The 56,921-nt window shown below is 59.6% G+C and carries 55 protein-coding genes and 1 pseudogene (2 of these 56 only partly in view); 22 read left to right on the forward strand and 34 right to left on the reverse strand.

Annotation, left to right across the window (positions count from 1 at the left end):
• The 11 genes from F1002_RS05850 to F1002_RS05900 all read right to left on the reverse strand — a co-directional run.
• Window positions 1–179 carry the 5' end (the start) of a nitrate reductase cytochrome c-type subunit gene (locus F1002_RS05850; RefSeq protein WP_150428087.1) on the reverse strand. The gene continues 313 nt to the left of window position 1, outside the view, so the window shows 179 of its 492 coding nt (coding positions 1–179); the start codon lies at window positions 177–179; the stop codon falls past the left edge of the window.
• Between the two features lie 30 nt (window positions 180–209).
• A complete protein-coding gene (napH, locus tag F1002_RS05855) occupies window positions 210–1,115 on the reverse strand; it encodes a quinol dehydrogenase ferredoxin subunit NapH (protein ID WP_150428088.1) in 906 nt (301 codons plus the stop codon).
• Entirely contained in the window at window positions 1,112–1,984 is an 873-nt protein-coding gene (napG, locus tag F1002_RS05860) for a ferredoxin-type protein NapG (RefSeq protein WP_150428089.1), read from the reverse strand. The genes napH and napG overlap by 4 nt, the downstream gene beginning before the upstream one ends.
• Window positions 1,985–2,071: 87 nt before the next feature.
• A complete protein-coding gene (gene napA, locus F1002_RS05865) occupies window positions 2,072–4,621 on the reverse strand; it encodes a nitrate reductase catalytic subunit NapA (RefSeq protein WP_370452118.1) in 2,550 nt (849 codons plus the stop codon).
• A 1-nt stretch (window position 4,622) separates the two neighbouring features.
• On the reverse strand, window positions 4,623–4,889 hold the full coding sequence (locus F1002_RS05870) for a chaperone NapD (RefSeq protein WP_150428090.1): 267 nt from the start codon (window positions 4,887–4,889) through the stop codon (window positions 4,623–4,625).
• Between the two features lie 126 nt (window positions 4,890–5,015).
• The gene (locus tag F1002_RS05875) at window positions 5,016–5,774 is read right to left on the reverse strand and encodes a TatD family hydrolase (protein ID WP_150428091.1); all 759 of its coding nucleotides are present in this window, start codon (window positions 5,772–5,774) and stop codon (window positions 5,016–5,018) included.
• Window positions 5,771–7,024, reverse strand: a complete 1,254-nt coding sequence (locus F1002_RS05880) for a D-amino acid dehydrogenase (RefSeq protein WP_150428092.1) — start codon at window positions 7,022–7,024, stop codon at window positions 5,771–5,773. Before F1002_RS05880 ends, F1002_RS05875 begins: the two co-directional genes overlap by 4 nt.
• Window positions 7,021–9,162 carry a bifunctional (p)ppGpp synthetase/guanosine-3',5'-bis(diphosphate) 3'-pyrophosphohydrolase gene (locus tag F1002_RS05885; protein ID WP_150428093.1) on the reverse strand — a complete coding sequence of 714 codons (2,142 nt, stop codon included), beginning with the start codon at window positions 9,160–9,162 and terminating at the stop codon, window positions 7,021–7,023. The genes F1002_RS05880 and F1002_RS05885 overlap by 4 nt, the downstream gene beginning before the upstream one ends.
• Window positions 9,163–9,183: 21 nt before the next feature.
• Entirely contained in the window at window positions 9,184–9,390 is a 207-nt protein-coding gene (rpoZ, locus tag F1002_RS05890; protein ID WP_150428094.1) for a DNA-directed RNA polymerase subunit omega, read from the reverse strand.
• A 16-nt stretch (window positions 9,391–9,406) separates the two neighbouring features.
• Window positions 9,407–10,015, reverse strand: coding sequence for a guanylate kinase (gene gmk, locus F1002_RS05895; RefSeq protein ID WP_150428095.1), 609 nt, complete (start codon window positions 10,013–10,015; stop codon window positions 9,407–9,409).
• A gap of 42 nt (window positions 10,016–10,057) precedes the next feature.
• On the reverse strand, window positions 10,058–12,634 hold the full coding sequence (locus F1002_RS05900) for a response regulator (RefSeq protein WP_150428096.1): 2,577 nt from the start codon (window positions 12,632–12,634) through the stop codon (window positions 10,058–10,060).
• 719 nt (window positions 12,635–13,353) lie between these two features.
• Between F1002_RS05900 and F1002_RS05905 the strand changes: the two genes are divergently transcribed.
• The 3 genes from F1002_RS05905 to F1002_RS05920 all read left to right on the forward strand — a co-directional run bounded on the left by F1002_RS05905 (window position 13,354) and on the right by F1002_RS05920 (window position 17,173).
• Window positions 13,354–13,710, forward strand: coding sequence for a hypothetical protein (locus F1002_RS05905; protein ID WP_150428097.1), 357 nt, complete (start codon window positions 13,354–13,356; stop codon window positions 13,708–13,710).
• Window positions 13,711–14,088: 378 nt separating this feature from the next.
• On the forward strand, window positions 14,089–15,663 hold the full coding sequence (locus F1002_RS05915; RefSeq protein WP_150428098.1) for an AAA family ATPase: 1,575 nt from the start codon (window positions 14,089–14,091) through the stop codon (window positions 15,661–15,663).
• A 223-nt stretch (window positions 15,664–15,886) separates the two neighbouring features.
• Window positions 15,887–17,173: an inovirus-type Gp2 protein gene (locus tag F1002_RS05920; protein ID WP_150428099.1), complete on the forward strand. Its 1,287-nt coding sequence runs from the start codon at window positions 15,887–15,889 to the stop codon at window positions 17,171–17,173.
• A 190-nt stretch (window positions 17,174–17,363) separates the two neighbouring features.
• Here the strand turns inward: F1002_RS05920 and F1002_RS05925 are convergent, their stop codons facing one another.
• From F1002_RS05925 to F1002_RS21485, 4 genes are all read right to left on the reverse strand, one after another.
• Complete coding sequence (locus tag F1002_RS05925) at window positions 17,364–18,665, reverse strand: TIR domain-containing protein (RefSeq protein WP_150428100.1); 1,302 nt, start codon at window positions 18,663–18,665, stop codon at window positions 17,364–17,366.
• 10 nt (window positions 18,666–18,675) lie between these two features.
• A complete protein-coding gene (locus tag F1002_RS05930; RefSeq protein ID WP_150428101.1) occupies window positions 18,676–19,281 on the reverse strand; it encodes a hypothetical protein in 606 nt (201 codons plus the stop codon).
• Between the two features lie 911 nt (window positions 19,282–20,192).
• A complete protein-coding gene (cadR, locus tag F1002_RS05935; protein WP_150428102.1) occupies window positions 20,193–20,681 on the reverse strand; it encodes a Cd(II)/Pb(II)-responsive transcriptional regulator in 489 nt (162 codons plus the stop codon).
• A gap of 16 nt (window positions 20,682–20,697) precedes the next feature.
• Window positions 20,698–20,949 (reverse strand): hypothetical protein, encoded by a 252-nt coding sequence (locus tag F1002_RS21485; RefSeq protein ID WP_223879486.1) that lies wholly within the window; start codon window positions 20,947–20,949, stop codon window positions 20,698–20,700.
• A gap of 149 nt (window positions 20,950–21,098) precedes the next feature.
• Between F1002_RS21485 and F1002_RS05945 the strand changes: the two are divergent.
• From F1002_RS05945 to F1002_RS05995, 11 genes and pseudogenes are all read left to right on the forward strand, one after another.
• Window positions 21,099–21,782, forward strand: a pseudogene (locus F1002_RS05945) (ferredoxin--NADP reductase); the annotation flags it as partial.
• A gap of 54 nt (window positions 21,783–21,836) precedes the next feature.
• A complete protein-coding gene (locus tag F1002_RS05950; protein ID WP_150428103.1) occupies window positions 21,837–22,586 on the forward strand; it encodes an electron transfer flavoprotein subunit beta/FixA family protein in 750 nt (249 codons plus the stop codon).
• 2 nt (window positions 22,587–22,588) lie between these two features.
• Window positions 22,589–23,521: an electron transfer flavoprotein subunit alpha/FixB family protein gene (locus F1002_RS05955; protein ID WP_150428104.1), complete on the forward strand. Its 933-nt coding sequence runs from the start codon at window positions 22,589–22,591 to the stop codon at window positions 23,519–23,521.
• Window positions 23,522–23,696: 175 nt separating this feature from the next.
• Window positions 23,697–25,916, forward strand: a complete 2,220-nt coding sequence (locus tag F1002_RS05960) for a cation-translocating P-type ATPase (RefSeq protein WP_150428105.1) — start codon at window positions 23,697–23,699, stop codon at window positions 25,914–25,916.
• Complete coding sequence (gene lspA / locus F1002_RS05965; protein WP_150428106.1) at window positions 25,913–26,413, forward strand: signal peptidase II; 501 nt, start codon at window positions 25,913–25,915, stop codon at window positions 26,411–26,413. Before F1002_RS05960 ends, lspA begins: the two co-directional genes overlap by 4 nt.
• 20 nt (window positions 26,414–26,433) lie before the next feature.
• Window positions 26,434–26,928, forward strand: coding sequence for a protein-disulfide reductase DsbD N-terminal domain-containing protein (locus F1002_RS05970; RefSeq protein ID WP_150428107.1), 495 nt, complete (start codon window positions 26,434–26,436; stop codon window positions 26,926–26,928).
• 479 nt (window positions 26,929–27,407) lie between these two features.
• On the forward strand, window positions 27,408–28,715 hold the full coding sequence (locus F1002_RS05975) for a TolC family protein (RefSeq protein ID WP_150428108.1): 1,308 nt from the start codon (window positions 27,408–27,410) through the stop codon (window positions 28,713–28,715).
• 50 nt (window positions 28,716–28,765) lie between these two features.
• On the forward strand, window positions 28,766–29,998 hold the full coding sequence (locus F1002_RS05980; RefSeq protein WP_150428109.1) for an efflux RND transporter periplasmic adaptor subunit: 1,233 nt from the start codon (window positions 28,766–28,768) through the stop codon (window positions 29,996–29,998).
• Between the two features lie 9 nt (window positions 29,999–30,007).
• Complete coding sequence (locus F1002_RS05985) at window positions 30,008–33,100, forward strand: efflux RND transporter permease subunit (protein ID WP_150428110.1); 3,093 nt, start codon at window positions 30,008–30,010, stop codon at window positions 33,098–33,100.
• A 48-nt stretch (window positions 33,101–33,148) separates the two neighbouring features.
• Window positions 33,149–33,487, forward strand: coding sequence for a P-II family nitrogen regulator (locus tag F1002_RS05990; protein WP_150428111.1), 339 nt, complete (start codon window positions 33,149–33,151; stop codon window positions 33,485–33,487).
• A gap of 152 nt (window positions 33,488–33,639) precedes the next feature.
• On the forward strand, window positions 33,640–34,074 hold the full coding sequence (locus tag F1002_RS05995) for a DUF411 domain-containing protein (protein WP_370452120.1): 435 nt from the start codon (window positions 33,640–33,642) through the stop codon (window positions 34,072–34,074).
• Window positions 34,075–34,323: 249 nt separating this feature from the next.
• Here the strand turns inward: F1002_RS05995 and F1002_RS06000 are convergent, their stop codons facing one another.
• Window positions 34,324–34,875, reverse strand: a complete 552-nt coding sequence (locus F1002_RS06000) for a hypothetical protein (protein ID WP_150428112.1) — start codon at window positions 34,873–34,875, stop codon at window positions 34,324–34,326.
• Window positions 34,876–34,914: 39 nt separating this feature from the next.
• Window positions 34,915–35,253, reverse strand: coding sequence for a hypothetical protein (locus tag F1002_RS06005; protein ID WP_191090319.1), 339 nt, complete (start codon window positions 35,251–35,253; stop codon window positions 34,915–34,917).
• Between the two features lie 231 nt (window positions 35,254–35,484).
• Between F1002_RS06005 and F1002_RS06010 the strand changes: the two genes are divergently transcribed.
• Complete coding sequence (locus tag F1002_RS06010; RefSeq protein WP_223879487.1) at window positions 35,485–35,757, forward strand: helix-turn-helix domain-containing protein; 273 nt, start codon at window positions 35,485–35,487, stop codon at window positions 35,755–35,757.
• A gap of 4 nt (window positions 35,758–35,761) precedes the next feature.
• On the opposite strand, the gene F1002_RS06015 is transcribed toward F1002_RS06010, so the two are convergent.
• The 4 genes from F1002_RS06015 to F1002_RS06030 form a co-directional block, all read right to left on the reverse strand.
• Window positions 35,762–36,667, reverse strand: a complete 906-nt coding sequence (locus F1002_RS06015; RefSeq protein WP_150428113.1) for a hydrolase or metal-binding protein — start codon at window positions 36,665–36,667, stop codon at window positions 35,762–35,764.
• Between the two features lie 88 nt (window positions 36,668–36,755).
• Window positions 36,756–37,763, reverse strand: coding sequence for a YqaJ viral recombinase family protein (locus tag F1002_RS06020; protein WP_150428114.1), 1,008 nt, complete (start codon window positions 37,761–37,763; stop codon window positions 36,756–36,758).
• Window positions 37,764–37,863: 100 nt separating this feature from the next.
• Entirely contained in the window at window positions 37,864–38,832 is a 969-nt protein-coding gene (locus F1002_RS06025) for a DUF932 domain-containing protein (RefSeq protein ID WP_150428115.1), read from the reverse strand.
• A 138-nt stretch (window positions 38,833–38,970) separates the two neighbouring features.
• Window positions 38,971–39,318, reverse strand: a complete 348-nt coding sequence (locus tag F1002_RS06030; RefSeq protein ID WP_150428116.1) for a hypothetical protein — start codon at window positions 39,316–39,318, stop codon at window positions 38,971–38,973.
• A 151-nt stretch (window positions 39,319–39,469) separates the two neighbouring features.
• On the opposite strand from F1002_RS06030, the gene F1002_RS06035 reads away from it, so the two are divergent.
• Both F1002_RS06035 and F1002_RS06040 read left to right on the forward strand, forming a co-directional pair.
• Window positions 39,470–39,715, forward strand: a complete 246-nt coding sequence (locus F1002_RS06035; RefSeq protein ID WP_150428117.1) for a hypothetical protein — start codon at window positions 39,470–39,472, stop codon at window positions 39,713–39,715.
• A 185-nt stretch (window positions 39,716–39,900) separates the two neighbouring features.
• Window positions 39,901–40,815 carry a glycosyltransferase family A protein gene (locus F1002_RS06040; RefSeq protein WP_191090320.1) on the forward strand — a complete coding sequence of 305 codons (915 nt, stop codon included), beginning with the start codon at window positions 39,901–39,903 and terminating at the stop codon, window positions 40,813–40,815.
• A 52-nt stretch (window positions 40,816–40,867) separates the two neighbouring features.
• Here the strand turns inward: F1002_RS06040 and F1002_RS06045 are convergent, their stop codons facing one another.
• The 3 genes from F1002_RS06045 to F1002_RS06055 form a co-directional block, all read right to left on the reverse strand.
• Window positions 40,868–42,145, reverse strand: coding sequence for a site-specific integrase (locus F1002_RS06045; protein ID WP_150428119.1), 1,278 nt, complete (start codon window positions 42,143–42,145; stop codon window positions 40,868–40,870).
• Window positions 42,133–42,534 carry an Arm DNA-binding domain-containing protein gene (locus tag F1002_RS06050; protein ID WP_150428120.1) on the reverse strand — a complete coding sequence of 134 codons (402 nt, stop codon included), beginning with the start codon at window positions 42,532–42,534 and terminating at the stop codon, window positions 42,133–42,135. Before F1002_RS06050 ends, F1002_RS06045 begins: the two co-directional genes overlap by 13 nt.
• Before the next feature lie 167 nt (window positions 42,535–42,701).
• Window positions 42,702–43,568 carry a YicC/YloC family endoribonuclease gene (locus tag F1002_RS06055; protein ID WP_150428121.1) on the reverse strand — a complete coding sequence of 289 codons (867 nt, stop codon included), beginning with the start codon at window positions 43,566–43,568 and terminating at the stop codon, window positions 42,702–42,704.
• 77 nt (window positions 43,569–43,645) lie between these two features.
• On the opposite strand from F1002_RS06055, the gene F1002_RS06060 reads away from it, so the two are divergent.
• The 5 genes from F1002_RS06060 (at window position 43,646) to hemW (ending at window position 48,084) form a co-directional block, all read left to right on the forward strand.
• Window positions 43,646–44,593 carry a serine/threonine-protein kinase gene (locus F1002_RS06060; RefSeq protein WP_150428122.1) on the forward strand — a complete coding sequence of 316 codons (948 nt, stop codon included), beginning with the start codon at window positions 43,646–43,648 and terminating at the stop codon, window positions 44,591–44,593.
• Entirely contained in the window at window positions 44,590–45,507 is a 918-nt protein-coding gene (locus F1002_RS06065; protein WP_150428123.1) for a PP2C family serine/threonine-protein phosphatase, read from the forward strand. The genes F1002_RS06060 and F1002_RS06065 overlap by 4 nt, the downstream gene beginning before the upstream one ends.
• Window positions 45,508–45,515: 8 nt before the next feature.
• Window positions 45,516–46,232, forward strand: coding sequence for a ribonuclease PH (gene rph, locus F1002_RS06070; RefSeq protein WP_150428124.1), 717 nt, complete (start codon window positions 45,516–45,518; stop codon window positions 46,230–46,232).
• Entirely contained in the window at window positions 46,229–46,816 is a 588-nt protein-coding gene (rdgB, locus tag F1002_RS06075) for an RdgB/HAM1 family non-canonical purine NTP pyrophosphatase (protein WP_150428125.1), read from the forward strand. Before rph ends, rdgB begins: the two co-directional genes overlap by 4 nt.
• A 71-nt stretch (window positions 46,817–46,887) precedes the next feature.
• Complete coding sequence (gene hemW, locus F1002_RS06080) at window positions 46,888–48,084, forward strand: radical SAM family heme chaperone HemW (RefSeq protein WP_150428126.1); 1,197 nt, start codon at window positions 46,888–46,890, stop codon at window positions 48,082–48,084.
• Window positions 48,085–48,088: 4 nt separating this feature from the next.
• On the opposite strand, the gene F1002_RS06085 is transcribed toward hemW, so the two are convergent.
• The 10 genes from F1002_RS06085 to F1002_RS06130 form a co-directional block, all read right to left on the reverse strand.
• The gene (locus tag F1002_RS06085) at window positions 48,089–48,754 is read right to left on the reverse strand and encodes an OmpA family protein (protein WP_150428127.1); all 666 of its coding nucleotides are present in this window, start codon (window positions 48,752–48,754) and stop codon (window positions 48,089–48,091) included.
• A gap of 41 nt (window positions 48,755–48,795) precedes the next feature.
• On the reverse strand, window positions 48,796–49,203 hold the full coding sequence (locus F1002_RS06090) for a YidB family protein (protein WP_150428128.1): 408 nt from the start codon (window positions 49,201–49,203) through the stop codon (window positions 48,796–48,798).
• Between the two features lie 90 nt (window positions 49,204–49,293).
• Window positions 49,294–49,680, reverse strand: a complete 387-nt coding sequence (locus F1002_RS06095) for a YchJ family protein (RefSeq protein ID WP_150428129.1) — start codon at window positions 49,678–49,680, stop codon at window positions 49,294–49,296.
• Window positions 49,677–50,648: a recombination-associated protein RdgC gene (locus tag F1002_RS06100; protein ID WP_150428130.1), complete on the reverse strand. Its 972-nt coding sequence runs from the start codon at window positions 50,646–50,648 to the stop codon at window positions 49,677–49,679. The genes F1002_RS06095 and F1002_RS06100 overlap by 4 nt, the downstream gene beginning before the upstream one ends.
• 28 nt (window positions 50,649–50,676) lie before the next feature.
• Complete coding sequence (gene trmB, locus F1002_RS06105) at window positions 50,677–51,480, reverse strand: tRNA (guanosine(46)-N7)-methyltransferase TrmB (RefSeq protein ID WP_150428131.1); 804 nt, start codon at window positions 51,478–51,480, stop codon at window positions 50,677–50,679.
• A complete protein-coding gene (locus F1002_RS06110; RefSeq protein WP_150428132.1) occupies window positions 51,477–52,259 on the reverse strand; it encodes a thiazole synthase in 783 nt (260 codons plus the stop codon). The genes trmB and F1002_RS06110 overlap by 4 nt, the downstream gene beginning before the upstream one ends.
• A gap of 94 nt (window positions 52,260–52,353) precedes the next feature.
• Window positions 52,354–52,557, reverse strand: coding sequence for a sulfur carrier protein ThiS (thiS, locus tag F1002_RS06115; RefSeq protein ID WP_150428133.1), 204 nt, complete (start codon window positions 52,555–52,557; stop codon window positions 52,354–52,356).
• A gap of 36 nt (window positions 52,558–52,593) precedes the next feature.
• A complete protein-coding gene (locus F1002_RS06120) occupies window positions 52,594–55,476 on the reverse strand; it encodes an EAL domain-containing protein (protein WP_150428134.1) in 2,883 nt (960 codons plus the stop codon).
• 100 nt (window positions 55,477–55,576) lie between these two features.
• Window positions 55,577–56,341: an SDR family oxidoreductase gene (locus F1002_RS06125; RefSeq protein ID WP_370452121.1), complete on the reverse strand. Its 765-nt coding sequence runs from the start codon at window positions 56,339–56,341 to the stop codon at window positions 55,577–55,579.
• A gap of 6 nt (window positions 56,342–56,347) precedes the next feature.
• Window positions 56,348–56,921: the 3' portion of a thiol:disulfide interchange protein DsbA/DsbL gene (locus F1002_RS06130; protein WP_150428136.1), read on the reverse strand. It continues 71 nt past the right edge of the window; 574 of the gene's 645 nt are visible here — the last part of the coding sequence; the start codon falls outside the window, past its right edge; the stop codon is at window positions 56,348–56,350.

A 56,921-nucleotide genomic window follows, 5' to 3' on the forward strand; every position in this document is an offset into this window, starting at 1 on the left:
TTCTCCTGTCCTCCGGGCTTGCCGCCCAGATATTTTTTGGCCTCGGGCGCCTGATCGACGGTGGCGACATCGCTGCCGCGCATCGGTTTTGGCGCCTCCTGGGCGAAGGCCGGTGATGCAAACGCCCAACAGGCGACGGACGCCAGAACGGCACAGGACAGCTTCAGGGTGTGTTTCATGATGGGCGCTCCTCCTCTAAGACTCGATCATCACTTGGCTCCGGGCTGCACCCCGATGGAAGCAGTTGGAACCGGGTTATTGCTGCGTAGTCCGAAGTTGAATACATCCTTCGAACAGACATCGATACAACGTCCACAATTGGTACAGTTGGCGGCCAGGATCACCGGCCCGACACCCTTGCCCTCGCCTTTGAGGGCGGGGCGGATGACCTGCGGTTCGGGACAGACTTCGAAGCAGTCCATGCAATCGTTGCAGGCGCTGCGTTTGCTGGCCGAAATCCGTACCGGACTCCACTTGCCGAGCAGGCCGTAAAAGGCACCCACCGGGCAAAGCCGGCCGCACCAGCCGCGCGTCATCACGAACAGGTCGAACAGGAAAATGGCCAGGACGACCATCCAGGCACTGCCAAGTCCGAAGATCAGGCCGCGATGCAACATCGATACCGGATTGATCAACTCCCACAGTACGACACCGGTTATGGCCGAGGCGACCAGGGTCATGCCGAGAATCCAGTAACGCGTTTTGGCCGACAGGCTGCTGGCGCCCTTGATGCCCAGCCGGTCGCGCAACCAGCCGGCGGCATCGGTCACCATGTTGATCGGGCACACCCAGCTGCAATAAACGCGGCCACCAACCAGGAAATAGAAGGCGACGGCGATGGCAACGCCGATCAAGCCCAGCTTTTCAGGCACATGGCCGGCCATCAGCGATTGCAGCGCGACATAGGGGTCGGTCAACGGCAGCACGTCCAGGGTATAGCTGTAATTCAGGTTGCCCTTGACGATCCAGATGCCGGCCAACGGCCCGATCATGAACAGCGCGAGGATGGAAAGCTGCGACAGGCGGCGCAGGATCAGCCACTTGTGTGCGCCCAGCCAGCCCTTTGCCTCGATCGCTTCCGCGCCGATACGCTTTTTGTGGGAAACCTGGCTCATGGCTTGCCTCCCAAACCAGGCGGCAGGCTGGGAATCGTCACCACCTCCTGGCCGGACATACCGCGCATGGCTTCGGTCTGGCCCGATGCCGGATCGTAATGTCCAGGCAGGCGCGCGCCTTCCGGCAAGCGGTCGGGCAGGTCGATCATTTTCGATTCGTCAATCAGCGAATGGCCAGCCTTTTTCTGCTCTTCCCAGCCCAGACGGTAGTGTTTGCCAAGCTCACCCTTGGCCAGCTTGGACGGCAACACGCGGATGGCTGCCTCCTCCAGGACGCAGGATTTCTCGCATTTGCCGCAGCCTGTGCAGTGCTCGGAATGCACCGTGGGCAGGAACATGGCATGCCGGCCGGTACGCTGGTTGGGCACCATGTCCAGCGTGATCGCCTTGTCGATGACCGGGCACACGCGATAGCAGACATCGCAACGCAATCCCAGGAAATTGAGGCAGGTTTCGTGATCGATCAGAACGGCCACGCCCATCCTGGCCTTGTTGATATCGGTCAGGCCGTGGTCGAGCGCCTTGGTCGGACAGGCCTTGACGCAAGGGATGTCGTCGCACATCTCGCACGGGATGTTGCGGGCGGTGAAATACGGGGTACCGGTCGCCACCGGGGCTTCCGGTTTCGCCAGTTCCAGCGTGTTGTAGGGGCAGTCGCGAACGCACAGGCCGCAGCGAATACAGGCGCCGAGAAAATCGCTCTCGGGCAAGGCACCGGGCGGGCGCAGGGCGAGCGCCGGCAGGGCTTTCGATTGCTTGGCGTAAAGGCCCAGCCCCAGCCCGAGCATGCCGACACTGCAGACCATCTTGGCGGAATCGAACAGGAACTGGCGGCGCGCCGCGTCACTTTTTGGGGGTGTTGCTGTCATCTCTTATCTACTCTGCAGTTCAGCCAGCGCCGGATGGGCCCCTTTTCCCATCCGGTACCGGCACTCCCTGATTGCCTTGTTGTCGCTTTACGCCTTCACCACTTTGCAGGCGCACTTCTTGTAGTCCGTCTCTTTCGAGATGGGACAGGTCGCATCCAGCGTCAGCTTGTTGATCAGCCGATGCTCGTCGAAAAATGGCGCGAAGACCAGCCCGACCGGCGGCTTGTTGCGGCCCTTCGTTTCAACACGCAACTGGACTTCGCCGCGCCGGGTGGCCAGCTTGACCACATCGTTGCGGGCCAGGCCGCGCTTCTTGGCGTCTTCCGGATGCATGTAGAGCACCGCGTCCGGCATCGCCTTGTACAGTTCCGGCACGCGGCGGGTCATCGAGCCGGTGTGCCAGTGTTCCAGCACACGCCCCGTGCACAGCCACAGATCGTATTCCGCATCCGGCATTTCGGCAGCCGGCTGGTAGGGCAGCGCAAAGGCTATCGCCTTGCCGTCCGGATAACCGTAGAAACGCACGCCCTCACCCTTCGGCACATAGGTGTCGTAGCCCTCGCGGAAGCGCCACAGCGTTTCCTTGCCGCCAACCACCGGCCAGCGCAGGCCGCGTGCCTTGTGATAAACGTCGAAATCAGCCAGGTCGTGGGCCTTGCCGCGACCGAAGGCGGCGTATTCCTCGAACAGCCCCTTCTGAACATAGAAGCCGAAGGCCTGGGACTCGTCGTTCATGTAGTCTTTGAACGCGTGGGCATTGACCTTCCCAACTTCGTCCAGCCCGAACTTGTTGACCTGGCCGTTGGCGTAGAGCACGTCGTACATTGTCTTGCCCTTGTACTCCGGATTCTTGTCGAGCAGTTCGGCCGGCCAGACTTCCTCGATCTTGAAGCGCCTCGAGAACTCCATGTACTGCCACAGATCGGACTTGCCCTCGCCCGGCGCCTTGACCTGCTGGCGCCACATTTGGCCACGGCGCTCGGCGTTGCCGTACATGCCTTCCTTTTCCATCCACATGGCGCAAGGCAGGATCAGGTCGGAAGACATCGCGGAAACCGTCGGGTAGACGTCGGAGACCACCACGAAAGCCTTGGGATTGCGCCAGCCCGGATAGATTTCGTCATTGACGTTCGGGCCGGCCTGCATGTTGTTGGTCGTCGAGGTCCAGTAGAAACCGAGCTTGCCGTCCTTGAGCGCGCGGCTCTGGGCCACGGCGTGCAGGCCGATCCAGTCGGGAATCGTCCCGGCCGGCAGTTTCCACAGCTTTTCCGACAACTCGCGATGCTTGGGATTCATCACCACCATGTCGGCCGGCAGGCGATGGGCGAAGGTGCCCACTTCGCGCGCCGTGCCGCAGGCGGACGGCTGGCCGGTCAGCGAGAACGGCCCGTTGCCCGGCTCGGAAATCTTGCCGACCAGCAGATGCACGTTGTACATCATGTTGTTCACCCAGGTACCGCGGGTGTGCTGGTTGAAGCCCATGGTCCAGTAGGAAACGACCTTGACCTTCGGATCGGCGTAGGCCTTAGCCAATGCTTCGAGGTTTTCCTTGGGCACGCCGGAAATCTCGTGCGCCTTGTCCAGCGTGTATTCCGACACAAAAGCGGCAAATTCGTCGAAAGTCATCGGCGCCGAATTGTTCGGATTGCCCTTCGGCTTGCCGTCCTCGCCCGGGTAGCCGTTGTTCATCGCGACCTTTTCCAGCGGGTGGTTCGGACGCAGGCCGTAGCCGATGTCGGTAACGCCCTTGGCGAACTTGACGTGCTTGGCGACGAAATCCTTGTTCACTGCACCGGTGGTGATGATGTGGTTGCAGATGTAGTTGAGAATGGCCAGATCGGACTGCGGTTTGAAGATCAGCGTGTTATCGGCCAGTTCGCAGGAGCGGTGGCTGAAGGTCGACAGCACGTGAATCTTGACGTGCTTGGCGCTCAGACGGCGATCGGTGATGCGTGCCCACAGGATGGGGTGCATCTCGGCCATGTTCGAACCCCAGAGGGCGAACACATCGGCATGCTCGGCGTCGTCGTAGCAGCCCATCGGCTCATCGATGCCGAAGGTGCGCATGAAGCCGGCCACGGCCGAGGCCATGCAGTGACGGGCATTGGGGTCGATGTTGTTGGAGCGGAAACCGGCCTTGAACAGCTTGGCGGCGGCATAGCCTTCCCAGACGGTCCACTGGCCCGAGCCGAACATGGCGATATTGCGCGGCCCGCCTTCCTTGAGCGCAACCTTGCACTTCTCTTCCATGATGTCAAAGGCCTGCTTCCAGGAAACCGGCTTGAAGTCGCCGTTCTTGTCGTACTTGCCGTCCTTCATGCGCAGCAGCGGCGTCTGCAGACGATCCTTGCCATACATGATCTTCGAGAGGAAATAGCCTTTGATGCAGTTCAGGCCGCGATTGACCGGAGCCTCCGGATCGCCCTGGGTCGCCACGACCCGACCCTCCTTGACCCCGACCAACACGCCGCAACCGGTACCGCAGTAACGGCAGACACCCTTGTCCCAGCGGACTCCGTCGCTGCCCTTCTGTTGGGCTGCCGCCAAACCGGGAACGGTAATACCGGCTGTTACGGCGGCCGCCGCCACCGCATTGCTCTTGATGAAATCACGCCGGGTCAGTTTCACTTGCATCATCTCAGGCCTCCTCGTCTGGATCGGATTCGTACTGGTGGTACACCAGCGAAGCCGAGAGCACGCCCGGCAACTGGTGTATCGCTTCAAATGTGGTGACTGTGGCGCCTTCCGATGCGCTTTCGATGGACACGATGATGCGCCCGTCGTCATTGACGACATGAACTTCCACCCCTTCGAGCTGCCGCAGGCGTTCAGCAACCTGCGCGGCGTCATCCGGTAAGGCACCGATGATGACGCTGGAAATATTGACCCCTTGGGAAACCTTCATGTCCATGCCACGCCCAGTCAGTTTGATGTCAGCTACGGCAGGCTACGCTCATCGGGACATGCTTCTTTAGCGCAGATCAAATCCGGCGAAATACCCCTGCAACTTCTAATGAAATGTTGACGGTAATCAAATAGAGGGCAAGACGCGACGCGTGTTCGCGACAGTCGCTGCAACGACAGCATCGCGTGTCATGCCGCGCAATTCGGCCAGCACATCGGCAATGGCCGGCAATTCCGCCGGGGTGTTGCGGCCGCCATTCAGCCAGGCGGGCGGGATATCCGGCGCATCGGTTTCGAGGACGATGGACTCCAGCGGCAACTCGGCGGCCAGCGCCCTGATGCGGGTCGAGCCGGTGAACGTCATCGCACCGCCAAAACCGAGTGCGAAGCCGAGCTGGATAAAGGCTTCGGCTTGCTGGCGGCTGCCGTTGAAGGCATGGGCGATGCCGCCCCGCACCCGGAAGCGGCGCAACTGCTTGAGGACCGGATCGACGGCCCGCCGCACATGCAGAAGGACAGGCAGATCGAACTCGCGGGCGAGTTTCAGCTGTTCGACAAAATAGTATTCCTGGCGCAAGGGATCGACGCCGCTCACGTAATGATCAAGCCCGATTTCGCCGACCGCGACGGGATTTTCGTCGGCCAGCCACTGGCGCAACGCGACCAGATCACCCTCAGCAGCCTGCATCACATAGAGGGGATGAATGCCGTAGGCCGCGACGCAGCCGGCGTACTGCGTCACCGTCTGTCGCGTTTTTGCGAACCCGGCGACAGCCACCGCTGGCACAACCAGCTTCGCGACGCCAAGTGCCTGCGCCGCCGCATGCACCTCGCGCCGATCGCCGTCGAATTCGGCCGCATCGAGGTGGCAGTGCGTGTCGATCATCCGCGCAAGAACGGAAAGTCGGGATCGGGCAGCGTGCCGCTCATCATCTCGGCCAGCGATGCCGCCGAACCGCAAGCCATCGTCCACCCCAGCGTGCCATGGCCGGTATTGAGCCACAGATTGTCGAAATGCGTCCGGCCGATCAGCGGCACATTCGACGGTGTCGCCGGGCGCAGGCCACACCAGAATGCCGGTTCGCCGACGGTCTGCAGACGCGGAAACAACTGCCGGGTGCGCTCGATCAAGGCCTGGCAGCGCACCGGATTGAGATCGAGGTTGTAGCCGTTGAATTCGGCCGTCCCGGCCACCCGCAAGCGATTGCCCAAGCGCGAGAAAACCAGCTTGCGCTCATCGTCGGTCAGGCTGGCCGAGGGCGCGTGGCTGTCTTCGGCCAGCGTCAGGGTCGCCGAATAGCCCTTGGCGGGATAGACCGGCACGGACACGCCGATTGGCCGCAACAGGAGCGGCGAGTAACTGCCCAGCGCCACCACGTAGGCATCGGCCGTCAGGAGTTCGGGGGCCTTGCCATTGTGCACGACCGCGCCGGCCACCTTGCCGCCGCTGGTCGCGATGCGCTCGATCGTCGTTTCCATGCGGAACTCGACACCCGCCGCTTGCGCATGCCCGGCCAGCGCTTTCGTGAAACGATGCGCATCGCCCGACTCATCCGAGCGCGTGTAATCGCCCCCGACGAGCAAATGGCCTGCATCGGCGAGTGCCGGCTCCAACTGGAGGCAACGCGCGACATCGACCGTGTCGCGGTCGAGTCCCAGCTGACGCATCAGCCGGGCAGCTTCGGCCGCCAGGGCGAAATCCTGGCGGTTGGTGTAAATGTGCAGGATGCCGCGTTCGAGGTGGTCGTACTGCAAGTCGAGTTCGGCGCGCAGGGCCTGCAGGCAGCGCCGGCTGTACAGCGCGAGGCTGACGATGGCGGCAATGTTCTGTTGCGTCCGGCCGGGCAGGCATTCGACGAGGAAACGCAGGCCCCAGGCCAGTTGCACGGGATCGGCACGCCAGCGCCACAGCAACGGGGCATCCTCGCGACCCAGCCATTTCAGGACACGCGGCAGGACGTGCGGATTGGCCCACGGTTCGGCATGGGAAACGGAAATCTGGCCGCCGTTGGCAAAGCTGGTTTCGTTGCCGGCCACCGGCTGACGGTCGACCACCGTGACCTGGTGCCCGGCCCGGGCGAGATACCACGCACTCGTTATGCCGACGACGCCGGCGCCCAGCACGAGTATCCTCAAGCCTCCCCTCCCCTTTCACGGGTGATCCGGGTGACCTCGGGAATATGGCGAATACCGCGCATCACGGCAGCCAGGTGGTTGCGATGGGCGACCTGGACGGTGAAACGCAGGCTGTTGTACAGCCGCTCCGGGTCGGTATCCATCGAGACATGTTCGATGTTCGACCCCGCCTCGGCAATGGCGGAGGCGACCTGGGCCAGCACGCCACGGGCATTCTTGACTTCGACGTTGATGCGGATATCGAACAGCTTGCCCTCTTCCGGCTCCCATTCGACATCGATCCATTTCTGCGGCTCGGCCGAGCGGGACTTGCGAATGCTCGGACAATCGTGGGTATGGATGACCAGGCCGCTCCCCTTCTTGATCGAACCGATGATCGGGTCGCCGGGAATCGGCTGGCAACAACGCGCCAGCTGGATGGCCATGCCTTCGGTGCCATGGATGGCCAGTGTCATGTTGCTCGGGGAATCGGACGAAAGGTCTTCACGCGCCAGCAGGCGACGGGCGACGACCGACGGCAGGCGTTTGCCAAGACCGATCTCGGTATAGACATCCTCCAACGATTTCTGCCCGCCCGCCTTGACCAGGGAATCCCAGGCTTCGGCCGGAATCGAAATGGGCACCACACCCAGCGACAGCAACTCCTGGCGCAAGAGGCGCTCGCCGAGACGGGCCGATTCCTCGTTCTGCATGGTGCGCAGGAAATGACGGATCTTGCTGCGCGCGCGGCCGGTTTTCACGTAGGTCAGCCACACCGGGTTGGGGCTGGCCTGCGGCGAAGTGATGATTTCGACAAGGTCGCCATTGCGCAGTTCGCTGCGTAGCGGCGCCAGTTCGTGATTGACACGCGCCGCCGAGCAGTGGTGGCCGACATCGGTGTGCACGGCATAGGCAAAGTCGACCACCGTCGCGCCGCGCGGCATGGCCAGTATCTTGCCCTTCGGCGTGAAGACATAGACCTCGTCCGGGAAGAGATCAATCTTGACGTTCTCGAAGAACTCCGACGAATCGCTGGTCTGCATCTCGAGCAAGGACTGCAGCCATTTGTGCGTCTTGATCTGCAGGTCGGCGCTCGATTCGTCCATGTCCTTGTACAGCCAGTGCGCGGCAACGCCTTCCTGCGCGACATTGTGCATCTCGCGCGTGCGGATCTGCACCTCGACCGGCGTGCCGTAAGGGCCGATCAAAGTCGTGTGCAGCGACTGGTAGCCGTTGGCCTTGGGAATGGCGATGTAATCCTTGAACTTGCCGGGAACCGGCTTGAACAGGCTGTGCAGGGCACCGAGCGCCAGATAGCAGGTCGGCACGTTGTCGACCACCACGCGGAAGCCGTAGATATCGAGCACCTGCGAGAAGGACAGGTGCTTGTCCTTCATCTTGCGGAAGATGGAATACAGACTCTTTTCGCGCCCGAAGACCTCCGCCCGCAGGCCGGCGTGCGCCAGCTTGTCGCGGATGCCGTCCAGGATGCGGGTAAGCAGTTCCTTGCGGTTGCCACGCGCGGCATTGAGTGCCTTGGACAAGACCTCGGCACGATGCGGGTGAATCAGCGAAAACGACAGATCCTGCAGTTCGCGATAGAGCTTGTTCAAGCCCAGGCGCAAGGCGATCGGCGCGTAGATTTCCAGCGTCTCGCGGGCGATGCGGGCGCGCTTGTCGGCACGCATCGCTGACATGGTCTGCAAATTGTGCTGGCGATCGGCCAGCTTGATGAGCACGACGCGCAGATCGCGCGCCATGGCCATCAGCATCTTGCGGAAATTCTCGGCCTGCGCCTCTTGGTAGGAGGCGAACTCCATCTTGTCGAGTTTGGACAGGCCATCGACCAGCTCGGCCACTTCCTTGCCGAACTTCTCGGCCAGTTCGTGCTTGGTAGTGCCGGTATCCTCCAGCACGTCGTGCATCAAGGCCGCGCAGATGGCATCGGCGTCCATGCGCCACTCAACCACCGCACCGGCAACAGCCAGCGGATGGGTGATGTAGGGCTCGCCCGACATGCGCTTCTGATGCGCATGGGCCTTGGCCGCGAACGCGTACGCAGCCTTGATTCTTGTTACATCGGCGGGAGGGAGATAGTCGAGACTATCGAGGAAAACCCGGTAGGCGGGTTCCACACAGGCGGGCGGCGCAGGATCCATGGGTCTTCACCGCCTCATGACTCAGGCCTGACCGCGGTTCAGCACTTCCAGACCAACCTTGCCAGAACCCATTTCCTTCAGCGCGACCACCGTCGGCTTGTGCTTTTCCGGATCCACCAGCGGCGTGGCGCCATTGGCCAATTGACGGGCGCGGTGCGCGGCGGCAAGGGTCATCTGGAAACGGTTCGGAATTCTCTTCAAGCAATCATCAACGGTAACGCGGGCCATGGTAAAACCTCAAAAATCAGATCAATCTTTCGAACAGGGCGGCGTGGCGAACACGCTGGATCCCGAAAGTCAGGCGGGAGGCGCGCACGACGGCACGCAATTCTTCCAGCGCCTGAGCCAACTGGTCGTTAATAATAACATAGTCGAATTCGCCGACATGGCGCATCTCGGCCTGCGCCGCCGCCAGGCGGCGGGCGATGACGTCGGCGCTGTCGGTGCCTCGGCCGGTCAGGCGGCTGGTCAACTCATCCATCGACGGCGGCAGGATGAAGATGCCGATCGCTGCAGGGAACAGCTTGCGGACCTGTTGCGCCCCCTGCCAGTCGATTTCGAGCAGCACATCGTGACCGGCCGCCAACTGATCGGCAATCCATTTTTTCGACGTGCCGTAGAAATTTCCATGCACCTCGGCCCATTCCAGGAATTCCTGGCGGGCGATCATGGCCTGGAACGCGACGGTATCGACGAAATGATACTCGCGCCCGTTCTCCTCACCCGGACGCGGGTCGCGCGTCGTAAAGGAGATCGACAAGTGCACGCCGCTTTCCTGCTCCAGCAGCATGCGCACCAAGGTGGTCTTGCCCGCCCCTGACGGAGCGGCGACGACAAAGAGATTTCCGGCCATTCGTATGTTTCCCGTGCAAACTGGCGCCGCGCGCCAAAAACGTCATTGTAGCGGCGGCTTCGGCAACCAGCGACGCAGTATCTGAGCCAGGCGATCCGGATCGACCGGCTTGGCGATATGGTCGTTCATGCCGGCATCCAGACAGCGCTGGCGATCCTCGGCGAAGGCATTGGCGGTCATGGCGATGATCGGGGTCATCGCGTAATCCGGCATACCCCGGATACGGCGCGTCACTTCGAGTCCGTCGATGCCCGGCATCTGCAGATCCATCAGGATCAGGTCGTAACGGACAGCCTGCACCCTGGCAATGGCCTGTTCGCCCCCCTCGGCCATATCCAGCGGCAAGCCCGTAATTTCGCGAATCAATTCGCTCGCCACTTCGCGATTCAAGGGCTCATCCTCGACAAGCAGGATATGCACAGCCGGGTCATGGCAGATCGGATACTCCGTTTCGGGCACCGCTGCCTCGGCGACCGTATCGGAAGCCGCCTTGCCGAAGCGCGCGGTCATCCAGAAGGTGCTGCCCTCTCCCGGCACACTGTCGACACCGGTCTGGCCGCCCATCAATTCGGCCAGGCGCTGCGTAATGACCAGCCCAAGACCGGTTCCACCATAGTGACGGGTCGTCGAGTTGTCGGCCTGTTCAAACGGACGGAACAGCCGCTGACGCACGGCCTCGGGAATGCCGATACCGCTGTCCTGAACCTCGAAGCGCACCAGCAGACTGTTTTCATCCTCTTCGACCACCGCCCCGCGCAAAGCGATGGTGCCGGACTCGGTAAACTTGATCGCATTGCTGACATAGTTCAGCAATGCCTGGCTGAGCCGCGTGTAGTCGCCGACCAGACTGGGCGGCAGCCCGTCCGTCACGGCCCGGAAAACCACCCCCTTGGCCGCGGCCTTGTCGATACTCAGCCCGATGACCCGCTCGACCACATCCGCAAGGCGGAAGGGTGCCTGTTCAAGTACCAGCTTGCCCGATTCGATCTTGGAAATATCGAGGACGTCATTGATGATCGACAGCAGGTGATCTGCCGACCCCAGCATCTTGTCGAGCCGATCAGCCTGACGCGGCGTAAGCTCGTCTCGCTTGAGCAGGTGCGCCAGACCAACGATGGCATTCATCGGCGTACGGATTTCATGGCTCATGTTGGCGAGGAAAGCGCTCTTCGTCCGGTTGGCCGACTCGGCGGCATCCCTGGCCTGTTCGAGCTGCGCCGTGCGATCCCGCACCAATACCTCAAGATGCTGACGATAGTTTTCCAGTTCCCGCGCGTTGCGTTTCGGCTCGTCGATATCCGCAACAAGCCCGACCAGTCCGACCAAATTGCCTTGTTCGTCAAGTAACCGCCGCCCGCACAGGAAGCCCCAGAACATTGAGCCATCGCGACGAATGTACTCCCGCTCCAGGCGGACGAAAGGAATTTCGGAAGCCATCAGCTTGAGCATTTTCCCCCGCCCGACCTCCCGCTCCGCGGGATGGACCAGCGACACATATTCATCGCCGATCAGCTCTGCCATGGGAATGCCCCACATGGCCGACATCCGTTCGTTGGCCATCACGATGCGTCCTTGCGGATCGACCAGGAAAATTGCGCCATCGGAAGTGTCGAAAAGCGTCCGCAGTATCCGCTCGCGCTCGCCAAGGCGGCTGGCATAGCGATGCATCATGAAGAGCGCACCACCGCTCAACGCGATGAACAGGATCAACATGGCCAGGATGACCCGGCGCTGCCCCTGCCAGGGCTGCAGATAATGGTCCTCGGGAACGCCGACGTCGATATAGAAACGGTAATCCGGATTGAAGCGGTAGGCATGCAAGCGTGAAGGGCCATCGACACCGGCCTCGTTGAAAACGTAAGTGCCTTCGTTCGGATTGACCGCCAACGCCGCGCTGAATTCCCGCGACGCATTGGTCGCCCCGTGCTCGGGAAGCGACCCGTTCGTCGGCACCCGGGCGAGCAGCGTCAGGTCGTGGTCGCGCCAGGAGATTGACCCGGTATCGCCGATACGCAGCCCGGCAAAGCGTTGCTGAAAATGGTTCAGTTCCACACCGGCGTAAGCAACCCCGGAGAACGCGCCGCTGACATCGGGCAGACGCCGCGCGATAACAATCATCGCCCTGCCGGTGACCCTCCCCACCAGCGGTTTGGACATGACCCATTCGAGCGCCGGGTTATCCCGCAAGAGCTGAAAATAATCCCGGTCGTCAACTTTCAGACCGACCCCGCCTCCGCCATCAAAGCCGACCACGGAAACCCCCTCGGCATTGGCAATGCGCAGCACGCCCAGTGGCGGCAAGCGTTCTCGCTGGCGGCTGAGGAAGCCCTCCATGGCCTCGGGCGAGCCGTGGGCGCTCGCGACATGCTCCATGTAATGATCGATGGCATCCCGCAACAGCAGATCGACCTTCTCCAAGGAGGCGGCCACATCGCGCTCGACCAGCATGGCGAGGTTTTCGGTCGTCTGCCGGGTCTGGCTGCGATGCTGCCTGAGACTGGTCGTCAGCAGGTAGGAGCCCAGCGCAATGGCCGACAGGATCACCGCCAGCCACCCCAGTATGAAGCGTTGCGTCAGTGCCGTTGGAGACAGGGGGGTAACGGCGCCGACGGCTTGCATGATCCGGCTTTTATTCCAGGTTGGATCTGAATCAGTAGTGGCGAGCACAAAGGCCCGCCACTACTGATTCAGATCTATTCGATTTTTCAAAAAAGTACACGCTTGGGTACACGTTTTCTCCACCCTTTACTGATCTGCAATGAAACAACAAATTTTACGCGATTGCGACACTAGGCCTGGAGACCAGATCACGTGATTTAGTCTACATGTGTTAGTGAGACTTCGCACAAGTTGCAGCACTCAAAGACCTTATTGGCGCCAGCACAGACAATGGAGGAGAATTTAGGCACGAAAACTAGCTCCACAATATTTTGGAGACCCCCTTGCCAGAATCCATTTCGCAATCAGCTGCGCGCACACTATCTCTCCCCGCAGGCCCCTACATAGATGTATCTGAGGCAATTAGAATTCTCGCGGAATTCAAATTTCCATGCGACCATCACCTCTATCCTAGCGAAACTCCAAACACGGCTAAGCTCAGATGGTCAGACGATGAGCGATCCGAGAGTCTACCCGTACTCCCTCCCTTGCATTCGGTTTGCAATGGATGCCTCCTTGCCAGAAGCGAGTACTCGGAGTACCTCACTGGGCGCCTTCATAAGGCTGCTACGGAAAACAAATTAGAGGTTCGCGACGCTTTTCAGACGCAGGTAAAAGACGTCACCAAGTACTCCACTCCGTATTGGTTTGCCCGCAGCGCTTCGATACACCGAGACCACTTGATTTCATTCTGTGATTTCGAGGACATCCCCATCACCCAAAGCGCCAGATTCACAACAAAACAAATGGGCAACGACCTTGCCCCCGGCAAGTTACCCAAAACTGCGATCGGCAAATTGGCAGTGGAAGCTGCTTGGGAAATTGAACGTGAGACGGTAAAGATAGCCTCTGCTCTTGCTGTTATGGAACGCCTGCGTGCATGGGTAGAGAAACGGGAAGGGGATTGCCTTACCGGGAAAACAAAACATGGTGTCACATGGATGACAACAAAATTTGTCGAAAAAACGTACGACTTAGAAGCTTGCCGGAAAACGCTGAAGACATGGCACGAGAGCCGACGCCAACCCCGCGCCTAAGACCTCTAGGCAGAATCTAAAACCTCTGGACAGCCTGGGGAAAACGAAAAATCAAAATTGCCTCCATGCCGCGGCTAACCAGCCAAACGGTCACACATAGGAGCGCAACATGTCATTACGTAATAGCTGTCAAACGGAGCCGACGAATCTGACTCCCTTCCCAATTCATCCGATGCTATCCGCGTTTGATGAACTACCGGAATCTGCCTTCGTTTCACTTCACGTTGTTTGTGCCTTGTTCTGCTGCTCTCCGGCCACGGTTTGGCGTCGAGTTCGTGCAGGCCTGCTGGCATCCCCCCATCGCATCGGATTGCGTACCACGCGTTGGCGTGTTGGTGATATTCGGAAGGAACTCGCCAAGCCTATGGGGGACGAGCAATGATTCCGACGACACCACCCCCAGGCTCCTTCCCTCGCGCCAACAAGGCTCTCCCTTCAGCGTTCGGCACTCGCGTCAAAATCGTTCCTGCCGCAACTATTCCACCTGAATCAATCAAGTGGATTTGGCGTCACTGGATAGCAGCAGGAAAATTTCACATGCTCGCTGGCCAAGCAGGCGCGGGAAAAACAGGGACTGCAGTCAATATAGCATCCACAATTTCACGAGGGGACTCCGGAGGGCAATGGCCTGATGGCACCGCTGCACCATCAGGAAACGTGGTGTTCTGGACATGCGAAGATGGAGTCGCTGACACGATCATTCCACGCTTTATCGCCGCTGGTGCAAACATGAGTCGCCTCTTCGTTCTCACTGGAACGGAAGAAAATGGTCGCCAGCGCGCATTCAACCCCGCGAAGGATCTCGAACGTCTCATGCAGCGTGTCTTGGAGATCGGCAATGTCAGCCTGATCATCATTGACCCGATCCTTCAGGTTGTCAGTGGGGACTCCCATAAAAATGCAGAGGTTCGGCGTGCGCTTGAACCTTTGGTAGCATTTTCCGAAGAGCACGGCATTGCAATTCTTGGGATTACGCATGTCAACAAGCGCTCCAAAGGCAAGGATCTTCTCGATAGAATCACCGGCAGCCTTGCCTACACCGCCATGTCGCGGATTGTCATCTTGGCTGTAAAAGGCACCAACACGGAAGGTAATGATGCTCGTAATAGCAGTGTTCTGGTTCGAGCAAAAAGCAACCTAGGTCCTATTGAAGGTGGATTTACTTACCAAGTAGAACCCTATCAATTCGAATCCTACGGCGAACAGTTCGAAACCTCGGTCTTGGTCTGGAATCCGATTCAGCTAGAAGGCGCACCAGAAGCAATCTTGCGTGACGTTGAGCGTAACGGTGGCGATTACATCGAAAGCACCAATGCATTGGCGGCAGCACGCAGCTTTCTGGAAAACCTATTGGCAAAGGGAGGCCTTCCCTATCCCAGTATCGTGGACGTTGCCAGTCGTCAAAATCCAGCTATTTCCGTAGCCTCCTTGAAACGAGCCAAGACTGAGCTTGGACTCTTCACCTTCAAAAAACCCGCCAAGCCCCCTTACCAAGCCTGTCACTACTGGTATCTCTCTAACGTACTGGACGATCAGGATCCGTCGCTTCTGAAATGCATGCAGAACTCCCCTATGGAAGTAAGGTCGTTTTTTGATCCGCCAATCACTCCTACGCTGAATGGCAATTTTTGGGGTGGCTCAGTGCCAATTAGTCAATCACCCGTATTTACCGCTCCACATGCTCCATATGCATCAGTTGAACCACATGAACCAGTTGCACCACGAGACAACGAACTCTACTTGGTGAACGCACTCGAATTGGCAGTGAAAGAAGCGCAACGCGCGTTTTCATCTCGAAAGCAGGATGCTGACGTTCCCATGGAGGATCTTATCTTTGAGATCGAGGAGGACGTCACTGAGAATTTGCTTGATGACGCGACATTGCTCGCCGAACTCCGTCGTCGGCTCCGTGCGCAACAATGGTGGGCGCTCTTGCCCCCATTGATCCGCTGAGCTGCACGTCAAAGGGAGCTCACGCTGATGAGCTCCTGATTTCCTTTGTATTTTCTTACCGCAAACACCGATAACTATGAGGTGTAACTCGGCATAAAAACCATCGGCACAACGGGAAGATCGATCTCGGCCATCGATTGCTTCTCGCTTGTTTCGAGCACCTCTTATTTAGGCGCGCATTTCTTATTAGATTAATTAATCTATACTTATTTATATATTTACCATGACTATCGAAAATCAACCAATCCCTACTTCTTATGGAACGACCAATCCCATCCTGAGTGCTATCGACACTCATAACATGGAGCCATTGCAAACCATATCGAAGCTGTCTAGCCCATCTGCCCATCGATCATACCGAGAACCACTCTGGGATATTTTTGAATTTGTACGTCAGGTTTTGAGCAAGGAAGCACCTGGCTTTCGAATCTTCGTGAAGAAGAACGGTGACAAGCGTATTGAAGCGTTAGCCTTGGGTGAGCGGTTCTATCGCCTGATGAACAACTTCATGGCTCGCATTCCCGAAAGCACTGACCCAGCAGGATTTGTCGGTCTGTTCCGTGATTGTTGTATCGAGTTGAAGCTGTACTACAACCCGTTTGGTAAAGCCGGTGACTATCACCGTCCTGGCGCAGATGGGAAGGACATGAATGGTGCTGAACTATTCAATGACTTACTGGAGCTGATCCGTAAGCGTGCTCAGCACGATAAGCGTTGCAAGAACTACCTGAACTTTGCCGAAGACTACGATCTCGATGAACTGAGGAACGTGGTGGCGTACTTCGATGATCTGTTCGTCGATTACTCGAAGATACTGGTGGTTCGGGTCGATCTTGGTTATCAGGCCTGTGAAGCAGACAAGATCAGCTTTGAGCGTGCGCATCGCGACATTCAGCGTTTTATCAACTACCGGCAGTGGCATACCTGCTTCAAGCACTGCATCGGCTATGTGATTGGCCGTGAACGGGGTACTAGCTCAAACACGGAGAACGGTGGCAATGGACGTGGCTATCACTTCCACTGCTTCATGCTGTTCAATGGGCAAAAGGAGAAGAATGACGTCGAACTGGCCAAGCAAATTATCGACTACTGGCAAACACGGATCGTCAATTCCCGTCGTACGCCGGCAGATGCGCGGACACAAACTTGGTTCTGCAATTGCAACTTAGGGCACTATCGGCACAACGGAATCGGCATGGTTCAGCACTCGGATGAGTTGAAGCGCTGGCACATGATTTCTGCGCTGATCTACCTGACGAAGCGTTCTCAGTCCTTAGGTGACGATGTTCCGCCAGGAACGAGAGCGCTCACGAAGGGGCAGCATAAGCCTCGTGCTTTGGAAACGCGAGGACGCCCACGTCAATACATGATTCAGGGGAAAAAGGTTTCCATCCAACGAAGAGATCATTCATCTGGTGATTTTTTACAGGCTGGCACGATGCTTTTGACGAGCACACTACCTTTCACTTCAGGAGAGCCGCCACGGATACTGCCCTCATGCCTTTCTTAGAAGGCCGGATATCGGCCAAAGCGGCCGTAGAGGGTGACTCGCTGCTACGTCCGCAATACGGCGGACTACGGCCCCTGGCAGTGCAGAGTTACCGAACTGCAGGTATGAGCCCCATCAAGCAGGCACTCGGATATCTAAAGAAATCGGGGAGATCACTTTGATATTTAACCCTGCGCGATAAATGACTGGATCAGCTTTTCAGCATCCCAATCAGCAACTCAGCGATCTGTTCCGGAGATTTCTCGGCGAGGGATACGTAGCCGATGGTTGGTGCTAGCCCATCGATATCCACGTCTTCAACTTTCACCGGCAAAATGTAGGCGTTACCGCGCTCTTGGAGCGCTCGCGCCGTAGCACTCTTGCGCTCATGTGTGGTCCACATCCGATCGGCGTATTCCTGTGAAAGGAACATGACGCAGTACCGGGACTCTTTGCGGTAAATGCGGTCGAACGTCGCTACAAGATCTTTGCCCCAAAGCTGCTCAGGATAGAAGTTGTCGTAGAAGACACTGAAGCCATGCTGCTTAAGAATCGTGGCGATCGTTTCAGCCAAAGTACGCTCGGGGCCAGCAAACGAAAATGCTACGTCGTATTTGAATCCGGTCATTGATGAAGTGGTAATCACTGGATTGGGGGCCGCAGCGACGCCTTTTGGCGTGGCTGCTCGGGGTGCAGCTATCTGCTTTGCGGGAAGAAAGGTCATTCCCCACGGTTTCAGGATTGCCTGTGCCTCCAGCAGTCCCTTGATGCCCGCAGCAAAGTGGGTGGCATGGGCATCGAACCATCGGTGAGCAAGTTCGGCGTTAGATCCAAAGAAATCATCCCCCCGCTTCTCGAACGGTGTGAAACGCCACCAGCAGCCTTCGAAGTCGTACTCCGGGCAGTCGTCAAACCATTTGAACCCGCCGAGGAAATCGATGATCGACTGAAATTCATCGGAGAGTGGCATATGCTTGGCGCGGTAATGGGTTGTCCATCCCTTGTCACTACCGCCTTCGATCCAGGTAAAGACGAAGCGGAAGAACTCATCCTCACTTTCCTTCATCTTTTCAGTTTTAGGCGAGGTATGCCCGTCGCCACAGCAATAGAGATTCGGGCGAGCACGTCGAGTGGCTGGCTTGCCGTAGAAAAATCCCCAGCCCTCGGGCTGCTCAACGCATAGGCCGCAGTTCTCTAGGTGCGAAACAGCATTCTGGAAAATCGGAAAAGACTTGCCGATGTCGGCGCTTAATCCTTTGAGATCAAACCCCTCGGGTACCTGTCGGCAGAAACATTCGCTGCCGTGGAAGGCACAGTCCGAACGGTTGAAGCCCAGTAATGAAAGGAAATCAGTCGTCTGGAAGCCGGCCGTCGAATAGCTATTTGGCCGAGCATGCAGCGTGTCGGCAAAATCATCTTTACCGTTCTGTAGTCGGACCAAGATGTAGTTGATGCCGTCCCCAGCATGGTTACCGATTACCGTAGTTTTGAGTGCCGAATGGAGGTTTGTCATCGTTCCACGCTTACCCTACAACACGGGCCAAGTATTCGTAGGAGCATTGTGGTGGAGCATCGCGGAAATACTGATTCGCACCATCTGGCAGTTTCGAAAGTTCATGAATTCTCGCGTGCTCCCTATCCTTGTGGGCGACTATCCCGGCCAGCTCTTGGGATTCATTACGCATGCACCTAAGTTCCTGTTCCGCAGCAGCAGGGAGATCCGTCCAGTACGTATAGGCGCACTCGCCACGCTTAACTACATGGTCAATGATGATGAGATCTCCGGGGGGCTGGCTATCCGGATGTGACGTCTTATGCAGCGAAATGTCGGTTTTCTTGCCGTGGTATTCCAGCCATGCGTGCGATGCAGCACCTTCCCACTGGCCATCGTTAATCCACCCGACTACGACCTCGGTTTGGATTTCGTGCTTACGACGAAGATGTTCTTGCAGGAAGAACGCCAAGTTGTAGCACGCCTCTGTCATGGACATCCCCACAACTACGCGATCATAGGTCGCCTGCGCTACGACAGCGATGGTTCGCTCGATCGGGGAGAGTGAATCAAGCCACACCGCATTCCTTACCTTTAGAGCTGCGATTTCAGCCCTCCGACGTGCAGCCTCGCCCATCCAATAACCCCATAAACTATATGATCAGCATATTGTACTGAAGGAATCTTGGTGTTTAGCCTCAACGTTGGCTCTCATGCGCGAGCTATCCACTAAGAGGAAACATTCCATTTGGCACGATTAGCCGTGGTGGAACTCATGGCTATCGGCCACAACCTGCCTGTCGCCGAATCTCCGAAGACGTCACTCAAAGGGCTGGTTGACTCCGAAACCTGCCAGGCAGCCTACGGAAGGGGCTCGGCCTTTGCCGCCGCTGGCTGATTGCTTACTGTCGGTCAGCAGTCTGGCGGTAAGCTGCCCTTGGGGGTATTTCCCGGCGACAGGCAGCTTTCTACTCCGGTGAGTACGTGCTCCCGACCCATAACGGTCGTTGTCCAGATGAGTCGGGTCGGTCAGTAATTCGCCGCTTACCTGCCGTCCGGACTAAATAGTGTCTAGGAATCTACGACTGTCAGCAGTAGGGCAAGCAAAAAGCCCAAGCGTTTCAAGCTTGGGCTTCTGAAATCCTTGGCTTCGTAGCAATTGATCGAAGCAATGCGGCTGTCGCCGTTTGGGTACTACGCAATCATCTCAATTTGCGGCGGACTATCAGTCATGCTGCCTCCAGTCACTTTGTTTGCTTCGAGAACCTACTTACATCTCTTCGGTCTTCGATTCCAGATTACTCCTCCGCGGGCAAATGTCTAGTCTTGCGCAACTACACCCCCAGGCGTTTAATAGTTAGTTGCCTAAACGGTTGCTGTGCTCCGACACCAGCAGAAAAGCCTAAGCCAGCAGTTCGGCCATTGCTGCCTGTGACGTTGGCTGGATTGAATGGCCGTTATTGCCAAGGTTGCCGTCGTTGATGGAATGCTTGATTACATCAAGGAGAATCACAGATAACGGATAAATCGTACAGCTAACCAATGCCATCAAACTTGGTTGCCTTGAATGCCCTTCGCCGAGTTGGGGTTTGCAGCATGCCGATGCGCTCCCTGAACGTGGGATGCCGTCTTGCCGCTAGGCACAATCGCTTGAGACAACCCGTCAAGAATGCCACAGTGGGCAGCATCACGCGCCTCGCCACACCGCTCGCGCAGGCCTTTCAGTTGCCTCTCCAGTTCCTGGAGTTCTTGCATCCGTTGAGCAACATGTCCAATGTGCCGGTCAAGCAGTCGATTCACATCCGCGCAGTTCTCCTGTGGTGATTCCTTGAAGTGCTGCAAGACTCGAATTTCATCCAGCGTCATATCCAAACTGCGACAGCGCCGAATAAAAGATAGTCGCTGTACATGGGCATCTCCATAAATGCGGTAGTTGCCTTCGCTGCGGGCAGGTATTGGCAGCAGCCCATCGCGCTCGTAATAGCGGATCGTTTCCACATTCGTCCCGGTAAGGCGGGACAGTTCGCCGATTTTCATCTTCATCTCCTGATGTTTATACGGACCGAGTCGGTTGGAGCATGATGATTGCCATACCGGCCAGCGTGAGCACACTGCCGACAAGATCGCATCGAGTTGGGACAACGCCATCGATCTGCCATAGCCAGATCAGGGCAATCGCCACGTAGACAGCCGAGAATCTCGTCCTGCACCGTGATGGCGAACAATCCCTGAGCTTTGACGAACTCAAGCATCTCTTTCGCTTCGACCATTCTCTTTTATTGTAAGCCCTTGACTCTGTAGCCACTCAAGGGTTTCTAATACAGGTAGCTGAAAAAGTCATGAACCAGAAGCAATTCCTGACGCTAATCACTAGCAGCCAGTCGCACGCTCCACGTAACTGACCGTCTAAAACGATCATGAAATTGCTGAGTTGAAAGTCTATTCTGATGAAGCTTCATCAATGGCCAGTTCGTGATGATCGGCATGGAAGTCAATGGCCGCCCGCTGATGCGCGCCTATAGCATTGCCAGTGCGAATTACGAAGAGCACCTGGAGTTCTTCAGCATCAAAGTTCAGGATGGTCCTCTGACCTCGCGTCTGCAACACCTGAAGCCGGGCGATCCGCTCCTGGTCAGCAAAAAGCCTACCGGCACCTTGGTTCTGCGCGACCTCAAGCCGGGGCGTCGCTTATTCATGTTTGCCACCGGCACCGGCCTGGCCCCGTTCATGAGCCTGATTCACGATCCGGAAACCTATGAGCGTTTCGAGAAGGTCATTCTCATCCATGGTGTTCGCTGGACTAACGAGCTGGCTTACCACGACTACATTGAGGAAGATCTGAAGGAACACGAATACCTCGGCGATCTGATCCGTGAAAAATTGGTCTATTACCCGACGGTGACTCGTGAGCCATTTCGCAACGAGGGTCGTCAGACTGACCTGACCCTCTCCGGTAAGTTATTTGCCGACCTGGGCGAGCCGCCCATCGACCCAGCTACCGACCGCGGCATGATTTGCGGCAGCCCGGCCATGCTCAAGGAAATTTCGGCCATGCTTGATGGCTTCGGTTTGACGATTTCGCCGCATATCGGCGAAGCCGGTGATTATGTGATTGAGCGTGCATTCGTCGAGCAGTAAGCAACGGGTGACCGACTCAAAGTCAAACCCCAAGACTATCTCTGGAGAGTATTTGTGAAAATTTTGGTTCCCGTGAAGCGGGTTGTTGATTACAACGTGAAGGTCCGTGTCAAGGCCGATGGTTCCGGTGTCGATCTGGCCAACGTCAAGATGAGCATGAACCCCTTTGACGAAATCGCCGTTGAAGAAGCCGTTCGTCTCAAAGAAGCCGGCATCGCCACGGAGGTCATCGCCGTCTCCTGCGGCGTTACCGCCTGCCAGGAAACCCTGCGCACCGCCATGGCCATCGGTGCCGACCGCGGCATCCTGGTCGAAACCGATGTCGACCTACAACCGCTGGCCGTCGCCAAACTCCTCAAGGCCCTCTGCGACAAGGAACAACCGCAACTCGTCATCTGCGGCAAACAAGCCATCGACGACGACGCCAACCAGACCGGTCAGATGCTCGCCGCCCTGCAAGCCTGGCCGCAAGCCACCTTCGCTTCCAATGTCGTCATCGCTGGTGGTAAGGCCACCGTCACCCGCGAAATCGACGGCGGCCTCGAAACCCTCGAAATCACCCTGCCGGCCGTCGTTTCAACTGACCTGCGTTTGAACGAGCCGCGCTACGCCACGCTCCCCAACATCATGAAAGCCAAGAAAAAGCCGCTCGACACCGTCAAGCCGGCCGATCTTGGCGTCGACGTCACCCCGCGCCTGACCACCCTCAAAGTCGCCGAACCCGCCAAGCGCAGTGCCGGCGTCCGGGTTGCCGATGTCGCCGAACTCGTCAACAAACTCAAGAACGAAGCCAAGGTGATCTGATCATGACCATTCTCGTCATTGCCGAACACGACAACCAGTCCCTTAAGGCCGCCACCCTCAACACCGTCGCTGCGGCAGCGAAAATCGGTGGCGACATCCATGTCCTCGTCGCCGGCTGCAACTGCACTGCCGCCGCCCAGGAAGCCGCCACCCTCAGCGGCGTGAGCACCGTCAAAGTCGCCGACGCCGCCCACTACCAGAGCCAGACGGCCGAGAATCTGACCGCACTAGTCATCGCCAACGCATCGGGTTACAGCCACATCCTCGCCCCGGCCACCACCTTCGGCAAGAACCTCATGCCGCGCGTCGCCGCATTGCTCGACGTCGCCCAGATCTCCGAAATCATCGGCGTTGAGTCCGCCGACACCTTCGTCCGTCCGACCTACGCCGGCAATGCCCTGGCTACCGTGCAGAGCGCCGACAAGGTCAAAGTCATCACCGTGCGCACGACCGCCTTTGATGCGGTCAACCGGGAAAATGCCGCCAAAATCGAAAGCGTCGTCGCAACTGCCGACACCGCTCAAAGCACCCTGACCAACCGCGAACTGACCAAGTCCGAGCGTCCCGAACTCGGTGCCGCCAAGATCATCGTCTCCGGCGGCCGTGGCCTGGGCAGTGGCGAGAACTATCACACCCTGCTCGAACCGCTCGCCGACAAGCTCGGTGCCGCCCTCGGTGCATCGCGTGCAGCGGTCGATGCCGGTTTCGTGCCGAACGACTACCAGGTTGGACAGACCGGCAAGATCGTCGCCCCGCAGCTTTACATCGCGGTCGGTATTTCCGGTGCCATCCAGCATCTGGCCGGGATGAAGGAGTCGAAGATCATCGTCGCCATCAACAAGGATCCCGATGCGCCGATCTTCCAGGTGGCGGATTACGGGCTGGTCGCTGATCTCTTCGAAACCGTGCCGACATTTACGCAATTCTCTTTATGACCTTTCTAGTCAGGTACTGGATTTGCCGGAATTTGCACCAAGCTTGAGGCAAGCTGGCAATTCCAATATTTGAAGAACTCGGGTGTCCCTTCCGCTCCAACCGGTTTCCCTTATTGCAATCGCTTGACTCTGTAGTCACTCAAGGGTTTCTAATGCGGGAAACAAGGAGAACGCCATGAGTCTTGATACCAACCCGAAGCCCCTTCAGAAAGCTGCCCATTGCGGATGTGCGGGCGGCTGTTCAGCAGCAGTGCCCACAGCCGCAGAAATCCCGGCAGCCGCCGATCTCGCTCAAAGCGATGGCGTGCCGATCTTCGTGATTCCCACCATGGACTGCCCGAACGAGGAGAATGACATCCGTCGTGCGGTGGCCGGTATCGAGGGCGTCCGTTCCCTGCGTTTCCAACTGTCGGCGCGCACGGTTGCGATTGATGCGACGACGGAAGCCCTTGATGCAGCCTTGGCTGCCATCCGTAAAGCCGGCTTTACGCCCAAGCCGGTGTCTGCAGCTCAGGCGGCAACAAAGAACGTTGGCGTCAGTGATCTCTGGCGAAGTGTTCTGGCGCTCGGGCTGGCCGTCGGTGCGGAAGCGCTGGATTTCTTCGCGCCCGATACCTTGCCTTTCAAGGGTATCGGTATGGCATTGGCCATCGTCGCCATCTGGCTGTCCGGCATTTCTACCTATACTAAAGGCGTGGCGGCATTACGGCGCGGGCAATTGAACATGAACGCGCTGATGGGCGTTGCCGTGACCGGCGCCTTCCTCATTGGACAATGGCCCGAGGCGGCGATGGTCATGGCCTTGTATGCCATTGCCGAACTGATCGAAGCCCGCTCGGTGGATCGGGCGCGTAACGCCATCAAGGGCCTGCTCGACCTGACGCCGGAGACGGCGGAAGTTCGGCAGGCCGATGGGACGTGGCGGGAAGTACCGGCGGCGGAGGTAAAGCTGGAATCCTGCGTTCGGGTCAAACCCGGCGCCCGGATACCGCTTGACGGTCAAGTGACGGCCGGAAGCAGTGCGGTCAATCAGGCACCGGTCACCGGCGAAAGCATCCCGATTGACAAGGCGGCAGGCGACCCGGTGTTTGCTGGCACGATCAACGAAACCGGCACTCTGGAGTTTCGTGTGACGGCCGCTGCCGACAACACCACGCTGGCCCGCATCATCCACGCCGTCGAACAGGCGCAGGGGACGCAAGCGCCGACCCAACGCTTCGTTGACCGGTTTGCCGCAATCTACACGCCGACCGTGTTCGGCATCGCTGTTGCCGTGGCTGTTCTGACGCCCTGGCTGCTCGGCTGGACCTGGACGCAGGCGCTCTACAAAGCCCTGGTGCTGCTGGTTATTGCTTGCCCCTGCGCGCTGGTGATCGCCACGCCGGTAACGGTCGTTAGCGGGCTGGCCGCAGCAGCCCGACGCGGCATCCTGATCAAGGGCGGTGTCTATCTTGAGGAGGCCCGTAAACTCCGCGTCATTGCCCTCGACAAGACCGGCACCATTACCGAAGGCAAACCCCGTCTGGTCGCCACCGAACTGCTGCCCTCGACGGTTCCTGAATCCCAAGTGCTTGCCTGGGCGGCCAGCCTGGCCGGGCACTCGGACCATCCAGTCTCCAAGGCGATTGCAACCGGTCTCAAGCTTCCGGAAAATGGCTTGACCGATTTTGTCGCCCTTGCCGGACGGGGCGTGGAAGCGAGGGCCGACGGCCAACTGCTGATCCTCGGCAATCATCGCCTGATCGAGGAGCGCGGGCTGTGTAGTGCCGAAATCGAGGCTCGCCTTCAGGCGCACGAGACGCAAGGCCGGACGGTGACCATGCTGGCGACGGCACAGCAAGTGCTGGCAATTTTTGCGGTGGCGGACACCATCAAGGAAAGCTCGCGGGAGGCAGTGGCCGATCTGCACCGTCTCGGTGTCGTCTCAGTCATGCTGACCGGCGACAATGCAGCGACGGCCGCCAGCATCGCCAAGGAAGCAGGCATCGACGACGCCCGAGGCAATCTGCTCCCTGAGGACAAGCTGGCGGCTATTGAAGACTTGCAGCGTCGCCATGGCCCGACCGCGATGACCGGTGACGGCATCAACGACGCACCGGCGCTGGCGCGTGCCAACATCGGCGTGGCGATGGGTGCGGCCGGAACAGACACAGCAATGGAAGCGGCCGACGTGGTTATCATGAACGACGATCTGCGGCGTATTCCCGAGACCATTCGCCTGTCCCGAAGCACCCATGCGGTGCTCTGGCAAAACATCGGGATGGCACTGGGGATCAAGGCGATCTTTCTCGGATTGGCCATTTTGGGTAACGCCACCATGTGGATGGCGGTGTTTGCGGACATGGGCGCGAGCCTGCTGGTGGTTTTCAACGGCCTGCGCCTGCTCCGCAAATGATCCCGGATAAGCCCATGATGGACCGTTGCCGCTGGCTGGGGTTGGCCATCGGTGTGGCCTTGGCGGACCAAGGGGTCAAGCATTGGATCGTAGCGACCTTCCCTTTGGGCACTGGCGCAACGGTATTGCCGTTTTTCAACCTCGTTCACATCCTGAATAGCGGTGCAGCCTTCAGTTTTCTTGCGGATGCCGGCGGCTGGCAACGCTATGCCTTCATTGCTCTCGCCGTGGTCGTCTCGGGGGGATTAAGCGTCATGTTGCTCAAAGGCGTGGCGAACCGTTGGGAAAGCTGGGGGTATAGCCTGCTTCTCGGCGGTGCCGTCGGCAACCTGGTAGATCGCCTGTTCCAGGGAGCGGTCGTGGATTATCTGGACTTCCATGCCGGCGCCTGGCACTGGCCAGCCTTCAATCTCGCCGATACGGCGCTTTGTCTGAGCGCCGTGATTCTTCTTTGGGGGGCCTTGCTGTCTTCAGCTCAAAGCAAGGCGACCCTTTAGCGAGAGCGCAGGAAATTTCGATGCAACCCCTGGCCACAAACCGAAACGAGGAACACAAATTGGCTCAACGATCTTTCTCCCTGTTTGACCGTCGCACCTTGTCTGCCTTGATGCTCATGAGCGTGGTTCATTGCGCTTCGGCCGCCGAGGAACCCTTGCCTCCCGATCAGGCCTTTCGGTTTAATGCGTCCCTGAAGGGTAGCGATACGGTGGTGGCTGAGATCATTCCTGCCAAGAAGCACTACCTCTACAAGAACAAGGTCCGCTTTGCCTTGAAGAACGCCAGCGGCGTCCTCATCAAGGAGGTCAAGCTACCTTCCGGCGAGATGAAGAACGATCCCTATTTTGGGCTGATCGAAGTCTATAAATCGCCCGTCGTCGCGGAAATCATGCTGGAGCGCGCGCCAAAGGCCAAAACGATCACCCTTTATGCGTCTTATCAAGGGTGCAATGAGAAACTCGGCGTCTGTTATCCGCCCATCGAGAAAACCGTTGATATGAAATTCCCCCAGTAGCCGGCAGAGCTTCCGGTCTAATTGACGGCTAATGCCAAAATACGAATAATTCCCATCCATGCTTCGCCATCCCCGCTTCCGCTCCTTCCTCGCGACATTGCTGGCCTTTTGCCTGGTCAGTGTGTCGCTGTGGAGCTATGGGGCGGAAGCGACCGCCGATGCGGTGTCGTACGAAATCGCCCACTTTTCCCCCATGCCGGGTGATTTACCTGATTCAGGCTTTGCCGACCAGCATTGCAACCAAGGTTGCCATGCGCAGTCCCATCTGACCGGGACGGAGTGCGGTCATGCACCACACTTCCCGATACTCTTCACTGCCCAACAACACCTGAGCGGGCCGGACCGGGCGCGAGTCCCGAGCCGCCCGAGCGACGGACCCTTCCGTCCCCCGCGAACCTCCTTTCAAGCCTGAATTCCGTCATTTGTCTTGACCCACGGCGGGCGCCGTCGCGCCTGCCAGTGCTTGAAAGGTATTATCCATGCAATTTTGCGGCTATCTTGCCGCGGTGCGCCCGTCGCGGCGCGCCGTCAGTATCCTGGCCGGGGCATGCCTTGCCCTGGCCCTCCCCCTGGCGTCGGCCCGAGCGGCCGCTTCCCTGACCCTCGACGAAGCCTGGCGCCTGGCCGAAACCGCCAACCCGACCCTGCGCACAGCGCAGGCCAGGCTGGCGGCAGCCGAGGGCGAACTCACCGATGCGCGCAGTCTTCTCTGGAACAATCCTCAGCTCGCCCTTGAGCAGGCACGGCGAAAAGTCCCGCAGCCGGGCCTCGCCGCCGACAAGCAGCGGGAGTGGAACGCCGGCATTGCGCAGACCTTCGAAATCGCCGGGCAGCAAGCTTACCGCCGTGAGGCGGCCAGCCAGGAACTGGAGGCCTTGCAGGCAGCGCTGCGGGAGGCGCGTCGCCAAGTCCGCGTCGACATCGAACAGCGCTTTGTGCAGGTGCTGGCCTTGCAGCTGCGCATTGCCACCGAGGAAGAAGCGCTCAGGTTGGTCGACAACGCCGCAGCGGCCGTGCAGAAGCGGGTGGCGGCGGGCGAGGACAGCCGCCTCGACGGCAACCTGGCAGCGGTAGAGGCGGAGCGCGGACGCAACCAGCTTGCCTCCCTGCGGGAACGGCTCACCGAGGCCCGGGCCGAGCTGGCCAGCGCCCTACAACAGGCGCCCGACAGCCTGCCCGAGGTCGCCGGCGAGCTGACACCCGCGGCCCCGAGCTACACCCTCGATCAGTTGCTCGCGACGGCGCGCTCGCGGCCGCAGTTGCAGGCCCTGGAACGACGGGAAGCGGCGGCGGCCAGCCGCCTCGGCCTGGAGCGGGCCGCGGTCTACCCGGACATCACCCTTGGCTTGACGGCCGGCCGCGAAGGGCCCAACGACGCCCGGGAAAAGGTGGTCGGCCTCAGCCTGTCGTTGCCGCTACCGCTCTTTCGCCGCAACGCCGCGGGCATTGGCCGGGCCAGCAGCGAACTTGCCCAGCTGCAGATCGAGCGGCAGGTCGTCGGCCGCGACATCCCCGCCCAGGTACGCGCCCTGTGGCTCAACGTCGACAGCCTGCGGGCCCGGGTGAAGCGCCTGGAGGAGATGGTGCTGGCCAGCCTTGATCAAAACCAGCGCCTGTCGGCCACCGCCTATCGCGCCGGCGAGATCGGCCTCCTGCAGCTCATCGTGGTGAATCGGCAGGTGCTCGACGGGCGCCGCGACCTGGTCGATGCCCGCAGTGAACTGCGGCTGGCCACCATCGCCCTCGAAGCCGCGGCCGGCTGGCCAGGGGCCGGAGAAGCCCGATGAATCCGCAGTCGATGATTTCCAACCGCAAGAATTCTTCCAAAAGGCAATCCATGCCAGTATTTTCCCTTCGGCGCGCCGCCTGGCTCGCCTGCCTGGCCGGGGCGTTCGTCCTGGCCGCCTGCAACAAGCCTGATCCTGCGCCGGCCGAGGCAAAGCCGGCGCCCGTCGCCAAGGAAGAAATGGTCCCTGCCAAGAACCCGGAGGACAAGGAGGGCGACGACAAGCCGGCCGAAGCTGCTGAAGCAGGACAATTGAAGTTGTCCGCCGAGGAAATTGAGACCGCCGGCATCCAGGTCGAAGCGCTGGCGGCGCAATCGGTCGCCGACCAGGTGGTGCTGACCGCCACCATCCGCGCCAACCAGGAGCGCATCGCCCATGTCGCACCTCGGGTGTCGGCGCGCATCACACAAGTCAAGGCCAAGCTCGGCGACAACGTGAAGGCCGGTCAGCCCCTGGCGCTCTTGGACAGTATGGAACTGGGCGAGGCCCACTCCGCCTATCGCCAGGCGCAAAGCCAGTTGGCGCTGGCCAAGGCCGATTTCGAGCGGGCCCAGAAGCTCAAGGCCGAGGAAATCATTCCCGACAAGGATTACCTGCGCGCCCGCAGTGAGTACGAAAAGGCCCGCGCCAGTCTGCGCGCTGCCGACGACCGCCTGCGGCTCCTCGATGCCGCGCACGACGAGTCGGACACCGGCCCGGTCTCGTTGTTTCCGGTCAAGGCGCCGTTTGCCGGCACGGTGATCGAGAAGAGCGCGGTATTGGGCGAACTGGCCCAACCGGACAAGAGCCTCTTTACCGTGGCCGACCTGTCGACCCTGTGGATCGAAGCCAACCTGTTCGAGAAAGACCTCGGCCGGGTGCGAGTGGGAGCGCCGGCCATGGTGACGGTGAGCGCCTATCCCGGTGAAGCGTTCCAGGGCCGGCTGACCTATATCAGCAGCACCGTGGACAGGGAAACCCGGGCGGTGCAGGCGCGGGTCGAGGTCCCCAACCCGGACCGGCGCCTGAAGCCCGAGATGTTCGCGACGGCGGCCATCGCCACCGCTTCCACGACCGAGGCGCTGACCCTGCCGCAGGCGGCGGTGTTGCTGGTGAACGGCCAGCCCACGGCCTTTGTCCGCGAAGCGGGTGGCTTCGAACCCCGTGCCGTCGAAGTGGGCGACAAGGTCGGCAAGCGCATTGTCCTCACGAGCGGCGTCAAGGCCGGCGAGTCGGTGGTGGTGGCGGGCGCCTATGCGCTCAAGGCACGCCTCCTCAAGTCGCAAATCGGCGACGCGGACTGAGGGGTCGTCATGCTTAATAACATTGTCGATATCTCGCTGCGCTACAAGGTGCTGGTCCTGGTGGGTTTCCTGCTTGTCGTGGTCTTCGGCATTCAGGCATTCCGCACGGTGCCGGTGGATGCCTTCCCGGACGTAACGCCGGTACAGGTCAATATCTATACCGAATCGCCAGGGCTGGCCGCCGAGGACGTCGAGAAACTCCTCACTTTCCCGGTGGAAACCGCCATGGCCGGCCTGCCCGGGGTCGAGGAAATCCGCTCGGTGTCCCTGTTCGGGCTCTCCTACGTGAGCGTCTATTTCAAGGACAACGTGGATATCTATTTCGCCCGCCGCCTGGCCGGCGAAAAACTCCTGGAAGCGAAAGAGCGGATTCCCGAGGGCTATGGCGAACCATCTCTGGGGCCGAATAGCTCCGGATTAGGCCAGGTGTTCTGGTACACCGTCGAATCCGCTGATAAGAAACTCTCGACCATGGACCTGCGCACCCTGCAGGACTGGAACGTGCGGCTCATGCTGCGCACGGCCTCCGGCGTCGATGATGTGGTTTCCTGGGGCGGCGACGAGAAGCAGTTCCAGGTGCTCATCCAGCCGCAGAAACTGATCAAGTACGGCCTCAGCTTCAAGGCGGTGATGGAGGCGCTGACCGCCAACAATCGCCAGGTCGGTGGCCAGTACGTGAATCTCGGCCAGGAGCAGTACCTGGTGCGCGGCCTGGGATTGGTCGCCAATAGCCGCGACATCGGCAACATCGTGATCACCCAGCACGACGGCGCACCGATCTATGTGCGCGACGTGGCCGAAGTGAAGGAGGCGCCCGGCCTGCGTTTCGGCGCGGTGACCAAGGACGGCCGGGAAGTGGTGCTGGGACAGGCACTGGCCCGCATCAACGAAAATGCCAAGAGCGTCGTCGATGCGGTAAAAACCAAGCTCAAGGTGGCCCAGCAGGCATTGCCGGCGGGCGTGACCATCACCCCGGAGTACGACCGCACTGAACTGGTCGAGAAGGCCCTCAAGACGGCGGAGAATGCGCTGCTGGAAGGCTCGATCCTGGTGGCGGTCGTCCTCTTCCTGTTCCTCGGGGAAATCCGTTCGGCCATCGTCGTGGTCGTCACCCTGCCGCTCGCCATGCTGATCGCCTTCATCCTCATGCAGTTCTTCGGGATGTCGGCCAACCTGATGTCGCTGGCCGGTCTCGCCATCGGCATCGGCATGATGGTGGATGGCGCGGTGGTGATGGTGGAAAACAGCTTCCGCCTGCTCTCCCACCAGGCCGGCAAAGCGGTGAACAAGACGCACGTGATGCTGGAAGCAGCGCGGGAGGTGATCAACCCCATTGCCTTCGCCATCCTCATCATCATCGTCGTGTTCCTGCCGCTCTTCTCCCTGACCGGCCTGGAGGGCAAGCTGTTCAAGCCCATGGCGCTCACCATCGCCTTCGCCATGGTGGGCTCGCTCATCCTGACGCTCACCTTGGTGCCGGTGCTGGCGGCGCTGATCCTGAAACCGAAGGAAGAGAAGGACACCTTCATCCTGCGCCACGCCAAGCGGCTGTACCTGCCGCTGCTGGACTGGGCTCTCGACCGGAAGAAGCAAGTGATCGGCGGCGCCCTGGCGCTGCTGGTAGCGGCACTCGCCGTCTTCCCCTTCCTCGGCAAGGAATTCATGCCCACCCTGCAGGAGGGAACGCTCATCTTCCGCGTCACCGGCATTCCCTCCACTTCGCTGGAAGAGAGCCTCGGTGTCGCCAAGCGCATCGACACCGCCCTGAAACAGCAGTTCCCCCAGGTGACGTCCACCCTAGCCACCATCGGCCGCGCCGAGAAGGGCGAGACGGCGGACGTGAATTACATGGAAGTGCTGGTGGACCTGAAACCGGCGGACGAGTGGCCCGAACGCATGCCCATGCCGAAACTCGCCCATGAAATGCAGGAGTCCCTGGAAAAGGCCATTCCCACGGTGGTGTTTGCCTCCACTCAGCCCATCCAGATGCGGGTCGAGGAACTTATCTCCGGCGTGCGGGCGACCCTGGCCCTCAAGATCTACGGCGAGGATCTCGCGACGCTGGACCGTCTGGCCGGCCAGATGAAGGCCGTGCTCGACCAAGTGCCCGGTGCCGCCGACCTGTCCCTGGAGGCGAACAAGGGCAAGCCGCAGATGGTGATCAAGGTCAATCGCGACGAGGCAGCCCGCTACGGCATCAACGCTGACGAGATCCTGGAGGTGGTGCAGGCCGGCATCGGCGGCAAGACAGTGTCGACCATCATCGACGGCGTCAAGCGCTTCGATCTTCAGGTCCGGCTGGATGCAGCCTTCCGCGACAGCCAGCAGGCGATCGCCGACATCCCCATTCGCACCCAGTCCGGGGCGCTGGTGCCCTTGTCCCGGGTGGCCACGGTGGAGACGGACGAGGGCTACTCCTTTGTGCGCCGGGAACAGCTACAGCGCTACGCGGTGATCCAGATGGACGTGAAGGGACGTGACGTTGACGGCTTCGTGCAGGAAGCCGAGGCGAAGCTGCGGCAGCAGGTCAAGTTGCCGGCCGGCTACTGGATCGAGTGGGGCGGCGCCTTCGAAAACCAGCAGCGGGCCATGGCCCGGCTGGCGGTGATCGTGCCGCTGACCATCGGACTCATCTTCATCCTGCTGTACACCGCCTTCAACTCGCTCACCCATGCGACGCTGATCATCGCCAACGTGCCCTTCGCCGTCATCGGCGGCGTCTTCGGGCTGGCGCTCACCGGCCAGTATGTGTCGGTGCCTTCCGCCATCGGCTTCATCGCCGTCTTCGGCGTCGCCATGTTGAACGGCATCGTGCTGGTCTCCTTCCTCAACGACCAGCGGCAACGGGGCTTGTCCATCCGCGAGGCGGTGCGCCAGGGGGCCGCCTTGCGCCTGCGGCCGGTACTGATGACCGCTTCCGTGGCCATCCTGGGCCTCATCCCCATGCTGCTCTCGCAAGGGGTGGGCGCCGAAACCCAGCGACCGCTGGCCACCGTCGTGGTGGGCGGGCTGTTCACTTCCACGGCCCTGACCCTGCTCCTGCTGCCGCTCATGTACGAATGGGCGGAAGGCCGGCGGGAACGCAAGCAGACATCCATTTAACCGGACGCTGCGGTCCCACCTCCTGGGGCCGCGGCATGGAGAATCGACATGAAAGAGATCAAGGCATTTATCCGTCAACATCGCATCGCCGACGTGCTCGAAGCATTGCGGGATTCGGCACTGTGTCATTCCGGCGCGGGCGCCGGCTGCCACAACGTGACGGTATCCCGCGTGCAACGTCCGCTCACGGATGCCGACCCGACGCAGCAGCATTACTCGATGGAGTTGGCCGAACCCGTGGTGGCCGAATACAAGCTGGAACTCCTGTGCGCGGACGATCTGGCCGACTCCCTGGTGGACCTCATCGCGAAGGCGGCGCACACGGGGCAGCCCGAGGCAGGGTGGGTCGTCGTGAGCGAAGTTCAGCGGGCGGAGGAGATTCGGTGAGACTTCTGGTGGCAGGTAGGTAGCCGCTCTGGTCTTTGCCGTGCTGATTGCGGTTCACATCGCGGCGGCGCTGAAGCACCTGTAGCGAGACAAGGACGGCGTGTTTCAGCGGATGATGCCAAACTGGCAACAACATAATGGAGAACATTTTGATGCGAAAACTGATTACTGGCCTGCTGGCGGCCTTGGCGCTACAGAGTGTGCTGGCGGCAACACTGCCCGAAGTGACCGTCTATAAGGATCCCAATTGCGGTTGCTGCACCGAGTGGGCCAAGCACATGCAAGCGTCGGGCTTCACGGTGAAGCAGGTCAATTCCCAAGCCATGGACGTGGAACGGCAACGGTTTGGGGTGCCCCCGCATTTGGCCAGTTGCCATACTGCGAAAGTTGGCGGCTATACCGTGGAGGGCCATGTGCCGGCCTCCGCCGTCAAGAAAATGCTGGCCGAAAAGCCGTCGATACAGGGCCTGACTATTCCTGGAATGCCGGCGAACGCGCCAGGAATGGGGCAGCACCGTGAGGGAACGCTCAAGGTGTACACCTTGCCCAAAGCAGGTGAGTCGTCACGCATCTACTCGGTCGAGTAGGGCTGATTTCCAAAAGTGCGGTTTGGTGCGTTTTGGTAGTGCGGTACTGCCACAGGCTGCACCCGGCCACATTACTGACGTAGCTTGGGAGGTAAACTAATGGCTGCAATGGCCGATTTCCGGCCTCATGCTAGAGGCAACCGGCTGCACCTCCGTATTCCCGTTTGCCTGACTTCAATTGGATAGCTCAATCCAAAAAAAGAAGCTCCTCAAACGACAGGGGACCGAAGTCCCCTTGTAGTATTCGAATCAGTTGCAGTTCCTCAAGTCCTGCATCTGAAGCTCACTCTTTTTTGCCCAGCCCACAAACATTCCATCCTGAGAATTGGTGAGCCCGACATATTGACCACCGTTGGTCTGTGAAACCTTGTAGCCGGTATATTCTGATACGCTGCCAATCTTTGTGGTGGCAGCCATATCTGAGTAAGCAGCGACATTTGGTTTAGCAGCAACGACACATTGCTTCGCCCACTTATCAGCCGGAGTCTTTTGAGAGGGTTGTTGAGGCGGCTTCTTCGTGTACTCCATGTAGTACCACTCGATACGACCAGCAAAATCGTTGTAGGTTTGGTTGATGCAACGCATGGTCTTGCAATACTTGACGTTGGCGTCCGTGTTAGCGGACTTGTTCTGGATTTCAGCCCAGTGCTTCTGCATGAAGTCCGGATTCTGACGCAGCCAGTCCAGCTTCGGCTTAGCCCTGCCCAGAATTTCATTCGAACAATCCTGACGGTCCCAATCGCAGGCTTGCGCCAACGAAAAGAACGCCAGCCCGATGGCGAATGCAAAAATCGATTTCATAATTCTCCCTTAGATAACGCGCAGCGCCCGTTTCGCGCGCTACTTCATGTATTTGACAGTAACCGTACCGGCCAGCTTGTTCTTTCCGATCTCGTAGTCGGGATTGAAAGTGGCAAGGTTGTGCAACCCGATGCCGACGGCAGCCCCCAGGCCAACCACGGCGGCCGGACTGAAAGTTGCCGCCATCGTGGCAGAGCGGTACTCCGTAAAAACACGGCATTTAAGGTTCTGCTTTTCCAATCGGCCTTCGATTTTCTCAACCACGGCACTGATGTTGGACACGGCGACAACCTGGAACGACTCATGCCGCATGGCGAGCGTATCGAGCTTTTCCATAGTGAGTTCGTCGGCAGTGAATTTCTGAAGATCAATCGACATACGGTTCCTTTGAATGGTTGGTGAATACGCTCGTCACCTACGGACTACCGCGGCGCAATAGGGTCTGCTACTCGCCCTTGGTGCTTCATCCATTTCCCATAGACGGAAACAGCGATCACCGAGAGAGCACCCGCAACAAACGTGATCGCATAACTCGCCAGGGTTTCGAGGGGAGATTGGTTGTACATAGAAACGGCTCCTTAAAATGGGTCGTAAATGCCGTGGTCGTGAATGCATCATATCGTCACGATTCACGGCATGGCAAGGGTTTCCGCAAAGCTCGATCTCGACCAGGACCTCGTGAAACTGGGTAACGCCATCCGTACACGACGGATGGCGTTAGCCCTTTCCCAAGAGGCCCTGGCCGACTATGCTGAGATCGATCGCTCCCATATGGGCAAGATCGAACGGGGCGAACGGAATGTGACCTTCTTGAACATCTTGCGGATCGCCAAGGCCATTCAGTGTCAGCCATCCGATCTGCTGATCGACGCGGGACTCTGACGGATCAAGAGAAAGTGAGGGCTTCTGCCTTGGCTTCCAGTTTCTGACCCAACGTAGTGTGCTGTGGCGTTGCTGAAACAGATGAAGTTGCCTGCGAGTCGCTCACCGGTGCTGCAGAGAAGAACTCTTCCACCACATCACCGCCCTCGTCCTCACTTTCCTCAAACGCCCCATTGCCGAGCCCCAGCTTGGCTGTCTGATCCAAAGCTTCCTGATCAAATCCAGCCTGCCGACGCGCTTCATCGAGTTGCCTGGCCTGTTGGAGCATGTCTTCCGTCGATAGCCCTGAGCGAGGAGTGATATCCACATAGTAGATCGGCGTCCCCAAGCTCTGTCGCGTCGATTTCCCTCTCAAGCGGAGTTCCAATGCCAGACAGGACAGTTTGTTTCCCGAGATCGCCTGGAAGTACTGCAACCGCGCACTCAGGGTCCGAATGCTGTTGAATCCTGTCGTCCGAAAGACGAAGCTCCCCAGCGGATCATCGTCACCGAGCGCAACATTCAAACGCCCATACGGTTTGCAGGCATTTCCCTTGGCCAGAGGGCAAGCATCCGGCGACGGACACGGAAACGATTTGATGCCCTCTTCCGTCTGCCGCTTACAGTTTTGTCCATCACCGACACAAAGCGGACGCCCTGTGCTCCGGTCGAACAAGCTGTACTCCGCCCGGAAGTTGAGCTCGGGATCGTTGAACAACAAGCGGATCGGGATATTGCGAATCTTGCCGCCCTGTTCCTTGCGCAGGGTTTCATCCAGCGGATGCGGCACCCAGCCATCTTTGCTCTGTACCTGGCTGGTGATGGTGAATTGATCATCTTTCTCCGGCAGACGTTTACCGTTCTTCTCGACCACCTTGCCTATGGAGATGCGCCCGAGAATCGGCGGGGTAATACTGAGACCTTTCAACATATCAGTGACTCCTGTAAAAAATGCCTTCCGCCTGCACTGATTGGGGTGCAGGTCAGGAAGGCTGATTGGGTCGGATTGATGGGGTAGATCAGGCCACCAGGAAGCGTCGGCTGCCTGGCTTAGTCAGGGCGTAGCGCTGCTGGAAGTCGGGGTGATCCCTGAGCAGCCTGGTGATATCGAGCACGACGCTATCCTTGGCTTTCTTCCAGGTGACGCTGCCGGTTTCGAAGTTCGCCTGGGTAGCGGTGCCCATGGCTTGCTGCAGGGTCTGCTTAAGTTGTGCTTCCAGCTTCTCGGCCTCGGCGATGGTTTGCCGAACCGAGAGCCAATCGGCGAAGGTGGCCGAAAGGTTGCGTTCCTCGGTGAAGTCGAGCGTCTGGCCATCGTCTTCGGGAAAGAGACAACGCAAAGCCGTATCGGCCGAGTCGGAACCGTCTGCCGGTGGTGGCGTATCGGTCTCGACGTAGTGCCAGAAGTGCCGTTCGAGTTCGATCAACCGGGCAATCAAACGCTCATCGCGCTCGATCCGATGAATTTCCAGATGTTGTCCACCGAGCAGTACGGCAACATCAGCCGCTTGCTTGCCGGTGACAGCGAGCTGGTGCATGACCTGGAGCTGAACGTATTCGGGTACGCCTTCCTTCCAGAGCTTTGCACCGTTGATGCCGGCAGTCTTGCATTCGAGGATTTGCACCTCGCTGCAACCGGTGACTTCGCGGTCGATATTGGCCAGCATCCACGGCAAGCTGGGATCAGGATGCTGCAGGACGGCATTAATGCGCCGTACCCGATTGCCGGTGCGTTTGGTGTAGTGTGCTGCAACGATCGGTTCAAGGATGTTTCCCCAATACATCGGGCTCTCTTCATCGTGCGGATCGGCCTTGGGCAGGTTGCCATCACGACCGGTCTTCTCCAGCCACAGTTCGAGTTGGCTCTTGTAGGGGTTCAAGCCAACTGCGGTTGCGGCATCCGAACTCCCGATGCCTTGTTTGCGAACAGTGAGCCAATCATCTCGGGGCAAGTCCTTGGTCTTGACCAGTTTCAGTGCCGGACGATGCTTGATCGGACTGGCATTGGGTAAGGCGTGTGATTGCATGTTTTGATTCCTTCCAGAAATGCACAATGCCCAGTCAGCCGAATGGGCTGAACTGGGCATGTGCGAGGGATGAATGGTGAAATGAGGACTCAGGTCATGATCAGGCGACGAGTTGCAGGGCCGTATCGAGAGCGCGTTGTTTGAGGACAGCACCCTGACCGAACCACGCGGAATCGACGCGGTATTCGGTGCTACGTGCACGGCGCTCGTGATCCACGTACTCAGTCACGGCGTTGAGTAACCCCCACGCAGTTCCCTTGGCGGCATCAAGTTCTGCACCCTTACCTTGACCGTCGTAGAGTGCCTGGACGCGTTTCAAGGCACGTTCGTTGGCCAAGCCAGCCGATTCGACATTGCCCGGCTGGATATCGCACATCACCCGTAGAAAGTAGTTCATCGCTTCGTGGGATTTCACTTTGCGTTCGGCCAGTGTCTTCATGCGGTACATGAATCCGTCCCATTGCGAAACACTGATACCGAGTTGCTGCTTGACGGCCTGCGGATCGAAACGGGTGCTGTGCGGCACCTTGATCGCTTGGCTCGTGCCGTTCACGGCGATGGTCAGGGTGTTGTTGCAGACGACGCGGACGGTCGTCGGGGTTGCAACGGTCGCGAGTGTTCCGTCGCAACTTGTTGCCAAGAGCAAGTACCCCTGGACGACATCCTTGCCCTTCAAGGCAGTGGATTGACCTGTCTTGGCGAGCGCCCAGAATTTCTTGCCGCCTTTCAGTACCCCAGCCGTCTCTAGCTGGTAGCCAGAAACGTCGGTGAGATCGCGGTAGAACTCCAGGACCTCCTTTGGTTGGACAACTTGGTAGCGCTGCGAGACGACCGATAGCGCTTCCTTGGTATCGGAGCGATAGAGGACTTTCTGCTCTTCGAAAGAGTGAATGGTGCCGAGGCTACCGATGCTGTCAGCCATGAAGCGGACCGGGGATTCCTGGATGGTCCAGTCCATGCCCGCCGCTTTCTGCCAGGTTTCGAGGGGTTGCTTGGCTGGGAGGCGATTGCCGAAACCGTGCCAAGGTTCGGCGCCGATATAGGCCATTTGTTGGACGAGATGTGCCATGAGATTTCCTTTCGGGAATGAATGGGCGCAACCGCTCCGCCGAGTACACGGCAGAGACGGGTAGCTGTGAAGCAATGGGGGAGAAAAACGGGAACTGCGATGCCGTCCGTTGCTGACGGCCGAGATCAAACAAGCCGATCAGTAGGTGGTCGGCTCAGGTGCGGTGAGACTAAAACAGTGGTCGCAAGCAAGGCAGCGGTAATTGTCGAGGATGCGACGGTCGACAAGTTCGCCCAATCGGGCTCCGGATAGACCACCGGCCGTACCGCCGACTACGGCACCAAAGAGCGCACCGAGAACACCGCCGAAGACCATGCCAGGCGGACCGGCGACGATGCCGACGGTCATGCCGATTTCGATGCCAGACAGGCTACCGGTAGCACCGCCGACACAACCACCGACAGTGCCAATGAGGCCGGCAGTCTTGCGGGCACGGTTGCGGGTGATGATCCGCGAGGAATTGCAGTTAGGACAGGTTGAATTCATGGATTTCCCCTGGGTAGATAGAGCAAAAACGGGGAAATCACCTAAAACAAGGCCGTAGATAACGCTTTCAGGCCATACTTTCCCCGCTGCTAAGTAGTGATATGTGACTGAGAAAATCTGGAATCCGGCCCCGACCGGATAAAATTTCAGAATGCCTAAATCCTTGCCCACTCCGACCCCGACGCTCAATCGCCTACGTGCCGCCGCAGGCTTGGTACCCATCATCGAAACAGGATTAGTCGATGGCAAACTCACACAAGAGCGCGCCGCGCTCATGGCATCGTTCTGCGAATGGGCAATTCAAGAGACGATTCACAACGAGGATGAAAGCCTGTTGGCTGAATCGATCCATCAGGGGCTCGACCGTATAAAGCTGCAACTATCGAAACACACCTAGCACTTTTAGGACGTCCTTGGCGCAACCAGCCCTCACCAAACAGCAATCTGGCAAGGCATTTGGGATACCATGGAAACCATTCCAAACACATACTTGGGCTTCTCGATCTTCAAAAGATATCCGAAAGCCTGCCCCTGCCAAACTCTGTCTACCAAGGGCAACTTGAGAAGATGTGGCATCGGAGCATGGAGGAAGCCCAGCGAGCATGCAGCATGGAAACGCTTCGAGGTGGAGATGACAGAAGTTTTTACGTTCATCCAAGCAACAAAACGAAGCAGGCATCGAACCTAGAAGTCGAGCGTGACCTTATTGCCCAGGGGCTCTACCCCTCTTATCAAGCCGAGCAATGGGACCTCTCCCAGGAGTCGCCTTGGCAATATCCTAAGAGGCCCGAAAAACTCGTGTTTCTTTTGAAGGGTCGGGACACCCCTCTGGCCAAGCTGATTCGCTGCCTGGAGTCGCTCAGGCAACAGCAAGATCAAGATTTCGGCATCATTTTGATTGACGATGCCAGCGTACCTGGTCACTCCTGGCTGCTAAATCACTACCTTAAATCCCTCAAACCGCGTACGACGCTGGTCCGCCGAAGGGTTCGACAGGGCTATATCCCAAACTTCCTTCTGGCCTCTGACCTTTGTATTTACCCGGATACGCTGATCGCCGTATTGGACCAAGACGATGCTTTGATGAATAGGCATGTGGTGTCAGCACTCAAGCAAGCCAGATCAGACGGCGCCGACCTCATCAATGGCCTGATGTACCGGCCAAACAAACCAATGCACCTCTACTATGCCGATTACGTCAATCCCCGAAGCAAAGGCGGTGGTAACACTTGGACGCATCTACGAGCCTACACTAAGGAATTATTCGACAGGGTGCCAACTGATGAGTATCGGATTGACGGGGAATGGATATCAGACGTCTCTGATTACGCGACCATGCTCCCGATGGCAGAGATAGCCAGAAAACCAATTCAACTAACCGATAGGTACTTTCTTTGGCACGAACGCGAGACCTATTCGGCTGATCGTAAACAGGCACAAGGTCAATTAATTCAATACCTCCTGAATCGTCATCCAGGACATTCACGAGCAGACTGAACGCACAACCAGGCCGCACAAATCCAGAATTGAGTAGAAAGCGACTATGAGGTTAGCTCTGCCCGGCCATTTTCTTCATGGGAACTACGTTGTAATCGGTTTTTCCTGCCTCCAGAGCCGATAGCACCTTTGCCCACTTGCAAAGAGCATCCTTTCTCTCATCAAAATAATCGTGGCGGTTGTAGACTCCCTCCACCCCTTTGATTTTGTGATTGAGGCAGCGCTCTGCAACGAATGGATCGACGCCCAACGCAGCCAAATGCGTTCGTGCTGTACGTCGGAAATCGTGAATCGTAAAATTTTCGACGTCCTTAAGCTTAGGCCGAATATGTTTGGCCAGCGCTGCGTTCAGCGTGTTCAAATCAATATGCGGGATCATACGGTGCTGCATCTTGCGAGCAGGAAACACATATTTGCTGCCATTCGCCAAGCGATGTAGCTCTTTGAGCGTATCTACAGCCATCGGCGGTAACGGTATATCAATTGCGGCGCTTGTCTTGGTTCTCTCCTCTGGCAAGTGCCAGATTGCCTTATCCAAGTCGAACTCTGCCCAAGGAGCAGCGACAAGCTCTTCCTTTCGTACAGCAAGCAACAACAGCAACCGAATCGCATACATGTTCTCGATTGAGAAACATCCCAACATGTCGCGCATGGCAGCGAAAAGCTTGATGATTTCTTCGCTTGTTAGCCAACGCTCACGGCTTTCTTCTTTCCCGCCGGCATCTGAAGGGTCAAATGCACTGGCAGGGTTGTTTTCAACAATATGCCGTTTAATGGCGAAGTTGAAAATTCGTTTCGTCCAACGTAACACATCGTTTGCGACAGTTGGTGCGCCACGTTTAACGATCGCCTGCAACATGTCGTCAATGTCGCGAGGCTTAACATCTTCCGCTTTCATCTTGCCAAGCTTTGGCTTGATATCATTCTCAATGCGGCGACGAACAATGTCCGCATGCTTCCACTTCGGCAAAATAACCCGCTCATAAAACTGATCACAGAGCTGATTGACCGTCCATGCAGCTTTCTCCGCTTCAATCTTCTCTAAAGCCTCACGTTTTCTCTCCTGCTTCTCGCCAGCGACATCATGCCCAAGGGCAACTTTTGCAGAGAGTTCGCGTGCTGTTTCGCGAGCTTTAGCCAATGACAAAGCGGCAAAGCTACCCATGTTCATAATGCGTTGCTTGCCGGCAAAGCGATATCGAAACTTCCATACAGGGGAGCTAGCGCTGACGGGAAAGCTTAGATAGAGGCCATCGCCATCAGATCGACCTTCAAAGCGCTCGCCGTTTCTAATCCAGGCACGTATTTGTATGTCCGTTAATTTGCCCATGATTCCTCTCCGCCGAATTCGATAGTCACTGTCATGCGCTTCGCACCATGCAAGCTAGCTTCTCTGAGCAGCGCTGAAAACGTTCTAGCTAACTCTTGATCGCGATCTTTACGTCGTTTATTCCCGACCGCTGCGATCACGCTCTCATCGCTATCGATCAATTTCCGATAACTACGAGCCAGTTCCCGTGCAGATTCAAGTGAGACGGCAGGGTAGTTGCCCAGCGTAAGTTTGTGCTGCTCACCAAATTGGCGAAACCTGAATAGCCAAACAGGACGCTTTTGATCTGACCTGAAGCCTAGGTACAGGCCACCACCATCGCCGCGCATTTCAAATCGCTGCCCGCCTTCGATCCATTCGGCGATAAGTTCGTCAGTTAGCTTTTCCATTGGATGTGTGTACTAATTTCCGCATAGTGTATTCGTGAAAAATACACACTTAGGTACACACAAATGGTGCGCTCTTGTGAGGTGATATGCAACTACAAAAAATGAAAAACCCCCATTTTCAGGGGGTCTTGGACGGGGTGTAACTACGTGTGAGACAAGTTGAGACTTCACTCCAGATTCTGGATCTGTTCGCGCATCTGCTCGATCAGCAGCTTGAGATCCATGGATGCCTGGGAGACCTCGGTAATCGCTGACTTGGAACCCAGCGTGTTGGCTTCGCGATTCAATTCCTGCATCAGGAAATCGAGTCGCTTGCCACAGGCCCCACCCTGCTTCAGAACGCGCTCGACCTCGTCGAGGTGGGTGGTCAGACGGCTGAGTTCCTCGGCCACGTCGATGCGCGTGGCAAACACCGCCACTTCCTGCAGGATGCGATCGTCGCTGGCGTTACCCAGGGCCTCGGTCAGACGCTGGCGCAGCTTTTCGGTAAACAGGGCCTGCGCTTCGGGAATGCGGGGTGCGACACGACGCACGATGTCGCGCATGCCGTTGACCCGTTCGACGATCATGGTCGCCAGCTTGGCGCCTTCGCGACCGCGGCTGGCGGTAAAGTCGTCGAGCGCCTCGCGGGCCAGCGCCATGACCTCCGGCCCGAGCGCCGCAAAATCGACGCTCTGGTCACCGAACATGCCGGGCCAGCGCAGGGTTTCGTTCACACTCAGGGGGGCCGCATCGGGCAGCTGGGCACGCACCTGGGCGCTCAGCGCCTGCAGCATGGCGAGCAGATCGCCGTTGAGCTGAAGCTGCTCGGCTCTGGCCGCCGCCGCATTGAAGGACAATCGGCATTCGACCTTGCCGCGCGACAGGCGTGCGGAAAGCAGCTCACGCAGCGGCATTTCCAGCGCGCGCAAATCCTCGTTAACCCTGAAATGAAAATCCAGATAGCGGGAATTGACGCTTTTCAGTTCTATTTGCAGCGAACCGCGATCTACATCACGGGTTTTCACTGCATAACCAGTCATACTACAAATCATTATCGGGGAGTCTCCAGCTTTACAGGCCGGACAACACGCCCGAAAATGCCTGAAATTGCATCATAACCGCGAGCTCCATGGCGCAACAAGCCAATCAACCGTTACCCAACGGTCACCAACTTGAGGAATACACGATAGACCGCCAGCTTTCGCTCGGCGGTTTTTCCATCGTATACCTCGCGACCGCCCCCGAGGGGCGGCAGGTCGCCATCAAGGAATATTTGCCGAACAGCCTGGCGTTGCGCAGTCGCGGCGAGATCAACCCCGTCATCACGGCGGAACACCTGGGCGCCTTCCGCTACGGGATGAAATGCTTCTTCGAGGAGGGTCGCGCGCTGGCCCGCCTGTCGCACCCGAACGTGATCCGCGTGTTGAACTTCTTCCGCGCCAACGACACGGTGTACATGGTCATGGAATACGAGCACGGCCGGACGCTGCAGGAGTTCATCCAGAAGCACCAGGGACACATTTCGGAGCGCTTCATCCGCGGCGTGTTCACCCGCATGCTGAACGGCTTGCGCGAAGTGCATTCCAACAAGCTGTTGCACCTCGACCTGAAGCCGTCGAACATCTATCTGCGCGGCGACAACACGCCCGTGTTGATCGACTTCGGTGCCGCCCGCCAGACGCTGATCACCGACCAGCCGATCCTCAAGCCGATGTACACCCCGGGCTTCGCGTCGCCCGAACACTACGGCACGCGCAAGGACCTCGGCCCGTGGAGCGACATCTACAGTGTCGGCGCTTCGATGTACGCCTGCCTGGCCGGCGTCGCCCCGCAGGCTGCCGACAGCCGCATGAAGAAGGACACGCTGGCCCCGGCCATGGTGCGCTGGGATGGCCAGTATTCCGACCGCCTGCTCGAAATCATCGACTGGTGCCTGAATCTCAACCATCTGTACCGACCGCAAAGCGTTTTCGCGCTGCAGAAGGCGCTTGTCGAAGCCATTACCCCGCCCCGCCCGAAGACCAATCCTAACTGGCTTGGCCGTTTCGTGGATAAATTCAGGAATCCGCTGCGATGAGATTCACCATCTACCAGGAAAGCCGCGTCGGCGGCCGTGCCAACAACGAAGACCGGACAACCTACTGCTATTCCCGCGACGCCCTGCTGATGGTCGTCGCCGATGGCATGGGCGGCCATCACTATGGCGAGATCGCGGCGCAGATCGCCGTCCAGACGCTGGCCGATGCCTTCCAGCGCGAAGCCCGCCCGCTGCTGGCCGACCCCTTCCGCTTCCTGCTCAAGGGCATGACCAACGCCCATCACGCCATTCTCGACTACACCGCGCGCCACAAGCTGAGCGATACGCCACGCACCACCTGCGTTGCCTGCGTGGTGCAGGACAACGTCGCCTATTGGGCACACGCCGGCGATTCCCGCCTCTTCCTGATGCGCGATGGGCGCGTCATGGCGCAGACCAAGGATCATTCGCGCATTCGCCTGCTCATCGAGGAAGGCATGATCACCGAAACGCAGGCCGCCTTTCACCCCGACCGCAACAAGATCTACAGCTGCCTGGGCAGTCCGACGCCGCCGGAAATCGAGTTCTCGCGCAAGACGCCGCTCGACCATGGCGACATTCTGCTGCTGTGCACGGATGGTCTGTGGGGCGAAATTTCCGGCGACATGATGGCCGTCGCCCTGAAGGGCACCAACCTGCTGCAGACGATCCCGATGGTGCTCAACCAGGCCGATGCCAAGGGCGGCCCCCACCGCGACAACCTGTCGGTGGTCGCCGTGCGCTGGGAGGATGCCTATGTCGAAGAAGCCAGCAGCTCCATCTCGACACAGACCATGACCCAGGACGAAGTCACCACCCGCCTCGAGGAATTCGGCCGCAACCCGGCCTACAAGAGCGAGCTGAGCGAGAGCGAGATCGAGGATGCGATCGAGGAAATCCGCAACGCCATCGACAAATACAACCCGAAGAAATAAGGAAAGCCATGCGCCCCAGCCAACGCCAGCCGGACCAGCTCCGTAGCGTCAAGATCACCCGCAACTTCACCCGTCACGCCGAAGGCTCGGTGCTCATCGAGATGGGCGACACCCGCGTGCTGTGCACCGCCTCCGTCGAGGAGAACCTCCCGCCCTTCCTGCGCGGCAAGGGCCAGGGCTGGGTGACCGCCGAATACGGCATGCTGCCCCGCTCGACGCACACCCGCAGCGCCCGCGAGGCGGCCAAGGGAAAGCAGACCGGCCGCACCCAGGAAATCCAGCGCCTGATCGGCCGCAGCCTGCGTGCCGTCACCGACCTGAAGGCCCTCGGCGAACGCCAGATCACGCTCGATTGCGATGTGCTGCAGGCCGACGGCGGCACCCGCTGCGCCTCGATCACCGGCGCCTGGATCGCGCTTTATGAAGCCTGCGACAAACTGGTACAGGCCGGCAAACTGCCGGCCAACCCGATCCGCGATCACGTCGCGGCCATCTCGGTCGGCATCTTCGAGGGCAGCCCGGTCCTCGACCTCGATTATCCGGAAGACTCCAACTGCGACACCGACATGAACGTCATCATGACCGGCCAGGGCGGCATCGTCGAAGTCCAGGGCACCGCCGAAGGCGAGCCCTTCAGCCGCGAGCAGATGAACACCTTGATGGACCTTGCCCAGATGGGCATCCGCCAACTGGTCGCCGCCCAGGAAAGCGCGCTCGCTTCATGAAAAAGCTCGTCCTCGCCTCGAACAACGCCAAGAAGATGAAGGAACTGAACGCGCTGCTGGTGCCGCTCGGTTTCGAAGTCATACCGCAAGGGCAACTGGGCATTCCGGAAGCCGAGGAACCGCACGGTACCTTCGTCGAGAATGCGCTGGCCAAGGCCCGCCACGCCGCCAGCCTGTCCGGCCTGCCGGCGCTGGCCGACGATTCCGGCCTGTGCGTCAGGGCACTGGGTGGCGCCCCCGGCGTCATCTCGGCACGCTACGCTGGCGAACCGAAATTGGATGCCCGCAACAACGAAAAGCTCCTGGCCGAGCTGAGCACACAGTCCGACCGCCGCGCCCACTTCGTCAGTTGCCTGGTCCTGTGCCGCAGCGCCGATGACCCGCAGCCGATCATCGCCGAAGGCGAATGGCACGGCGAGATCGTCGACCAGTATCGTGGCGATGGCGGCTTCGGTTACGATCCGCTGTTCTTCGTCCCGGAATTCGGCAAGACCGCCGCCGAGCTCGATGCCGACACCAAGAACGCTGTCTCGCACCGTGGCCGTGCCATGCAAAAATTGATCGAACGCCTGCCGTCGCTGTAGGTCGAAATCGGCGCCCCGCCCGAGCAATCCGCCACCGGGCTTGGGCGCCCACCCCTACTGCCGGAAATACCATGGCCCGCACCATCCCGATCTTCACCGATACCCGACCGTCCCTCAGCGCCCCGCTGGAATTTCGCGTCTCACCCCCGCTCGCCCTCTACGTCCATGTGCCGTGGTGCGTGCAGAAATGTCCGTACTGCGACTTCAACTCGCATGAGGCCGGGGAAACGATTCCCGAACGCGAATACGTCGATGCATTGATTGCCGACCTGCAATCGGCGCTCCCGCTCATCTGGGGCCGGCCGGTGGTCAGCGTTTTCTTCGGCGGCGGCACGCCCAGCCTCCTCTCGCCGGCCGCCATCGACGAGTTGCTAGCCGCCTTCCGCGCCCTGGCCATGCTGGCACCGGATGCCGAGATCACGCTGGAAGCCAATCCGGGCACAGTCGAAGCGGAGAAGTTCGCCGGTTTCCGCGCCGCTGGCGTCAATCGTTTGTCGCTCGGCATCCAGAGTTTCAATGACGCCCACCTGAAGGCCCTCGGACGCGTTCACGACGCCGCCGAAGCCCGACTAGCCGCGCAGCTCGCGGGCGAGCATTTCGAGACCTTCAATCTCGACCTGATGTACGGATTGCCCGGCCAGACCCTGGCACAAGCGCTAAGCGACGTCGAGGCAGCCCTGAGCCTGTCGCCGACACACCTCTCCTGCTACCAGCTGACCCTGGAACCGAATACGCGCTTCGCCGCCTTCCCGCCTGAACTGCCGGAAGGCGACCTCTGCGCCGACATGCAGGAAGCCATCGAGGCCAGGCTGGCGGCAGCCGGCTTCGCCAATTACGAGACCTCGGCCTTTGCCCAGCCCGGCCGCCAGTGCAAGCACAATCTGAATTACTGGTATTTCGGCGACTACCTTGGCATCGGTGCCGGCGCCCATTCGAAGCTGACCCTGCACGACCGCGTGCTGCGCCAGATGCGCCACAAGCACCCGAAGGCCTACCTGGACAACATCCGTCGCGGCAATGCCGTGCAGGAGCACAACGAAGTGGAGGCGGCCAGCCTGCCCTTCGAATTCATGATGAACGCCCTGCGCCTGGCCGACGGTTTTCATCCGTCGCTGTTCGAAGCACGCACCGCCCATTCGCTGCACACCATCCTGCCGCAGCTGAACGCGGCCAAGGCTGAAGGCCTGCTTGAGGTCGGCCCGGAAAAGATTGCGCCGACCCTGAAAGGCCGGCGCTTCCTGAACGTACTGCTGGAACGCTTTCTGTAAGCGATCAGTGCGTCGCTTCGGCGACGAAAATCTCGACCCGGCGGTTCTTGGCTCGTCCGTCGGCCGTCGCGTTGTCGGCAATCGGTTCGTGTTCACCGCGTCCGTCGATGCTGATGCGCTTGCTCGCCACGCCTCGCGACACCAGATAGTCCCGCGTGGCATCCGCCCGATTGACGGCCAGCAGGTTGTTGGCCGCATCGCTACCCACATTGTCGGTGTGACCGATGATGCGCACCGTGGTCACCGGATTCTGGTTCAGGGTGGAGGCAAACCGGTCGAGCACGGCATGCAGGCCCGGCTTGATACGGTACTGACCGGAATCGAAGGAGAGGTCGCTCGGGATGTCGAGTTTGAGCTGATTGTCGGCCGTCTGGCTGACCCCGATGCCGGTTCCCTGCGTCGCCTGCTCCATGGCCGCCTTTTGCTCCTGCATGTGCCGCGACCATAGATAGCCGCCGCCAGCCCCCAGCGCAGCGCCAATGGCAGCCCCGGTCGCCGCGCTCTTGGTCTTGTTGCCGCCGGCCGTCACGCCGCCCAGCAAGGCGCCCGCCACGGCCCCGATGGTCGCCCCGGTAGCCGTCGTCCGCTGGGTTTCATCCAGATTGGCACAAGCACCCAGGCTGCTGGACAAGACGACAAGGGCCAGCAAGCCGTTCACACTGTTTTTCATGGTTCGCACTCCTCGATCAAACAGGAAAGGCAAGGCCGGCATCAGCTGAAAAGCCCACCCTTCCTGAGCATGTCCAGCCCTTGCGACAGCAGGTCGCCCCCCTGCGGCAACTGACCGTTCGGCGTCAGTTGGTCAACCACTCTGGGCAACAGGTCGGCGAGACTGCCGGATGCCTGCTCGGGCGACACGCCGAGTTGGGCGGCAATATCCCGGAGCTGGCCGGAACCGAGGACGGATTGCAGTTGCTCCGCCGAAATCGGCAGGTTCTTGCCGGTCGACACCCAGGAATTGACGATATCGCCCAACCCACCCTGCTGAAAGGACTGGACGAGTCCGCCCAGCCCACCCGGCTGATTGTTGAGCAACTGCATGACGATGCCGAGCAGCGGATTGTCGCCGCCGGACTGCCCGCCGGCCAAGGCACCGACAACGGAATCAAGAAGACCCATGATGACTGCTCCGATAAAGTTGGGATTTTCATCCTACTCCATCGATTGGGCGCTTATGTGAAGATTTGCGAACCCCGCAGCGGCCTGAAATCAGCCCAGCATGTCGCCGTCGACGTAGTACCAACGGCCATCTTCGCGGACGAAGCGACTCAGTTCGTGGAGCCGATGCCCGCGACCGGCAATGCGGTAGCGGGCCACGAATTCGACCGTGGCGTGGCTTTCGTCGAGTTGCCGGTGAGATCTGACATCGAGGCCGAGCCACTTGCTCGAATCGGCATCAAGATCGAGCTCGCTGGGCCGGGTCGTGGCATGCCAGGTCGCCAGCAGATAGTCGCCCAGCTTCAGGACATAGGCGCCGTAGCGCGAACGCATCAGCGCCTCGGCGCTGGCAGCAGACTTTTCGCCGGCATGCAGGGGCCGGCAGCAGGCGGCGTAACGCAGGCCGCTGCCGCACGGACAGGCTTCCGGCTGCTTCATGCCTCCCAGGGCGGCACCGCGGCACTGCCCGATTGTGCCGGACTGGCAGGCACCTCGACCGCCTCGACCTTTTCGCCGCCCAATGCCTCGATCAGTTGCGGCAGGAAGCGGGTCAGTTCCCCCGTCATCAGGGCGAAATCAGCATCGAACTGCTCGTCGGCATGCTCGGCGCTCTTTTCGGCTTCTTCCTTGAGCAGGTCGAGGAAGGCGAGGCGCTTGACCTCCATCTTTTCACCCAGCACGAAGGAAATCCGTTCGTCCCAGGTCAGCGCCAGCTTGGTCGGCAGCTTGCCGGCCGCCAAATGGGCCTTGATTTCGCTGCTTACCTCGTCGCCCAGCGGATGACGGACATAGCGGACAGCTGACTTTTCTTCGCCCACCGCCTTCAGTTCGCAGTCGCGGTCGATGGTAAAACCGTGCGGCGCGTCGCCGCCGGCCAGCCAGTCAGCCATGGCCGATTGCGGCGACAACTGGGTATGCACGGGCGTCAGCGGGAATTCGTCGAGGCAATGCCGCAGGTGCTCGATCACTTCCTCGGCCTTGCCGGGGCTCGCGGCGTCAACGACGAACCAGCCGTTGAGCGGATCGATCCAGACAAAAGTCGAACGCCGCTTGGTGAAGGCGCGCGGCATCAATTCCTCGGTAACGCGCTCCTTCAGTTCGCGCAGCGCCTTGCGTCCCGGGGCATAGCCTTGCTCCTCGGTCAGTTTCTCGGCGCGCTCGCGGACTTCGTCATTGACCACCGACGACGGCAGCAGGCGTTGCTCGATCGCGAGGGCGATCAGCCACTGACGATTGTTCGCGTAAATCAGGCCGCCATCCTTGCGCGGCGGCACCCAGCCGCGCGACATCGGCTCGTGGCTGGCGCAGCGGGCAAAGGTGCCTCGCGCCAACTGATCGTCGAGCCTGGCGAGATCAATGTTCCAGGGTGTGGGCAGGCGGTAGATTTGCAGATTCTTGAACCACATGTTGCTTGAGTTTCCTTGGTGGCGCCGTTCAGCGCTTCGTAAAGATGACATCCCAGACGCCGTGACCGAGGCGCAAACCCCGGTTTTCGAACTTGGTCAGCGGCCGGTACGCCGGACGCGGCGCGAACCCGCCAAGGCCGGCCGCGCTATCGGATTCCAGCGCTGCGGCCAGCGCCGTTGCGGAAGGATGGGCGACGCTGTTCTCGAGGCTGGCTTCGCGCCCCAGCACGTCGAGCATCTGCAGGGCGTAATTTTCCCAGTCGGTGGCGCAGTGGAAGTAGCCCCCCGGCTTGAGGCGCGAAGCCAGCAGTTCGACGAACGGCGACTGGATCAGGCGGCGCTTCTTGTGGCGCGTCTTGTGCCACGGATCGGGGAAGAAGACGTGGATACCGGACAGCGAACCTTCCGGCAGCATGTCGCGCACCACTTCCACGGCATCGTGGTTGCCGATACGCAGGTTGGTGAGGCTTTTCTCGGCGATCAGCTTGCACAGGGCACCGACGCCGGGCACATGCACTTCCAGCCCCCAATAGTCGTTCTGCGGATTGGTCTCGGCAATTTTCGCCGTGGTTTCGCCCATGCCGCAGCCGATTTCGAGGATCTTCGGATTGTCGCGGCCGAACACGGCATTCAGGTCGATGTTCGACGGCTGATAGGAAATGCCGATCTTCGGCATCATCTCGTCGAAATAGCGGTGCTGCGCTTCCGACATGCGGCCGGCACGGCGCACGAAGCTCTTGATGTGGCCGTGCCCGTCGTGCCCCTCGCGGCCTTCGGTATAGACGCCATCGTCGTGCGCGGCGCCGGACGGGATCAGGATGTCCTTGCTCATGAGCCGATCAGCCCCGAAGTCGGCGACGACGGATCGGCCGAATAGTATTTGCGGGCCATGCGACCGGCCAGGAAGGCCTCACGCCCGGCTTCGATGCCTTTCTTCATGGCGCTGGCCATGAGTACCGGATCTTTCGCGTGGGCGATGGCAGTGTTCATCAGCACACCGTCGCAGCCGAGTTCCATCGCGATGGTGGCATCCGACGCGGTGCCGACGCCGGCATCGACGATGATCGGCACCTTGGCGTTGTCGATTATCAGACGCAGGTTCCACGGGTTCACAATGCCCATGCCGGACCCGATCAGCGAAGCGAGTGGCATGACGGCGACGCAGCCGATCTCTTCGAGCATCTTGCACTGGATGGGGTCGTCGGCGCAGTAAACCATGACCTGAAAGCCTTCCTTGACCAAGGTTTCGGCGGCCTTCAGCGTTTCCGGCATGTTCGGGAAGAGGTTGGTCGGGTCGCCGAGCACTTCCAGCTTGCACAGCGGATGGCCGTCGAGCAGTTCCCGCGCTAGGCGCAGGGTACGTACCGCATCCTCGGCGGTATAGCAGCCGGCGGTGTTGGGCAGGATGGTGAATCGCGACGGCGGAATGGCGTCGAGCAGGTTGGGCTGGCCGGCGTCCTGGCCGATATTCACGCGGCGCACGGCGACAGTGACGATCTCGGCCCCCGAGGCGTCGATGGCGGCACGTGTTTGGGCGAAATCCTTGTACTTGCCGGTGCCGACCAGCAAGCGGGAACGGTAGGCCTTGCCGGCGAGGGTCAGTTGGTGCATTTCTTGGTTACCTGGATATGAGCGATTGGCTGTTGGTCAGCGAGGTCGGTTCGCCAGGAAGCCTATATTGGTCCCCGGAAATCCGACCCCGGTTTCAGCCGCCGCCGACGGCGACGACGATTTCAAGCTGGTCACCGGCAACCAGCGGCGTACTGGCATGCTGGCTTTTCGGGACAATCTCGCCGTTCTTTTCGACGGCGATGCGCTTGCCCGTGTAGCCGAGCTGATCGATCAGGCCGGCGACGGTCAAGGCTTCAGGAAACTGGCGATTTTCGCCATTGATCTTGAGGGTAAGCATCGCGCTATTTTAGCCGAAGCCAACGCCCGCTGACCCTCATCGATGACGCAGCGCGTACGCGGCAAAGTCGGCCGGCAACAAAGGCTTGCTGAAATAGTAGCCCTGTATCTCGTTACAACCCGCCTCCCGCAGGAAAGCCAGTTGCTCCGCGGTTTCGACGCCTTCGGCGATGGCTCGCATGTTGAGCGAACGGGCGATGCTGATCACCGCCCGCGACAACGCTGCGCCTTCCTCGTTGCTGGCCGCATCGGCAACGAAGCTGCGGTCGATCTTCAGTTTGTCGACCCGGAAGCGCTTCAGGTAGGCCAGGCTGGAATAGCCGGTTCCGAAATCGTCGATGGCCACGCCGACACCGATCGCCTTCAGGCCGCTGATCACGTCCTGGATCAGGATACTGTCGTCGATCAGCGTGGACTCGGTCAGTTCGACCTGAATCAAGGCGGGCGAAATGCCGGCCCCCCGGGCGGCATGCTGCAAGACAGCGATCACGTCCGAACGATAAATCTGGACGCCGGAAACGTTAACCGCCACCCGGCAATCAAGGCCGGCATCCTGCCAGCGACGTGCCTGCTCGCAGGCCTGCTGCATGACCCACTCGCCGAGCGGCAGGATGAGGCCGATTTCCTCGGCCACCGGGATGAATTCGACGGGCGAGATCGGCGCCGCACCCGATGGCTGCCAGCGCAGGAGCGCCTCGGCACCGAAAACACGCCCGCTGTCGGCATAGACCTGCGGCTGATACACGAGATGGAATTCGTTGTGCTGCAACGCCTGGCGCAGGTTGTTGGCAAGATCGAGACGTCGTCTCGCCTGTTCGTCCATGTTCGGATGGAAAAAGTGCCAAGTCCCGCGCGCCTTTTCCTTCGAGGCATACATGGCGGTATCGGCCTTTTGCATCAGCATGTCGAAATCGGTGCCATCCTCCGGTGCGACGACGATCCCGATCGAGACGGAGGTCGTCAGCTGGTGGTCACCGATCTGGAACGGCTCGACCAGTGCGGCAATGATCTTGTCGGCGATACGTGCCGCCACCTCGCGTCCGCCCATATCGTCGAGCAGCAGGATGAATTCGTCGCCGCCCTGGCGGCTGAGCGTATCCGATTCGCGCAGGCAGCCCCGCAGACGGCGTACCACGGCGATGAGCAGGCGATCGCCGATACGATGGCCGAGCGAATCGTTGATGCGCTTGAAATGATCGAGATCGAGGAACATCAGCGCGGCGCTGCGCTGGTTGCGCCGGCCCTGTTCCATGACATGGCTGAAGCGGTCGCGCAGCAACAATCGGTTGGGCAGGCCGGTCAGCGGGTCGTGGTGGGCGAGATACTGGATCTTCTCCTGCGCCGCCTTGCGCTCGGTGATATCGTCAAAGGAGCCGATGTAATTGATGATCTTGCCATCGCTATCGCGCACGGTCGTGATCGACAGCCATTTCGGATACACCGAACCGTCCTTGCGGCGATCCCAAACCTCGCCTTCCCAGCGTCCGTGATCAATGACCTTGCGCCACATCCCGGCATAGAAGGCTTCGTCGTGACGCCCGGACTTCAGGATGCGGGGCGTCTGCCCCACCACCTCCTCCCGCACATACCCGGTGATGTCGGCAAAAGCCTGATTGACGTTGACGATGACCCCATTGCTGTCGGTCACCATCAAGGCTTCCGAGGTATGGGCGAAGACACGCTCGGACAGTCGAAGCGCCGCCTCCTGGCGATAGCGTGTCGTCACATCGGTATAAACCCAGATCGAACCCTGCTCCACGTCGCTCTGATCAAGCGGCCGACCGGTCAACATGACGCGGATAGCCTCCCCGTCGAGACGCTGCATGCTGTATTCCGACTGGGACGATCCCTGCTGCTCCAGCTCGGCATACATGCGGGTTCCGATGTCGTCCCACTGCGCATCGGACTGGTAGAAAATCCGGGTCGGCTGCCCGACCAGATTGGCCGGATCCTTGAACAGGAACATCTCGGCCAGACGCTGGTTGCAGCGGATGATCTTCCGCTGCCTGACCCAGGCGATACCGACGTGCGCGTTGTCGAAGATCAACTGCTGCTCGGCGAGCAGCCGCAGCATGTCGGCCTCGGCCCGCTTGCGGTCGGTGATGTCGGTATAGGAGGTCACAAACCCGCCATCGGGAAGCGGCGAGCCCTTGACCTCCAGAACGCTGCCGTCGGGCCGGATGCGTTCGAAGCTGTGCGCCTCGCCACGCCGCGCCCTCGCCATGCCATCCCGTACCGTCGCCTCGACGTCCACCTCACCGTACTCACCGCGCTCGGCGTTGAAACGGATGAACTTCTGCAGCGGATTCGGCGGCACCACCAGCGAATCCGGGAAGTCCAGCATGGCCTTGAAGCGGCGGTTGAACTTGATCAGCTCCAGGTTCGCATCCATCACCGTAATGCCGCTCGGGAAATGCTCGATCATGGTGTTCATGATCTGATGCTCACGCCGCAGCGCCTCATCGGCGCGGCGCTGCCCGGAAATATCCTGCAGGGTTTCGATCGCGCCGATCACGTCCCCGGCCCGGTTGTACAAGGGTGCCGCCGTGAAATGAAGCCATGTCCCCTGCGGCCCCATCTGCGGAAAGAAATCCTCGGCTTCGAAGGAACCGGGCAACAACTCCGAACGCCGAAACTTGTTGGCGTAGTAGGTTTCGATTCCGGCTTCGAGGTCACCCGAGACGACCAGATCGGCCATGACCGGCCGCGCGCTCGGGTAGAAAGGCTTCCACTGATCCCGGGTGCCGACGATCTGCGCGGCCGGATAACCCATGACCACCTCGCACGCGCGGTTCCAATGGCTCACCCGGTGGTCGCGATCAATCACGAATACCGGGACCGGCGTACTGGCCAGAATCCGGTTCAAGTGTTCCAGATCCTCGGGTAAAAGCGATCCGGCGGTACCGTTCGTCAAGTTCATGATGCCTCCGCCGAAGATCGGCGATGCCACGCGCCCTCCACCGCACAGTCCTTCTTACTTTAGTAATAGGTGGATATTACTCCCGGAGCAACGGAAGATGCTATTTCAGCAAGCCACGCGGCTTGCGCGGGGCATTGGCGAACAAGCGGTCGTACAGCCAGTTGGGCAGCAGGCGCAGGCATTTGGCGACGATCCCCATCGGCCAGGGGATCACGGTATAGCTGACGCCCCGCTCGATCGCCGCGGCAAAGCGGGCTGCCGCCTGGTCGACCGGAAGCAGAAAGGGCATCCGGTACGGATTGACGGCCGTCATCGGTGTTTCGATATAGCCCGGCGCAATGGTCACCACCTTGATCCGGCATGGCCGCATCTCGAGACGCAGACTTTCCAGATAGGCGATGGCGGCGGCCTTGGATGCGGAATAGGCCTCTGCACCGGGCAAGCCCCGGATACCGGCGACCGAAGCAATGCCGACCAGCCGCCGCCTGCCGCCAGCCCCCTTCATGGCGGGAATGAACGGGGCAAAGGTTGCCGCCATGCCGAATACGTTGATATCCATCACGCGCCGGAAAATGGCGAGATCCTCTTCGCATTCGGTCAACGTCCCGGCCGATACTCCGGCATTGGCAATGACGATATCCGGGGCACCGAAACGGCGCATGAAATTACCCGCCGCATCGTGCAGGGCCGGCGCATCGGTGACATCAAGAGGATAGCAGGCGTGCCCGCCACCCAGGCGCTCGTTGAGCCCCTGCAGGAATTCCGCCCGCCGTGCAACCAGACCCAGCGTGGCCCCCTGTCCGGCGTAGTAAACGGCAAGCGCCTCGCCGATACCCGACGAGGCGCCCGTGATGAATACCTTCAAGGACAATTACTTCTTGCTTGACGTCTTGCCCGACTTTTCGGTGCGTGCCTTGGTGATCAGGCTGTCGGTAATGGCCAGCGTATCGTTGAAATCCCTGCCGCCGACCAGATACTTGCCTTCGACAGCCAGGGCGGGAACGCCCTGGATCTTGTAGGCTTGCGCCAGCTGGTCGCCCCGCTTGACCTTGCTCATGATGCCAAAGGAATTGAAGGTTTCGGTAAACTTCTTGGCATCGACCCCCTTCTTGACTGCCCACTCGGTCAATGCCTTTTCCTCGAACAGGTTCTGGCGCTCGACGTGAATGGCCTTGAAGACGTCGCTCTCCAGACGATGCAGGTCACCGGTAATTTCCAGGGTGTAGTACAGCTTGGCAATATTGGCCCAGGCCGCGCGACCGAAAGTGATCGGCACTTTCTTGAGCACGACATCGCCTTGTTGCTTGGCGGCCCAGGAGGTCAGCAGCGGATTGAAATCGGCGCAATGCGGACATCCGTAGCTGAAGAACTCGATGACCTCAATTTTGGCAGGATCATCGGTCGACTGAACCGGAACAATCTGGGTATACGGCGCATTCTGGGCG

Origin of the sequence: Dechloromonas sp. CZR5, from assembly GCF_008711155.1 — a bacterium.
Lineage (GTDB): Bacteria > Pseudomonadota > Gammaproteobacteria > Burkholderiales > Rhodocyclaceae > Azonexus.

Excerpts from the sequence above, each read along its gene's own strand:
- napH (WP_150428088.1), bottom strand. The coding sequence starts at position 1,115 with ATGAGCCAGGTTTCCCACAAAAAGCGTATCGGCGCGGAAGCGATCGAG.
- napG (WP_150428089.1), bottom strand. The coding sequence starts at position 1,984 with ATGACAGCAACACCCCCAAAAAGTGACGCGGCGCGCCGCCAGTTCCTG.
- napA (WP_370452118.1), bottom strand. The coding sequence starts at position 4,621 with ATGATGCAAGTGAAACTGACCCGGCGTGATTTCATCAAGAGCAATGCG.
- F1002_RS05870 (WP_150428090.1), bottom strand. The coding sequence starts at position 4,889 with ATGAAGGTTTCCCAAGGGGTCAATATTTCCAGCGTCATCATCGGTGCC.
- F1002_RS05875 (WP_150428091.1), bottom strand. The coding sequence starts at position 5,774 with ATGATCGACACGCACTGCCACCTCGATGCGGCCGAATTCGACGGCGAT.
- F1002_RS05885 (WP_150428093.1), bottom strand. The coding sequence starts at position 9,162 with ATGGATCCTGCGCCGCCCGCCTGTGTGGAACCCGCCTACCGGGTTTTC.
- rpoZ (WP_150428094.1), bottom strand. The coding sequence starts at position 9,390 with ATGGCCCGCGTTACCGTTGATGATTGCTTGAAGAGAATTCCGAACCGT.
- gmk (WP_150428095.1), bottom strand. The coding sequence starts at position 10,015 with ATGGCCGGAAATCTCTTTGTCGTCGCCGCTCCGTCAGGGGCGGGCAAG.
- F1002_RS05900 (WP_150428096.1), bottom strand. The coding sequence starts at position 12,634 with ATGCAAGCCGTCGGCGCCGTTACCCCCCTGTCTCCAACGGCACTGACG.
- F1002_RS05915 (WP_150428098.1), top strand. The coding sequence starts at position 14,089 with ATGATTCCGACGACACCACCCCCAGGCTCCTTCCCTCGCGCCAACAAG.
- F1002_RS05920 (WP_150428099.1), top strand. The coding sequence starts at position 15,887 with ATGACTATCGAAAATCAACCAATCCCTACTTCTTATGGAACGACCAAT.
- F1002_RS05925 (WP_150428100.1), bottom strand. The coding sequence starts at position 18,665 with ATGACAAACCTCCATTCGGCACTCAAAACTACGGTAATCGGTAACCAT.
- F1002_RS05930 (WP_150428101.1), bottom strand. The coding sequence starts at position 19,281 with ATGGGCGAGGCTGCACGTCGGAGGGCTGAAATCGCAGCTCTAAAGGTA.
- cadR (WP_150428102.1), bottom strand. The coding sequence starts at position 20,681 with ATGAAAATCGGCGAACTGTCCCGCCTTACCGGGACGAATGTGGAAACG.
- F1002_RS05955 (WP_150428104.1), top strand. The coding sequence starts at position 22,589 with ATGACCATTCTCGTCATTGCCGAACACGACAACCAGTCCCTTAAGGCC.
- F1002_RS05960 (WP_150428105.1), top strand. The coding sequence starts at position 23,697 with ATGAGTCTTGATACCAACCCGAAGCCCCTTCAGAAAGCTGCCCATTGC.
- lspA (WP_150428106.1), top strand. The coding sequence starts at position 25,913 with ATGATCCCGGATAAGCCCATGATGGACCGTTGCCGCTGGCTGGGGTTG.
- F1002_RS05970 (WP_150428107.1), top strand. The coding sequence starts at position 26,434 with ATGCAACCCCTGGCCACAAACCGAAACGAGGAACACAAATTGGCTCAA.
- F1002_RS05975 (WP_150428108.1), top strand. The coding sequence starts at position 27,408 with ATGCAATTTTGCGGCTATCTTGCCGCGGTGCGCCCGTCGCGGCGCGCC.
- F1002_RS05980 (WP_150428109.1), top strand. The coding sequence starts at position 28,766 with ATGCCAGTATTTTCCCTTCGGCGCGCCGCCTGGCTCGCCTGCCTGGCC.
- F1002_RS05985 (WP_150428110.1), top strand. The coding sequence starts at position 30,008 with ATGCTTAATAACATTGTCGATATCTCGCTGCGCTACAAGGTGCTGGTC.
- F1002_RS05990 (WP_150428111.1), top strand. The coding sequence starts at position 33,149 with ATGAAAGAGATCAAGGCATTTATCCGTCAACATCGCATCGCCGACGTG.
- F1002_RS05995 (WP_370452120.1), top strand. The coding sequence starts at position 33,640 with ATGCGAAAACTGATTACTGGCCTGCTGGCGGCCTTGGCGCTACAGAGT.
- F1002_RS06000 (WP_150428112.1), bottom strand. The coding sequence starts at position 34,875 with ATGAAATCGATTTTTGCATTCGCCATCGGGCTGGCGTTCTTTTCGTTG.
- F1002_RS06005 (WP_191090319.1), bottom strand. The coding sequence starts at position 35,253 with ATGTCGATTGATCTTCAGAAATTCACTGCCGACGAACTCACTATGGAA.
- F1002_RS06010 (WP_223879487.1), top strand. The coding sequence starts at position 35,485 with ATGCATCATATCGTCACGATTCACGGCATGGCAAGGGTTTCCGCAAAG.
- F1002_RS06015 (WP_150428113.1), bottom strand. The coding sequence starts at position 36,667 with ATGTTGAAAGGTCTCAGTATTACCCCGCCGATTCTCGGGCGCATCTCC.
- F1002_RS06020 (WP_150428114.1), bottom strand. The coding sequence starts at position 37,763 with ATGCAATCACACGCCTTACCCAATGCCAGTCCGATCAAGCATCGTCCG.
- F1002_RS06025 (WP_150428115.1), bottom strand. The coding sequence starts at position 38,832 with ATGGCACATCTCGTCCAACAAATGGCCTATATCGGCGCCGAACCTTGG.
- F1002_RS06030 (WP_150428116.1), bottom strand. The coding sequence starts at position 39,318 with ATGAATTCAACCTGTCCTAACTGCAATTCCTCGCGGATCATCACCCGC.
- F1002_RS06035 (WP_150428117.1), top strand. The coding sequence starts at position 39,470 with ATGCCTAAATCCTTGCCCACTCCGACCCCGACGCTCAATCGCCTACGT.
- F1002_RS06040 (WP_191090320.1), top strand. The coding sequence starts at position 39,901 with ATGGAGGAAGCCCAGCGAGCATGCAGCATGGAAACGCTTCGAGGTGGA.
- F1002_RS06045 (WP_150428119.1), bottom strand. The coding sequence starts at position 42,145 with ATGGGCAAATTAACGGACATACAAATACGTGCCTGGATTAGAAACGGC.
- F1002_RS06050 (WP_150428120.1), bottom strand. The coding sequence starts at position 42,534 with ATGGAAAAGCTAACTGACGAACTTATCGCCGAATGGATCGAAGGCGGG.
- F1002_RS06055 (WP_150428121.1), bottom strand. The coding sequence starts at position 43,568 with ATGATTTGTAGTATGACTGGTTATGCAGTGAAAACCCGTGATGTAGAT.
- F1002_RS06060 (WP_150428122.1), top strand. The coding sequence starts at position 43,646 with ATGGCGCAACAAGCCAATCAACCGTTACCCAACGGTCACCAACTTGAG.
- F1002_RS06065 (WP_150428123.1), top strand. The coding sequence starts at position 44,590 with ATGAGATTCACCATCTACCAGGAAAGCCGCGTCGGCGGCCGTGCCAAC.
- rph (WP_150428124.1), top strand. The coding sequence starts at position 45,516 with ATGCGCCCCAGCCAACGCCAGCCGGACCAGCTCCGTAGCGTCAAGATC.
- rdgB (WP_150428125.1), top strand. The coding sequence starts at position 46,229 with ATGAAAAAGCTCGTCCTCGCCTCGAACAACGCCAAGAAGATGAAGGAA.
- hemW (WP_150428126.1), top strand. The coding sequence starts at position 46,888 with ATGGCCCGCACCATCCCGATCTTCACCGATACCCGACCGTCCCTCAGC.
- F1002_RS06085 (WP_150428127.1), bottom strand. The coding sequence starts at position 48,754 with ATGAAAAACAGTGTGAACGGCTTGCTGGCCCTTGTCGTCTTGTCCAGC.
- F1002_RS06090 (WP_150428128.1), bottom strand. The coding sequence starts at position 49,203 with ATGGGTCTTCTTGATTCCGTTGTCGGTGCCTTGGCCGGCGGGCAGTCC.
- F1002_RS06095 (WP_150428129.1), bottom strand. The coding sequence starts at position 49,680 with ATGAAGCAGCCGGAAGCCTGTCCGTGCGGCAGCGGCCTGCGTTACGCC.
- F1002_RS06100 (WP_150428130.1), bottom strand. The coding sequence starts at position 50,648 with ATGTGGTTCAAGAATCTGCAAATCTACCGCCTGCCCACACCCTGGAAC.
- trmB (WP_150428131.1), bottom strand. The coding sequence starts at position 51,480 with ATGAGCAAGGACATCCTGATCCCGTCCGGCGCCGCGCACGACGATGGC.
- F1002_RS06110 (WP_150428132.1), bottom strand. The coding sequence starts at position 52,259 with ATGCACCAACTGACCCTCGCCGGCAAGGCCTACCGTTCCCGCTTGCTG.
- thiS (WP_150428133.1), bottom strand. The coding sequence starts at position 52,557 with ATGCTTACCCTCAAGATCAATGGCGAAAATCGCCAGTTTCCTGAAGCC.
- F1002_RS06120 (WP_150428134.1), bottom strand. The coding sequence starts at position 55,476 with ATGAACTTGACGAACGGTACCGCCGGATCGCTTTTACCCGAGGATCTG.